Annotated in this window: 56 protein-coding genes, 2 pseudogenes and 1 riboswitch (1 of these 59 only partly in view); of the genes and pseudogenes, 30 read left to right on the top strand and 28 right to left on the bottom strand. The window is 69.7% G+C overall.

Annotated elements, in window-relative coordinates; translation table 11 throughout:
* The 3 genes in view from VR894_RS17980 to VR894_RS17970 are tightly spaced (at most 1 nt apart) and all read left to right on the top strand, a layout consistent with a single transcriptional unit that may run on beyond the window.
* Window positions 1-206 carry the 3' portion of a DUF6112 family protein gene (locus VR894_RS17980; protein ID WP_324653765.1) on the top strand. It extends 97 nt beyond the left edge of the window, so only the last 206 of its 303 coding nucleotides appear in the window; its start codon lies beyond the left edge, outside the window; its stop codon occupies window positions 204-206.
* Between the two features lies 1 nt (window position 207).
* Window positions 208-1,515 (top strand): conjugal transfer protein TrbL, encoded by a 1,308-nt coding sequence (locus tag VR894_RS17975; RefSeq protein ID WP_324653763.1) that lies wholly within the window; start codon window positions 208-210, stop codon window positions 1,513-1,515.
* Window positions 1,512-2,966, top strand: a complete 1,455-nt coding sequence (locus VR894_RS17970; RefSeq protein ID WP_324653761.1) for an SCO6880 family protein — start codon at window positions 1,512-1,514, stop codon at window positions 2,964-2,966. The genes VR894_RS17975 and VR894_RS17970 overlap by 4 nt, the downstream gene beginning before the upstream one ends.
* A 49-nt stretch (window positions 2,967-3,015) precedes the next feature.
* Here the strand turns inward: VR894_RS17970 and VR894_RS17965 are convergent, their stop codons facing one another.
* Both VR894_RS17965 and VR894_RS17960 read right to left on the bottom strand, forming a co-directional pair.
* On the bottom strand, window positions 3,016-3,264 hold the full coding sequence (locus VR894_RS17965; RefSeq protein ID WP_324653759.1) for a hypothetical protein: 249 nt from the start codon (window positions 3,262-3,264) through the stop codon (window positions 3,016-3,018).
* A 73-nt stretch (window positions 3,265-3,337) separates the two neighbouring features.
* On the bottom strand, window positions 3,338-3,922 hold the full coding sequence (locus tag VR894_RS17960) for a hypothetical protein (protein ID WP_324653758.1): 585 nt from the start codon (window positions 3,920-3,922) through the stop codon (window positions 3,338-3,340).
* A gap of 268 nt (window positions 3,923-4,190) precedes the next feature.
* On the opposite strand from VR894_RS17960, the gene VR894_RS17955 reads away from it, so the two are divergent.
* The 3 genes from VR894_RS17955 (at window position 4,191) to VR894_RS17945 (ending at window position 8,325) form a co-directional block, all read left to right on the top strand.
* Window positions 4,191-5,693, top strand: a complete 1,503-nt coding sequence (locus VR894_RS17955; protein WP_324653756.1) for an ATP-binding protein — start codon at window positions 4,191-4,193, stop codon at window positions 5,691-5,693.
* A 377-nt stretch (window positions 5,694-6,070) separates the two neighbouring features.
* On the top strand, window positions 6,071-6,430 hold the full coding sequence (gene cmtR, locus VR894_RS17950; RefSeq protein WP_324653754.1) for a Cd(II)/Pb(II)-sensing metalloregulatory transcriptional regulator CmtR: 360 nt from the start codon (window positions 6,071-6,073) through the stop codon (window positions 6,428-6,430).
* Window positions 6,427-8,325, top strand: a complete 1,899-nt coding sequence (locus VR894_RS17945) for a cation-translocating P-type ATPase (protein WP_324653752.1) — start codon at window positions 6,427-6,429, stop codon at window positions 8,323-8,325. Before cmtR (VR894_RS17950) ends, VR894_RS17945 begins: the two co-directional genes overlap by 4 nt.
* 100 nt (window positions 8,326-8,425) lie before the next feature.
* Here the strand turns inward: VR894_RS17945 and VR894_RS17940 are convergent, their stop codons facing one another.
* Window positions 8,426-9,382 carry an arsenic resistance protein gene (locus VR894_RS17940; protein WP_324653791.1) on the bottom strand — a complete coding sequence of 319 codons (957 nt, stop codon included), beginning with the start codon at window positions 9,380-9,382 and terminating at the stop codon, window positions 8,426-8,428.
* Window positions 9,383-9,426: 44 nt separating this feature from the next.
* Window positions 9,427-9,816, bottom strand: coding sequence for a heavy metal-responsive transcriptional regulator (locus tag VR894_RS17935; protein WP_324653750.1), 390 nt, complete (start codon window positions 9,814-9,816; stop codon window positions 9,427-9,429).
* A 69-nt stretch (window positions 9,817-9,885) separates the two neighbouring features.
* On the opposite strand from VR894_RS17935, the gene merA reads away from it, so the two are divergent.
* On the top strand, window positions 9,886-11,334 hold the full coding sequence (gene merA, locus VR894_RS17930; RefSeq protein ID WP_416380869.1) for a mercury(II) reductase: 1,449 nt from the start codon (window positions 9,886-9,888) through the stop codon (window positions 11,332-11,334).
* Between the two features lie 229 nt (window positions 11,335-11,563).
* Here merA and VR894_RS17925 read toward each other — a convergent pair whose 3' ends face one another.
* The 3 genes from VR894_RS17925 to VR894_RS17915 all read right to left on the bottom strand — a co-directional run bounded on the left by VR894_RS17925 (window position 11,564) and on the right by VR894_RS17915 (window position 14,183).
* Complete coding sequence (locus tag VR894_RS17925; RefSeq protein ID WP_324653748.1) at window positions 11,564-12,103, bottom strand: hypothetical protein; 540 nt, start codon at window positions 12,101-12,103, stop codon at window positions 11,564-11,566.
* A 258-nt stretch (window positions 12,104-12,361) separates the two neighbouring features.
* Window positions 12,362-12,511: a hypothetical protein gene (locus VR894_RS17920; protein WP_324653746.1), complete on the bottom strand. Its 150-nt coding sequence runs from the start codon at window positions 12,509-12,511 to the stop codon at window positions 12,362-12,364.
* A gap of 196 nt (window positions 12,512-12,707) precedes the next feature.
* Window positions 12,708-14,183 (bottom strand): ImmA/IrrE family metallo-endopeptidase, encoded by a 1,476-nt coding sequence (locus VR894_RS17915; RefSeq protein ID WP_324653744.1) that lies wholly within the window; start codon window positions 14,181-14,183, stop codon window positions 12,708-12,710.
* Between the two features lie 1,116 nt (window positions 14,184-15,299).
* Between VR894_RS17915 and VR894_RS17910 the strand changes: the two genes are divergently transcribed.
* The 5 genes from VR894_RS17910 to VR894_RS17890 all read left to right on the top strand — a co-directional run bounded on the left by VR894_RS17910 (window position 15,300) and on the right by VR894_RS17890 (window position 20,185).
* Window positions 15,300-15,536 carry a heavy-metal-associated domain-containing protein gene (locus VR894_RS17910; protein ID WP_324653742.1) on the top strand — a complete coding sequence of 79 codons (237 nt, stop codon included), beginning with the start codon at window positions 15,300-15,302 and terminating at the stop codon, window positions 15,534-15,536.
* Window positions 15,537-15,721: 185 nt separating this feature from the next.
* Window positions 15,722-17,650, top strand: a complete 1,929-nt coding sequence (locus tag VR894_RS17905; protein WP_324653740.1) for a cation-translocating P-type ATPase — start codon at window positions 15,722-15,724, stop codon at window positions 17,648-17,650.
* A 346-nt stretch (window positions 17,651-17,996) separates the two neighbouring features.
* Window positions 17,997-18,374: a hypothetical protein gene (locus VR894_RS17900; protein WP_324653739.1), complete on the top strand. Its 378-nt coding sequence runs from the start codon at window positions 17,997-17,999 to the stop codon at window positions 18,372-18,374.
* Window positions 18,371-19,183 carry a hypothetical protein gene (locus VR894_RS17895; protein WP_324653737.1) on the top strand — a complete coding sequence of 271 codons (813 nt, stop codon included), beginning with the start codon at window positions 18,371-18,373 and terminating at the stop codon, window positions 19,181-19,183. The genes VR894_RS17900 and VR894_RS17895 overlap by 4 nt, the downstream gene beginning before the upstream one ends.
* Window positions 19,184-19,588: 405 nt before the next feature.
* Entirely contained in the window at window positions 19,589-20,185 is a 597-nt protein-coding gene (locus VR894_RS17890) for a M15 family metallopeptidase (RefSeq protein ID WP_324653736.1), read from the top strand.
* A gap of 186 nt (window positions 20,186-20,371) precedes the next feature.
* Here VR894_RS17890 and VR894_RS17885 read toward each other — a convergent pair whose 3' ends face one another.
* From VR894_RS17885 to VR894_RS17870, 4 genes are all read right to left on the bottom strand, one after another.
* Entirely contained in the window at window positions 20,372-21,055 is a 684-nt protein-coding gene (locus tag VR894_RS17885; RefSeq protein WP_324653735.1) for a DUF305 domain-containing protein, read from the bottom strand.
* 10 nt (window positions 21,056-21,065) lie between these two features.
* The gene (locus VR894_RS17880) at window positions 21,066-21,713 is read right to left on the bottom strand and encodes a DUF3105 domain-containing protein (protein WP_324653734.1); all 648 of its coding nucleotides are present in this window, start codon (window positions 21,711-21,713) and stop codon (window positions 21,066-21,068) included.
* A 342-nt stretch (window positions 21,714-22,055) separates the two neighbouring features.
* On the bottom strand, window positions 22,056-22,232 hold the full coding sequence (locus VR894_RS17875; RefSeq protein ID WP_324653733.1) for a hypothetical protein: 177 nt from the start codon (window positions 22,230-22,232) through the stop codon (window positions 22,056-22,058).
* Between the two features lie 121 nt (window positions 22,233-22,353).
* On the bottom strand, window positions 22,354-23,004 hold the full coding sequence (locus VR894_RS17870) for a copper resistance CopC family protein (protein WP_324653732.1): 651 nt from the start codon (window positions 23,002-23,004) through the stop codon (window positions 22,354-22,356).
* 102 nt (window positions 23,005-23,106) lie between these two features.
* Here VR894_RS17870 and lnt point away from each other — a divergent pair, with 102 nt between their 5' ends.
* Window positions 23,107-24,678: an apolipoprotein N-acyltransferase gene (gene lnt / locus VR894_RS17865; protein WP_324653731.1), complete on the top strand. Its 1,572-nt coding sequence runs from the start codon at window positions 23,107-23,109 to the stop codon at window positions 24,676-24,678.
* Between the two features lie 108 nt (window positions 24,679-24,786).
* Here the strand turns inward: lnt and VR894_RS17860 are convergent, their stop codons facing one another.
* Entirely contained in the window at window positions 24,787-25,260 is a 474-nt protein-coding gene (locus VR894_RS17860) for a hypothetical protein (RefSeq protein WP_324653730.1), read from the bottom strand.
* 219 nt (window positions 25,261-25,479) lie between these two features.
* On the bottom strand, window positions 25,480-26,388 hold the full coding sequence (locus VR894_RS17855; RefSeq protein ID WP_324653728.1) for a M23 family metallopeptidase: 909 nt from the start codon (window positions 26,386-26,388) through the stop codon (window positions 25,480-25,482).
* A gap of 539 nt (window positions 26,389-26,927) precedes the next feature.
* Here VR894_RS17855 and VR894_RS17850 point away from each other — a divergent pair.
* The 3 genes from VR894_RS17850 (at window position 26,928) to VR894_RS17840 (ending at window position 29,173) form a co-directional block, all read left to right on the top strand.
* Window positions 26,928-27,302 carry a hypothetical protein gene (locus VR894_RS17850; protein ID WP_324653725.1) on the top strand — a complete coding sequence of 125 codons (375 nt, stop codon included), beginning with the start codon at window positions 26,928-26,930 and terminating at the stop codon, window positions 27,300-27,302.
* Between the two features lie 132 nt (window positions 27,303-27,434).
* On the top strand, window positions 27,435-28,100 hold the full coding sequence (locus VR894_RS17845; protein ID WP_324653721.1) for a DsbA family protein: 666 nt from the start codon (window positions 27,435-27,437) through the stop codon (window positions 28,098-28,100).
* Window positions 28,097-29,173, top strand: a complete 1,077-nt coding sequence (locus VR894_RS17840) for an NAD(P)/FAD-dependent oxidoreductase (RefSeq protein ID WP_324653719.1) — start codon at window positions 28,097-28,099, stop codon at window positions 29,171-29,173. The genes VR894_RS17845 and VR894_RS17840 overlap by 4 nt, the downstream gene beginning before the upstream one ends.
* A gap of 131 nt (window positions 29,174-29,304) precedes the next feature.
* Here the strand turns inward: VR894_RS17840 and VR894_RS17835 are convergent, their stop codons facing one another.
* Both VR894_RS17835 and VR894_RS17830 read right to left on the bottom strand, forming a co-directional pair.
* The gene (locus VR894_RS17835) at window positions 29,305-30,207 is read right to left on the bottom strand and encodes a M56 family metallopeptidase (RefSeq protein WP_324653718.1); all 903 of its coding nucleotides are present in this window, start codon (window positions 30,205-30,207) and stop codon (window positions 29,305-29,307) included.
* Window positions 30,208-30,217: 10 nt separating this feature from the next.
* Window positions 30,218-30,592, bottom strand: a complete 375-nt coding sequence (locus VR894_RS17830; RefSeq protein ID WP_324653717.1) for a BlaI/MecI/CopY family transcriptional regulator — start codon at window positions 30,590-30,592, stop codon at window positions 30,218-30,220.
* 99 nt (window positions 30,593-30,691) lie between these two features.
* On the opposite strand from VR894_RS17830, the gene VR894_RS17825 reads away from it, so the two are divergent.
* The 3 genes from VR894_RS17825 to cydD are packed head-to-tail and all read left to right on the top strand — an operon-like array spanning window position 30,692 to window position 36,701.
* Complete coding sequence (locus tag VR894_RS17825) at window positions 30,692-32,173, top strand: cytochrome ubiquinol oxidase subunit I (RefSeq protein WP_324653716.1); 1,482 nt, start codon at window positions 30,692-30,694, stop codon at window positions 32,171-32,173.
* A 20-nt stretch (window positions 32,174-32,193) separates the two neighbouring features.
* Window positions 32,194-33,195 carry a cytochrome d ubiquinol oxidase subunit II gene (gene cydB, locus VR894_RS17820; protein WP_324653714.1) on the top strand — a complete coding sequence of 334 codons (1,002 nt, stop codon included), beginning with the start codon at window positions 32,194-32,196 and terminating at the stop codon, window positions 33,193-33,195.
* The gene (gene cydD / locus VR894_RS17815; protein ID WP_324653712.1) at window positions 33,192-36,701 is read left to right on the top strand and encodes a thiol reductant ABC exporter subunit CydD; all 3,510 of its coding nucleotides are present in this window, start codon (window positions 33,192-33,194) and stop codon (window positions 36,699-36,701) included. The genes cydB and cydD overlap by 4 nt, the downstream gene beginning before the upstream one ends.
* A 104-nt stretch (window positions 36,702-36,805) precedes the next feature.
* On the opposite strand, the gene VR894_RS17810 is transcribed toward cydD, so the two are convergent.
* The 4 genes from VR894_RS17810 to VR894_RS17795 form a co-directional block, all read right to left on the bottom strand.
* On the bottom strand, window positions 36,806-38,848 hold the full coding sequence (locus VR894_RS17810; protein WP_324653711.1) for a cytochrome c oxidase assembly protein: 2,043 nt from the start codon (window positions 38,846-38,848) through the stop codon (window positions 36,806-36,808).
* A gap of 40 nt (window positions 38,849-38,888) precedes the next feature.
* Entirely contained in the window at window positions 38,889-39,029 is a 141-nt protein-coding gene (locus tag VR894_RS17805; protein ID WP_324653709.1) for a hypothetical protein, read from the bottom strand.
* Between the two features lie 68 nt (window positions 39,030-39,097).
* A complete protein-coding gene (locus VR894_RS17800) occupies window positions 39,098-40,009 on the bottom strand; it encodes a cation diffusion facilitator family transporter (protein WP_324653707.1) in 912 nt (303 codons plus the stop codon).
* The gene (locus VR894_RS17795) at window positions 40,009-40,383 is read right to left on the bottom strand and encodes a metalloregulator ArsR/SmtB family transcription factor (RefSeq protein ID WP_324653706.1); all 375 of its coding nucleotides are present in this window, start codon (window positions 40,381-40,383) and stop codon (window positions 40,009-40,011) included. The genes VR894_RS17800 and VR894_RS17795 overlap by 1 nt, the downstream gene beginning before the upstream one ends.
* Window positions 40,384-40,455: 72 nt before the next feature.
* Between VR894_RS17795 and cmtR (VR894_RS17790) the strand changes: the two genes are divergently transcribed.
* The 5 genes from cmtR (VR894_RS17790) to VR894_RS17770 all read left to right on the top strand — a co-directional run bounded on the left by cmtR (VR894_RS17790) (window position 40,456) and on the right by VR894_RS17770 (window position 44,651).
* A complete protein-coding gene (gene cmtR, locus VR894_RS17790) occupies window positions 40,456-40,815 on the top strand; it encodes a Cd(II)/Pb(II)-sensing metalloregulatory transcriptional regulator CmtR (RefSeq protein WP_324653704.1) in 360 nt (119 codons plus the stop codon).
* Window positions 40,812-42,719: a cation-translocating P-type ATPase gene (locus VR894_RS17785; protein WP_324653702.1), complete on the top strand. Its 1,908-nt coding sequence runs from the start codon at window positions 40,812-40,814 to the stop codon at window positions 42,717-42,719. The genes cmtR (VR894_RS17790) and VR894_RS17785 overlap by 4 nt, the downstream gene beginning before the upstream one ends.
* A gap of 63 nt (window positions 42,720-42,782) precedes the next feature.
* Window positions 42,783-43,391: a cadmium resistance transporter gene (locus VR894_RS17780; protein WP_324653701.1), complete on the top strand. Its 609-nt coding sequence runs from the start codon at window positions 42,783-42,785 to the stop codon at window positions 43,389-43,391.
* Window positions 43,392-43,491: 100 nt separating this feature from the next.
* A complete protein-coding gene (gene lspA / locus VR894_RS17775) occupies window positions 43,492-44,010 on the top strand; it encodes a signal peptidase II (protein WP_324653699.1) in 519 nt (172 codons plus the stop codon).
* A 14-nt stretch (window positions 44,011-44,024) separates the two neighbouring features.
* On the top strand, window positions 44,025-44,651 hold the full coding sequence (locus VR894_RS17770) for an isoprenylcysteine carboxylmethyltransferase family protein (protein ID WP_324653698.1): 627 nt from the start codon (window positions 44,025-44,027) through the stop codon (window positions 44,649-44,651).
* Between the two features lie 121 nt (window positions 44,652-44,772).
* On the opposite strand, the gene VR894_RS17765 is transcribed toward VR894_RS17770, so the two are convergent.
* The 7 genes and pseudogenes from VR894_RS17765 to VR894_RS17740 form a co-directional block, all read right to left on the bottom strand.
* Window positions 44,773-45,354: a hypothetical protein gene (locus tag VR894_RS17765; RefSeq protein WP_324653696.1), complete on the bottom strand. Its 582-nt coding sequence runs from the start codon at window positions 45,352-45,354 to the stop codon at window positions 44,773-44,775.
* A complete protein-coding gene (locus VR894_RS19150; protein WP_413450579.1) occupies window positions 45,342-45,554 on the bottom strand; it encodes a DUF190 domain-containing protein in 213 nt (70 codons plus the stop codon). The genes VR894_RS17765 and VR894_RS19150 overlap by 13 nt, the downstream gene beginning before the upstream one ends.
* Complete coding sequence (locus VR894_RS17760; protein ID WP_324653694.1) at window positions 45,551-45,949, bottom strand: CrcB family protein; 399 nt, start codon at window positions 45,947-45,949, stop codon at window positions 45,551-45,553. The genes VR894_RS19150 and VR894_RS17760 overlap by 4 nt, the downstream gene beginning before the upstream one ends.
* A gap of 192 nt (window positions 45,950-46,141) precedes the next feature.
* Window positions 46,142-46,522 (bottom strand): metalloregulator ArsR/SmtB family transcription factor, encoded by a 381-nt coding sequence (locus VR894_RS17755; RefSeq protein WP_324653693.1) that lies wholly within the window; start codon window positions 46,520-46,522, stop codon window positions 46,142-46,144.
* Between the two features lie 54 nt (window positions 46,523-46,576).
* Window positions 46,577-48,274: pseudogene (locus tag VR894_RS17750) on the bottom strand (heavy metal translocating P-type ATPase); the annotation flags it as partial.
* A gap of 32 nt (window positions 48,275-48,306) precedes the next feature.
* Window positions 48,307-48,459 carry a hypothetical protein gene (locus tag VR894_RS17745; protein WP_324653692.1) on the bottom strand — a complete coding sequence of 51 codons (153 nt, stop codon included), beginning with the start codon at window positions 48,457-48,459 and terminating at the stop codon, window positions 48,307-48,309.
* Window positions 48,456-48,680: a heavy-metal-associated domain-containing protein gene (locus tag VR894_RS17740; protein WP_324653691.1), complete on the bottom strand. Its 225-nt coding sequence runs from the start codon at window positions 48,678-48,680 to the stop codon at window positions 48,456-48,458. Before VR894_RS17740 ends, VR894_RS17745 begins: the two co-directional genes overlap by 4 nt.
* Before the next feature lie 315 nt (window positions 48,681-48,995).
* Between VR894_RS17740 and VR894_RS17735 the strand changes: the two genes are divergently transcribed.
* Window positions 48,996-49,601, top strand: coding sequence for a TlpA disulfide reductase family protein (locus tag VR894_RS17735; RefSeq protein ID WP_324653689.1), 606 nt, complete (start codon window positions 48,996-48,998; stop codon window positions 49,599-49,601).
* Window positions 49,602-49,604: 3 nt separating this feature from the next.
* Window positions 49,605-50,390: a cytochrome c biogenesis CcdA family protein gene (locus tag VR894_RS17730; protein WP_324653688.1), complete on the top strand. Its 786-nt coding sequence runs from the start codon at window positions 49,605-49,607 to the stop codon at window positions 50,388-50,390.
* Between the two features lie 47 nt (window positions 50,391-50,437).
* On the opposite strand, the gene VR894_RS17725 is transcribed toward VR894_RS17730, so the two are convergent.
* Window positions 50,438-51,136 carry a C40 family peptidase gene (locus tag VR894_RS17725; protein ID WP_324653687.1) on the bottom strand — a complete coding sequence of 233 codons (699 nt, stop codon included), beginning with the start codon at window positions 51,134-51,136 and terminating at the stop codon, window positions 50,438-50,440.
* Window positions 51,137-51,280: 144 nt separating this feature from the next.
* Window positions 51,281-51,455, bottom strand: a riboswitch (cyclic di-AMP (ydaO/yuaA leader).
* Window positions 51,456-51,659: 204 nt separating this feature from the next.
* On the opposite strand from VR894_RS17725, the gene VR894_RS17720 reads away from it, so the two are divergent.
* The 4 genes from VR894_RS17720 to VR894_RS17705 all read left to right on the top strand — a co-directional run bounded on the left by VR894_RS17720 (window position 51,660) and on the right by VR894_RS17705 (window position 55,446).
* On the top strand, window positions 51,660-52,061 hold the full coding sequence (locus VR894_RS17720; RefSeq protein WP_324653686.1) for a four-helix bundle copper-binding protein: 402 nt from the start codon (window positions 51,660-51,662) through the stop codon (window positions 52,059-52,061).
* A gap of 157 nt (window positions 52,062-52,218) precedes the next feature.
* Entirely contained in the window at window positions 52,219-53,808 is a 1,590-nt protein-coding gene (gene resB, locus VR894_RS17715) for a cytochrome c biogenesis protein ResB (protein WP_324653684.1), read from the top strand.
* A complete protein-coding gene (ccsB, locus tag VR894_RS17710; RefSeq protein WP_324653682.1) occupies window positions 53,805-54,776 on the top strand; it encodes a c-type cytochrome biogenesis protein CcsB in 972 nt (323 codons plus the stop codon). The genes resB and ccsB overlap by 4 nt, the downstream gene beginning before the upstream one ends.
* Before the next feature lie 97 nt (window positions 54,777-54,873).
* Window positions 54,874-55,446: a CueP family metal-binding protein gene (locus tag VR894_RS17705; RefSeq protein ID WP_324653680.1), complete on the top strand. Its 573-nt coding sequence runs from the start codon at window positions 54,874-54,876 to the stop codon at window positions 55,444-55,446.
* Here the strand turns inward: VR894_RS17705 and VR894_RS17700 are convergent.
* A pseudogene (locus VR894_RS17700) lies at window positions 55,439-55,668 on the bottom strand (hypothetical protein); the annotation flags it as partial. The gene VR894_RS17705 and the pseudogene VR894_RS17700 overlap by 8 nt on opposite strands.

The raw sequence follows: 55,668 nt of genomic DNA, 5'->3' as shown, positions 1-55,668 counted from the left end.
GTGCCGTCATGACCGTGGGTCTGATCCTCGCCGTCCTCGCGCTGATCGTCTCGGCGATCGTGTGGGCGATGGGCGCCAACTCCGCCAACCCGCACCTCGCCGGCCGCGGAAAGAGCGGTGTGCTCATCGCCCTCGGCGCCGCCATCCTGTGTGGCGGTGCGGTCACCCTCGTGAACTTCTTCTGGGACGTCGGGCAGGCGGTGTGACATGGGCGTGTGCACCCTGCCGGTCCTGGGCGTCGTCTGCGGCACCGGTGAAGCGGCCGCCGCCGCGATCATCAGCCCGTTCCAGATGCTCGCCGACGCCGCCGTCGCCGCCGCCGCGTGGACCATCGACATCATGTGGGCGGCGTTCGAGACCACGACGTTCGTCGACATCACCAGCGGCCACTTCACCGAGCTCTACAACATCATCTTCGGGATCGCGGTCTTCGTGATGCTGATCTTCTTCCTCGTCCAGCTCCTCGGCGCCACGATCCGCCGCGAACCGGCCGCCCTGTCCCGTGCTGTCGTCGGGCTCGGCAAGGGCATCCTCGGCTCGTTCGTCGCTCTCGGTCTGCTGGCCACGGCGCTGGAGATCACCGACCGGCTGTGTTTGGGGCTGATGAGCGCCGCCGGAACCAACGTCGAGGAGATGGGCGGGCGCATCTCCGCGCTCACCGCCGGCCTTGCCCTCTCGAGTGCGGGTGGGCCGGCCATGCCGATCCTGGTCGTCATCGCCCTGGCGGGCCTGCTGATCGCGGCGTCGTTCATCGTGTGGATTTCACTGCTGGTGCGCAAGTCCTTGCTGCTCGTCGCGGTCGTCCTCGCGCCCATCGCGTTCGCCGGAGCGACGTGGGACGCCACCCGGGGGTGGGCGGCTCGGTGGGGCGGGTTCGTGCTGGCGCTGATCGCCTCCAAGCTCGTCGTCGTGGTGGTGTTCTTGCTTGCCACTGCTCAGGTCGCAGCCCCGATCTCAGCCGACCTCCAGTCCTTCGCCGACCCGATGGCCGGGATCGTGCTGATGATGGTCGCCGGGTTCGCGCCCTACCTGACGTACAAGTTCATCTCCTTCATGGGCTTCGACATGTACCACGCCATGTCCGCCGAGCAGGAGACCAAGCGCGCCATGGACCGCCCCACCCCCGTCCCGCACCGCGCCGCGCCCCGACGGGCCCCGGCCAAGGTCCTTAACGACCAGCCATCCCCGAACGCACGCAGCTGCGGCACGTCGGCCTCCCCTGGTGGCAACCGTTCTCCAAGCGCTCCCCCATCGGGTCCCATGGCCGCCGCCCAGGGCGGTTCGGGGGGCTCGGGCGGCGCCACCGGCGCCGGGGCGGCGGGCGCTTCTGGTGGTGCCGGCGGTTCCGGTGGCGGTGCGGCGGGTGGCGCCGGTACCGGTGCTGCTGCGGCCGGTGGCGTGGCGGCTGGCGCCGTCATCGTCACGGAGGCAGCCAAGGCCGGCCCGAGGGCCGGGCGATCCATCGCAGACCACGTGACTGATTACGACGCGGGCGCTCGAGGAGAACGCTCATGACCGCCCCTCGCGATGACGCCGGCCTCGAGCCGGTCACGTTCTCCCGGCTGTCCACGCGCGGGGTGCTACTCGGCTTGTCAACCGGACAGCTGGCAGTGGTGGCGGTCGCGGCAGCAACGTTCGTCGTGTCGCTCTACCTCGGCGGGGATGCGGTGCTTTACGCGGTTCCCATCGCCGGCGTGTGCGCGGGCCTCGTCTGGGTCAAGGTCGCCGGCCGCCCGCTCGTGGAGTGGTTGCCGCTCCTCGCCCGGTGGCAGCAGCGCGCCGCGACGGGCCAGCTCGACTACCGGGCACGCATCGGCAAGCCGCGCCCTGCCGGGACGCTCGCGCTCCCCGGCGACGCCGCGCGGATGCGGCAGTGGGTCGACGCCGAGACCGGCGCCGTCTACGTCCACGACCCGCACGCCGCCACCCTCACCGCGGTCCTGGAGGTCTCACACCCGGCGTTCATCCTGCTCGACCCCGCCGAGCAGAACCGGCGCACCACCGGCTGGTCGCGGGTGCTCGCCACAGCGTGCCGATCCGGCCGCATCGGGTGCCTGCAGGTCCTCGAACGCACACTGCCCGACTCCGGTAAGGGGCTTGGTGACTGGTGGACCACCCACGGCCGCGACGACGGCTCCTTCGCCGCGACCACCTACGCCGACCTCATCGGTCGCGCCGGCCCCGCCGGCGAACGGCACGCGACCACGATCTCGATCGCCCTCGACCTCACCGCGGCCGCCCGCGCGATCCGAGCCGCCGGAGGTGGCACGCGTGGGGCCGTCGCCGTTCTGGGTCAAGAGGTCGACACCCTCGCCACCGCGCTGCGCGCCGCCGACCTCGCACCCTCCGCTCCGCTCGGCCCAGGCGAGCTGGCCCTGGTGCTGCGCTCGGCCTACGACCCTCTCGTCGCCGCGGCGCTCGAACGCCACGGGGCTCTGGGTCGGGACCTCGCCACCGCCGGCCCCGTCTCCGTCACCGAAACCTGGGGGCACCTGCGCTCGGATTCGGCCCACCACGCCGTGCTGTGGATCTCCGAATGGCCCCGCTCCCTGGTCTACCCCGACTTCCTGCACCCCCTACTCCTTGCCTCCGGGGTGCGGCGTACCCTCTCCATCCTGTTTACGCCCATGCGCGCCGACGTCGCCGCACGCGACATCCGCAAGAAGAAGACCGAGCACATCTCCGACGCGGCCCAACGCGCCCGCATGGGCCAGATCGAAGACGCCACCCAGTCGGCCGAATACGCCGACGTCCTCCAGCAGGAAACTGACCTCACCGCCGGGCACGGCATTCTGCGCGCCGTCGGCCTCATCTCCGTCAGCGCCCCCGACCGGGACGAGCTCGAACGCGCCGTCGCCGCCATCGAACAAGCCGCGATCCAGGCTTCATGCGAGACCCGGCGTCTGTGGGGTCAGCAGGCCCAAGCGTTCACGGCTGCCGCCCTCCCGCTCTGCCGAAAGGTCTAGGAAACGCCACAGGTATAGGAAACGTGCTCGAGGCGCGACGTCGCTGCGTTTACCGCCGGGTCACCGCTGAGGCCCACACCCAGGCGACGCCTTCGCGGCCGTGGTCGTCGATGTAGCGAATCCACACCGCCTTCTGCGTCCAGGCCAAAGCGATGGCATCGACGCGCGAGTGGCCACGGCGGGTGTGTATCCATGCGGAGACCTCCAGCGGTTCGTCCGCGCGATGGACCGGTCCGCCATACTGTGCCGGCTCCAAGGTGGCGGCCTGCTCGCTCAGCGGCACCTGGTCGATCGCCATGAGCACCACGATACGCCAACCTCGAACACCTGTTCGACTCCGTCGGTTTCGGAGGGGCTCAACCGATCGCGTGTCACCACCCCGCCTCGTGCCCCGACTCGTTGCCGGTATCGCTGATCGGCGTCTGCTCGGCGATCCCGCCCGCACAGTCGCGCGCCTTGCCGCTGGACATGCACTTTGAGGTCAGTACGTTCGATGCGCCAGGTCCCGCGACCCCCGACCTGAGATCTGGGTGAGCCACGTGCTCGCCAGCTGCTCGAAAGATCGTGAACTCCTTGACGGGGGCATCGAAGACTGATGCCACGGGCGCTGCCTGTCGGGAATGTCTGTGGGCGTGGCGCACCGGGCCCGCCCCGCCGTCGTCCCGGTGGAGGGGGCCACGCACCTGCCGGGTGAACGCACCGTTCCCGGGAGGCTCATCATGGCGGACTTCGACCGCCCCGTACCTTCGGCCGACGAGGCTGCCGAGCATCTGCGCGCATTGGCGCACGCCACGCGCCACTTCCATGATCCGGGCGGGACGTATTGGGTCCTCGGTGACCTGGGCGCGATCACTCACCGTCTCCAGGAGGTCCTGGTCAACGTCGCCTCCGCGCATATGAACCATCGCGGCCTCGCGCACACGGATGACGGCAACCAGCCTGAGGGTCAACAGCATGCGCACGACGCTGCGATGGCTCTGGGGCGGGCGGCGGTTTTACTGGAGGACGTAGGCCGCCATGTCAACGACGCGCAGTCCCACTCTGGGCGGATCGCCTGGCACGGGGCTGCCACCCCCGGTGAGCGCGAGGTCCCCGAGCGCGGACCTCGGGGCGCGGTCGCCCACCGCGGCACCAAGCGCGTCGATCGTCCCCGGCCAGGCCCGACCTTGTGAATAGAGAGATCGTCATGTTCCTGTTCGAGCACCTAGGGTTGGGACGGTCAGCGTGAACGGCGAGCGGCTGCACACCGCGGTCCTCATCGCACCGAACGGGGAACGGCGCCGACTGCGCAAGGCCCGCCGCCGCGCCGCGGCCAAGATCGCCGCCGACGACCGCGCGGCCCGCAAGTCTGCGGTCCAGGCCCGCCACATAGCGGAGGCCGCCGAGCGCCGGGCAACCGTGATCCTGCCCAAGGCGGGTGAGCCCGGGCCCGCTGCCCTGCGCACGCCGGGCAGGTTCCGCCTGCCCAAGCACCAGGACACCTCAGCGACCTGGGGCAGCGCCTACCCGTTCCTCGCGGAAGGCGGCCTTGGCCCCGACGGCATGTTCGTCGGTCAAGACCTCTACTCCGGTTCCGCGTTCGTCTACGACCCGTGGGTGCTGTACGCGCGAGGCCTCATCACCGCACCGAACGTCGTCCTCGCCGGCATCGTGGGCTCTGGCAAGTCCTCCCTCGCGAAGTCACTGTGCACCCGTTCCATCCCGTTCGGGCGACGCGTCTACGTCGCCTGCGACCCGAAGGGCGAATGGACACCCGTCGCCCACGCCGTCGGCGGCCAGGCCATCACCCTCGGCCACGGGCAACACACGAGACTCAACCCCCTCGACGCAGGTCACCGCCGCACCGACCTTGACGACACCCAGTGGACCGTCCAACTAGCGGCGCGCCGCCGTGACCTGCTCGGCGCCCTCGCCGAGGCAGTACTCGACCGGCGCCTGACCCCACTCGAGCACACCGCGATCGATTTCGCGCTGGACGGCGTGGTCCGCACGGCCGACGTGCCGATCCTGCCCATGGTCGTCGACCGGCTCCTGACGCCAGACCGACGTGACGACGTCGACGGGCGCCTGGCGGAGGACGGCCGGCTGCCCGGGCACGCGCTGCGTCGCCTAGTCGCCGGCGACCTGGCCGGCATGTTCGACGGACCCTCGACAGTGAGGTTCGACCCGACCCTGCCGATGGTCACTCTTGACCTGTCGGACGTCGCGGAGAACGACACGGCGATCTCCCTGCTCATGACCTGTGCCTCAGCGTGGATGGAATCGGCGCTGCTCGACCCAGCCGGAGGGCAGCGCTGGGTGGTCTACGACGAGGCCTGGCGGCTCATGTCCCACCCGGCGCTGCTGCGGCGCATGGACGCCCAGTGGCGCCTAGCCCGCTGGTTCGGGATCGCGAACATGCTCATCTTCCACAAGCTCTCCGACCTGGAGAACGTCGGCAACGCTGGCTCCGCCATGCGGGCGCTGGCAACCTCCCTCCTCGCGAACGCTGAAACACGGGTGATCTACCGGCAAGAATCCGACCAGCTCGGTGCCACGGCGGAAGCCCTCGGCCTGACCCGCACCGAACGCGCACTCCTACCCACACTCGATACTGGCCAAGGCCTGTGGCGCATCCGCGAACGATCCTTCGTCGTACAGCACCAGCTCCACCCCGTCGAAGCCCAGCTCTTCGACACCTCCGCCCGCCTCGCCGGCGGTATTGACGGCCTCAACAGTGCTCCGTGACTCGTGGTGGGCCCACGCCGACCACGCGGCAAACGCTGTCATGCCGCGGAACTTCCCGTTCCGTCGAGGCCGCCAACGCTCCCACGGGCGCGGGGGTGCTGGCTTGCAGGGCGCGTCCCGTAAGCCGATCCCCTGCGGAACGTGGATGGCCTCCGTTTCGAGGAAGGCGCGAGCCCGTACGGACGGAGCCGCGGCCGGTTCGATGCTTACGGGACGGTCAACGCTCAAGACCTCCGACCGCTCCGTGCTCGCGTGCCAGAAGGACGCGGCCCAGCGCACCGAGGCGCTCTGGACCCCGGTGGTGCCAGGCGTCCAGCGACCGCTACTTGTCCTGGGCAGCGCGCCTCTATAGTCAGCGTCTGCTGTATGGTCAGCGTATGCTGACTCTTGCTTCGCGGCTGGACGTGATGAACCGGTTGGGCCGGGCGATGGCCGACCCGACCCGCTCCCGGATCCTCATGACGCTCCTCGAGGGCCCGAGCTACCCGGCGGTGCTCGCCCGGGACCTGGGCCTGACCCGGTCGAACGTGTCGAACCACCTGACCTGCCTGCGGGACTGCGGCATCGTCGTGGCCGAGCCCGAGGGGCGCCAGACGCGGTACGAGATCGCCGACCCGCACCTCGCGGCGGCGATGACCGCGCTGGTCGAGGTGACGCTGGCCGTCGATGAGAACGCCCCGTGCGTGGATGCCGCCTGCACGGTGCCCGGCTGCTGCCCGAGCGGGACCGTGGCATGAGCGCGACCACCCACACGCCCGTCGAGCAGCTGGAGAGCGACGACGAGCACGAGGCGCCGTGGTGGGGTGACCGCGCCGTCATGATCCCTACCGCCTCGGGGGCTGCGTTCGTCGCCGCGATTGGCTGTGAGTGGTCCGGCGCCGAGACAGCGGCTCTGGTGCTGTTCTGGGTCGGTCTGCTGCTCGGGGCCTCCACGTTCGTCCCCGGTGCGCTGCGCAAGCTCGCCACCGGCCAGCTCGGCATCGCACTCCTCATGACGATGAGCGCCACCGGCGCGGTCATCCTCGGCCATGTGGAGGAGGCCGCGGCCCTGGCCTTCCTCTACTCCATCGCCGAGGCCCTCGAAGACCGGGCCATGGACCGCGCGCGTGCCGGGCTGCGTGCACTGCTCAAGCTCATGCCCCAGGGCGCCACCGTGCTCATCGATGGTCAGAGCGTGACCGTCCCGGCCCGTGACCTGGCCGCGGGGCAGGTCATGGTGATCAGGGCCGGTGAGCGCATCGCCACCGACGGCATCGTCCGGACCGGGCACAGCAGCGTGGACACCTCGGCGATCACCGGTGAGTCCATCCCCGTCGAGGTCGGCCCGGGTGATGGGGTGTCTGCCGGGGCGATCAACACCGCCGGTGCCCTGCAGGTGGAGGCGACCGCGCCCGGTACCGACAACTCCCTTACCACGATCGTGAGCCTGGTCGAGCAGGCCCAGGCCCAGAAGGGGCAACGCGCTCGGCTGGCCGACCGTATCGCCCGCCCGCTCGTGCCCGGCGTCCTGGTCCTGGCCGTGCTGGTCGCGCTCATCGGCTCACTCGCGGGTGACCCGCAGATCTGGATCACGCGCGCCCTGGTGGTGCTTGTGGCCGCCTCCCCGTGTGCGCTGGCGATCGCGGTGCCCATCACCGTGGTCTCCGCGGTCGGCTCGGCCAGCAAGTTCGGCGTCATCATCAAGAGCGGGGCGATCTTTGAGCGCTTCGGGGATATCGGGCACGTCGCCTTCGACAAGACCGGGACCCTGACCCGGAACCAGCCCACCGTCACCGCCGTCGTTCCCGCCGCCGACGTGACCGAGGAGCAGGTCCTGGCCTGGGCCGCCGCGCTCGAGCAGCACAGCACCCACCCGCTGGCCGCTGCCATTACCCAGGCCGCCCCCGCACCCGGAGCGGCTGAGGGCATTACCGAGGAAGCCGGTCACGGCATCCACGGCACCGTCGACGGCGGTGAGGTGCGGGTCGGCAGCCCCCGCTGGGTCGACCCGCGCGACCTCAGTGACCGGGTCCGTGACCTGGAATCGCAGGGGATGACCGTTGTCGTCGTCCACCGCGATGGCACGGTCGCCGGGGTCATCGGGGTGCGTGACGAGCTGCGCCCCGAGGTTCCCCAGGTCATCAAGACCCTGACGGGCCAGGGCATCGGCGTCACGATGCTCACCGGGGACAACGAGCGCACCGCGCGCGCCCTCGCGGCGCAGGCCGGCATCAGTGACGTGCGGGCCGAGCTGCGCCCTGAAGGTAAGTCCGCCGCCGTGGGCGAGCTCGGCGCCCGCCGGCCCACCGCGATGATCGGCGACGGAATCAACGACGCCCCCGCCCTGGCCGCGGCCGACGTCGGGATCGCGATGGGAGCCACCGGCTCGGACGCCGCGATCGAGTCCGCCGACATCGCCTTCACCGGCCAGGACCTGCGGCTCCTGCCCCAGGCGATCGCCCACGCCCGACGCGGGCGGCGCATCGTCAACCAGAACATCGTCCTGTCGCTGCTCATCATCGCCGCGCTGCCACCCCTGGCCATCACCGGCGTCCTGGGCCTGGCCGCTGTCGTGCTCATCCATGAGGTCGTCGAGGTCCTGGTCATCCTCAATGGCCTACGGACAGCCCGAAGCCGTCGCGTTACGGTCTAGGACCTGTTGGCCATCAGGTCTGTTGCGCCGGTTGCACCCATCGCACCGGTTTCCCGAGGGCCGGGTTCAGGGCGCCTCGCATGGCGCGTCAGCCGTTGGATCAGTTCCACGGAACCGGCTCCGAGGCGACTAGTCGCGGAATGGCCTTGACGTAGATCACCATGCCGAGGAGTTCGACCATGGTCTGGGTGACGACGACGAGCGGAACCAGGCTGAGGGGCGCGGGCAGGGCAAGCGCTAGTGGGAGTACCACCAGCGAGTTTCGAGTGGCGCCGCTGAAGATCACTGCCCTGGTGCTTCCTGGGTCGAGCCGTGCGACTCGTGCGCATGCCATGCCGAGTGGAACCATCACCACCAAGAAGGCTACGTAGAGGGGGATGACGGCCAGCAGTGCGGTGATCTCTTGTCCGACTCCGTAGATCTGTGACGCGATCACCACAGACAGTGTCGCCATCATCAACGGGACCATCATCGCCTGCATGGCGGTCATTACGGTCGCGCCGGCTGTCCGTTTCCGCGACCACCACTGGGTCACGGCTGCCAGGGCGAGAGGGATGATGATGAGCCCGATGAGCGCTTCGAGGAACGGGCCTGGTTCGATGCCCGAGACGAGCTCCGGCCCGACGAAGAGGAGCAGGTAGAGCGGCAGTAGCAGCATCTGGGCCACCATGAGGAGCGGCGCGGCAGCCAGCAGACGCTCACTGGAGCCGCCGGCGAGTCCGGCGAAGACGATCACGTAGTCAATGCACGGGGTCAGCAGCACCAGCAGCACGCCCACCAGTAGGACCGGGCTGTCGGCCACGAACCGCGACAGGGCAAAGACCACGGCAGGAACGATGACGAAGTTCAGGACCAGGATCGTGGCCATGAAGCGCGCATCGCGCACGGCCTGACCGATCGCCGAGAACGGGATCCCCAGGAACGTGGCGAACAGCAACAGCCCGAGCACCGGAGTAATGGCGTGCTCAAGGGGTCCGGCGGCAGCGGGCAGCGACCAGCCCAGGAGCGCTCCACCAGCGATGGCCAGCAAATACAGCCCGATCTGGTGGCGCTCCATCGCTTGGACCAAGGAGGGCAGCGGCACAGCGCCAGTGTCGCGGGTCACAGGTAGCGGCAGACGTCCTCGGGGGAGCATGTGGCCGGGTCGCCGGCGGCGGCGTCCTCGCGCAGGGCGACGATCGTGGCGCGTAGCTGCGCGAGCTCGGCGAGCTGTCGGTCGATCACATCAAGGCGGGTGTCGAGCAGGTCGGTGACGTGCTGGCAGGGGGCCTGCCCCCGGTCGCGGATGTCCAGCACCTGGCCAATCTGGGCCAGGGTCAGCCCGGCGGCTTGCCCCCGGCGGATGAAGTCCAGCCGGTCGAGCACCTCGGGGCCGTAGTCCCGGTAGCCCGCCGGGGTGCGGTCCGCGGCGGGTAGCAGCCCGACCTCCTCGTAGTACCGCAGGGTCTTGCTTGTCGTGCCTGACGCCTGGGCCACCTCACCGATCCGCATGCCACTCATTCTGCCTTGACCTTCCAGTGCACTGGAAGGTCGATCCTGAGGGCGATGAAGGAGGAGTTCATGACGGCAACGGCTAACAGCAGGTCGTATGACCTGGCAATGATCGGGTCCGGTGGGGCGGCGTTCGCGGCCGCGATCCGGGCCACCAACCTGGGCAAGCGGGTGGTGATGATCGAGCGTGGCACCGTCGGCGGTACCTGCGTGAACACCGGGTGCGTGCCGTCCAAGGCCTTGCTCGCGGCCGCCGAGGCCCGCCACGTCACACTGGACGCCTCCCGGTTTCCCGGCCTGCCGGTCCCCGACGTGGGGCCGGTGGACTTGTCCGCCCTGGTCGCCGGCAAGGACGAGCTCGTCGGGTCACTGCGTGGGGAGAAGTACCTGGACCTGGCCGCTGAGTACGGGTGGGACCTCCTCCCCGGGGATGCCACGTTCGTCGGCACGCCGACCGAGCCGGCACTGCGCGTCACCGGCCCTGGCGGCACGGTGGAGACCATCCGGGCCGAGCACTACCTCATCGCTACCGGCTCCACGCCCTGGGCGCCGCCGGTCCCCGGCCTGCAGGAGGTCGGCTACCTGACCTCGACCACCGCGATGGAACTGGACCAGCTTCCGGAGTCGCTGTTGGTCATCGGCGGCGGTTTCGTCGCCATGGAGCAGGCCCAGCTCTTCGCCCGGCTCGGCGCCCGGGTCACCATGCTGGTCCGCTCACGCCTGGCCTCCCACGAAGAACCCGAGGCCGCCACCGCCCTGGAGGAGATCTTCGCCGAGGAAGACATCCAGGTCATCCGCGGGGCGGTGCCCAGCGCGGTCCGCCGCGACCCGGCCACCGGCGAGGTCGCCATCACCGCCACCACCGCAGACGGCCCACAGGAACTGCGGGCGGCCGAGGTGCTCGTCGCCACCGGGCGCCGCCCGGTCACCGGCACCCTCGGCCTCGACACCGTCGACGTGCGCACCAGCGACCACGGCGCGGTGGTCGTCGACAATCACCTGCGCACCACCAATGCGCGCATCTGGGCCGCCGGAGACGTCACCGCCCACCCGCAGTTCGTGTACGTCGCCGCGGCCCACGGCACCCTGGCCGCCGACAACGCCCTCACCGGCGCCCGCCGCGAGGTCGACCACCGCCACTTGCCCCGGGTCGTGTTCACGAGCCCTGCCCTGGCCGCCGTCGGGATGACCGACCAGCAGGCCCGCGCCGCCGGGATCCGCTGCGACAGCCGCGTCCTACCCCTCGCGCACGTCCCGCGCGCGATCGTCAACCGCGACACCCGCGGGCTCATCAAGATGGTCACCGACGCCGACACCGGCCGCATCATCGGCATCACCGCCCTGGCCCAGGACGCCGGCGACCTCGCCGCCGCCGGCGTCTACATCCTCCAGGCCGGCATGACCACCGACCAGGTCGCCAACCTCTGGAGCCCCTACCTGACCATGGCCGAAGGCCTCAAGCTCACCGCCCAGGCCTTCACCACCGACGTCGCCAAACTCTCCTGCTGCGCAGCGTGAAACCCGTATTGGGATCCTCTTGCGGTCTCCTCGGACGTCCGGGTGGGGATCTGGCCTTGAGGCCGCCTGCGGCCAGGGGGATTCGGGGGCGGTAGCTGGTGAAGTCCCGGTAGTTGCGGGCGAGGCGGCGGTAGAGCTCTGTGCCGCCACACTCCCCCGCCTGCGACCGGGTCGCCCCTCGGTGGGCTCGGCACTCCCGACTCGGACGTCCGGCGTCCGCGGGAGCGGGTCAGGTCACTGGGTACTCGCCGACCACGACCTCGAGCGCCGGGTTCCCGTCGACAGTTCCCTCGGTGCCGGCCAGCTCGTCGCGTGTGGGGACGTCGGCCCGGTCGATCGCGATGACGACGCGGTAGGGGTTGTAGTCGCCGCTGCAAGCATCGCCACCCCCCGTGTCCACCGTCAGCATGATGTCGACCGTGCCGTCGTCGAGCTCGATGTCGTGTACCGACTCCGGGCAGCTGCCCGACTCGCCTGAGGAGTACAGCGCCACGATCTGCCGGGAGAGGTCGACTTCCGCCAGGCCGTCGTGTGCCGCCTGCCCCGCGCCGACGTTGTCCTCCCACAACATTGCAGCAGTGTCGTCGTCGTAGGCGATCTCGAGGACGGCGAAGGGGCCCTCGTAGCCGGGTCCGTCGCGCCAGCCGTCGAGCTTGGCGAGGGTCTCCACAGAACCGCCCACCGAGCCGGCCGAGCACCCCGCGAGCAGGATTGTCGCCGCAGCCAGCGGCAACCACGATGCTCGGTCACTCCAGGCGACGGTCCGCATACTGCCAGCCTGTCACCTCCAGTCCCTGTCGGAGTCGAGTCAGACTGCTGACCCCAAATCGTTACCACCCTTCTTCCGGCTCTCTGCTCGCCCCGCACTGAAGCGCCCCGTAAACCGAACCCGAAGCGACGACGGGACGCGCGCGTGAGTGCTGAGGCATGTGTCCCCGCAGAGGATCCTTCACAGGTCATACGTGCAACTAGCCAGCGGCAGGTAACAGCAGCGCGCCCCAGATCTAGTCGGGCGCGCATCCGTCGATCATTCGGTGGCGGTCTGATCGGGCAAGGGGTAGGCGGACTCGAGCTCGGCGGTGATGAGTTGCTCGAGCTCGCTCTCCGTGTCGGCAGTCAGTGTGGTCTTCTCCCCAGTGATCGGGTCGGTGATCTCGGCGACGTGGATCTCGGTCATGCCGCTCCCCTTCTTTCCGTTCTCGTGGTGCTGGTGAAGTCACACTGGCTTGTTGGGTCGAAACCGGTTCGGTGTGACAGTGCGTCCGGTCCCCCGCTCCTTCCTCGCAACCACTCCAGCTCAGCAGTAAGGGCATCGCGTGCAACGAGAGCTAGGCCGAGCGCGCGGGTGAGGGTCTCGATCTCGGTCATGGGTCTCACCTCCTTTCCGTGGGCCAGGTGCCGTCGACGATCTTGTTGAAGGCGCGGGTGGCCTTATCGACTGCCTTGTGCATGACGGCGGGATCGCCCTGTGACCAGTGGGCGATGTAGCCGGGCGAGAACGCCTCGACTTGGTCCCGGGTCATGCCCCGGGACCGGCTGACCAGATAGGAAGTCATCTCCGCTTCCGTCTCCATCTGCCCGCGGTGGCGCTGGTACTCGGCGTAGTCACCGTCGACGTGACCACAGTGAACGTGCCCGAGCTCGTGGGCGATGACCGCGGCTTTCTGCGCGCTACCCAGTCGAGAATCAACGACGATTCGCTTGGTACCTGGATCGGTGTAGCCCAAGGCCCCCTCGCCCGTGTCCGGGCGACATCCAGGGATCTGCGACTCCTCGTAGGTGTAGCCGGCCTTGGCGACCCGTTCACGTAACCCCTCGAGCGTGCCGCGCGTCGCCTCACCCGGGGCGGGGCGGACTGGTGGTCCGGGGAGATCCTCTCCGGCAGTGTCAGAGATGTTGAATACCGACACGCTCTTGAACCCGACAAGGCGCTGCACCGGGGTGCGGGTGCCATCATCGTTCTCGACGAGGATCTTGCGTGTGACAGGTGCAAGGATCCACACCGCCCGGGCACCCCTGGTGACCTGGCGGTTGTACTTCTGCCACTGCCGGAAACCCATCATGTGCAAACCTTCGAGGGACTCACCGCGCTGCAGCATCTGGACGGTTGCGAGGATCCGGTTGTTCGCGCTCCAGCGGCTCAGCCCGTTGCTGGCCATCGCGTCCAGCCAACGATGTAGCTGGCCAGACTCGACGATGGCCGCGACCGCGGTCTCGAGGTCGGCGACCATCGCCTTGACCCGCTCATCGGGCTTGATGCCGGCGTAGTCCCCTCCAGGGAGGCCAGCGGGAGTTGGGCATTGATGCTCGGCGGAACGGAACTGACCACAGCCGGTGCACCGCGCTGGGCCCGCCGTGGTGTGGGGAGTGGGCCCGTCCTCAGCGTCGGGTACGGCCACGGTCTGCTGAGCCAGCTCGACACGAGCCTTCTCCAACGCGAGCTTGGCTTCACGTCGCTCCCGGATCGCGGCCTGCGGATCCGCAGACAGGTCACCCCGACGCCGCTGAAGCGAACTCACCCCCGCGGCAACCACCGCCGCCCGATACCGCTCCTCCGCCACCGCCAACCGCTCAGCGGCCGTGCCCATCCCAGCCGCCATGACGAACGGAGCAATGCTCCCCGTCCCGCACGGCTCAGTCTCCGCACTCGCCGCGCTGGTCGCACTGTTGGCCAGCAGCTCATGACCATGCGGTCTCGTTGCCCGATCCTCCCCGCCATGCCCACCACCCGACGAGGTGTCGGCGGTACCGGTGCGACGCCGGCGCCAGTGCCCAGCAACGTGCACCCCGCCGGCAGTGGTGTAGTCACTGACCCACACACCAGCAGCCGTGTCGGCGGTGGCACTCATTGCCGCTCCCCCGTCCCCACGTCGCAATGACCCCTCAGGGCCGCACGTCGAAACTGCTTCATCGCCACGTTTCACCACCTGTCAGCTCAATCAGCCTTCACAGGTCATACGTGCACTCGGGCACAGCGGAGTAACAGGACACCCGTCGGTCCCTCCACAGGCACCTGGTCTGCGGCGGTATGTCCCCCAGCCGTCATGCCGCAGGCACCGTTGCGCGCAGATACCGCAGCAGCTCAGGCATTGCGGCACTACGGCCGTGCTAAGGATTGCGGACTCGTTGCCCATCACTTGACTAGGGAAGTTACGCTCGCGACGGCTTCATCAGGAAGCTAAGGAGCGAGCGACCTCCCCCGTCTGCACCACCCGTCCTCACCGGCAATCCGACCCGCCGCCGCCTGTTAGAAGCTATTTGGCGGGGGCTCGCGCTCCCGGAGAGGACTGACCTTGGGCGGCCGAGCAGCTGTCCGCGACTCCGGCGCGCGGTGGGCAAGCCTTCTGCGGTCCGCTTGCTGTCCAGCCCGGCTTGGAGGTCCATGATCCGGGCCAGCACGTCAGCAGAAGCTCGGTGTCCGGCTGCGCCGCTGCATAGCAGTCCTCACCGACCTGCACCGTGCGTGACGCCTGCAGTCGGGTCAAGAGCTGATGAGCGACGAGCGCGGCCAGTGCTCTCGCAGTCCCAGCCGCGGACGCTTCATCCCGGTCTAAGGCCGCTCGTCGAGGTACACACGGTCGACATTGGCTCCCAGTGCCAGCAGAGCCGCTCGTTGCCGTCGACGCCGAAGCGGGAGCCCCGGGCATAGCCGATCACCAGGGAGACCACCTGGGCAGTGTGTCGGATACCCCGCCTAGCGGGAACCAGCTCCGAACACCCCCTACTCGGCCGCCCCGCCCGACACCGGCACTGACCTCCGACCTTCTCGCAAGGGGGTCGGCCGGGAGGTTTATCAGTGAAGACCGCGATCGATGGCGGCGGCAGCGCGCCGCCACTCGCGCCCGTGTGGCTCATATCTACGGTCGATTGATCTGCGTCAAGGACGGTCGAGCACCAGGTGCGTAGCGTTGTGGTTAGTAGCCAAGAGCTGCACCGATGAGTGACGACGAGAGGAACCGAGACCGATGAGCACGACGACGAACACCACCCGCACGATCCTGCGGGCCGAGGACTTTTCCTGCCCCTCGTGCGTGGCCAAGATCGAGAAGCAGGTGGGCCGCCTGGACGGCGTGGACGCAGTGAAGGTGCACTTCGCCTCCGCCCGCATCGAGGTGGACCACGACCCGACCACCGCCAGCGTGGAGGACCTGGTAGCGGCCGTGGCCAAGGCCGGCTACGTGGCCAGGCCCTCCGCCTTCTGACCCGCTCCGACAGCGCCACCACCGAGTCGTCTCGGTGGTGGCGCTGTCGCATGCTGCGCCACTGCCAAGGCGGTACTTCAGGGCGGTCTACCGGTGATTGACGCACGTCAAGGAAGCTTCGCCGCCGTCCTCGTAACGTCGTGATCAGACGCCCGGGACTGCGGGTGACATCGGAAGGAAAGACAGTGAACAAGCTGACGAAGTGGTGGAACGGGCCGTGGATGGTGCCCACGGTCTCCGGCACCCTGATCCTGCTCTCGTTCTTCGTGGCCCGGGTGCTCGGCTCGGACCCGGTGAGCAACCTGCTCATGGTGGCCGCCGCGGCGGTGGCCGGTGTCCCGATCGCGATCAAGGCCGTCCGGGCCCTCATGGTGAGGAACATCAGCATCGACCTGCTGGTCTCGATCGCCGCGATCGGTGCGGTGATCATCGGGGAGTACTGGGAGGCCGCCGCGGTGACCTTCCTGTTCGCCATCGGCCACGCGCTGGAGGCGCGCACCATGACCAAGACCCGCTCGGCGCTGGCCGAGCTGGTCGCGGTCGCTCCCGACGTGGCCGTCGTCCTGCGCGACGGTGAGCAGGTCGAGGTCCCGGCCGGTGCGGTTGCCACGGGTGAGACGGTGCTGGTGAAGAACGGTGCCAAGGTGCCCGTCGACGGCGTCGTCATCGGGGGCAACGGCGCGCTGGACGAGGCCTCGATCACCGGTGAGTCCATCCCCGCGGAGAAGACCGAGGGCGACCAGGTGTTCGCCGGCACCGTCTCCCGTGGCGGCTTCCTCCAGGTGCGCGCCACCGGCATCGGCGCCGACACCACCCTGGCCCGCATCATCCACCGCGTGGAGGAGGCCCAGGACGCCAAGGCCAAGACCCAGGCGTTCATGGACCGCTTCGCCACCTGGTACACCCCCGGCATCATGGCCATGGCACTGATCGTGGGGCTGGCCACCGGCAACGTCGTCCTGGCCCTGACGCTGCTCGTCATCGCCTGCCCCGGTGCGCTGGTCATCTCCATCCCGGTCACGGTGGTCGCCGGTATCGGCCGCGCCGCGCGCGACGGCATCCTCATCAAGGGTGGGGAGTACCTGGAGAGCTCCGCGCGCATCGACGCCGTGGCCCTGGACAAGACCGGCACCCTCACCGAGGGTCGGCCCTACCTGACCGACGTCGTCGTCCTGGACCCCGCCTCGACCCGCGAGGAGGTACTCACCTGGGCCGCTCGCGCCGAGGCCGGCTCGGAGCACCCGCTGGCCCGCCCGGTCCTGGAGGCCGCCGCGGCGGAGGGCCTGTCCACTGCCGGCCTGCCGGAGGCTACGGAGCCGGTGCCCGGCAAGGGCATCACCGCCACCACCGGTGGACGGCGTGTGCTCATCGGCAACGCCGCCCTGCTCGAGCAGTACGGGGTGGCCGACACCGTCGGAGCCGCCCGGGCGGCCGAGGAGCTGGCTGCCGCCGGCCGTACTCCGATGATCGTGGCGCTCGATGACGCCGTCCTCGGCGTCATCGCCGTGGCCGACCAGGTACGGATGGACGCCGCGCAGATGGTGGCCGACCTGCACGCCGCAGGGGTGCAGAAGGTCGTCATGCTCACCGGTGACGCCCCGCTGGTGGCCCAGGCCATCGGCAAGGCCACCGGCATCGACGAGGTCCGCGCCGGGCTGCTGCCGGAGGACAAGCTCGACGCGGTGCGCGAGCTGCAGGCCCAGGGCCACACGGTGGCCATGGTCGGCGACGGCGTCAACGACGCCCCCGCGCTCGCGGTCGCCGACATCGGCGTGGCGATGGGCGCGGCCGGCTCGGCCGTGGCCGTGGAGACCGCCGACATCGCCCTCATGGGCGACAAGCTGCACAAGCTGCCCGAGTCCATCGGCCTGGCCAAGCGCACCGTGCGCATCATGCGCCAGAACATCGTCATCGCCCTGGCCACCGTCGCTGCTCTCATGGCCGGCGTCTTCGCGGGCGGGGTCACCATGGCCATCGGGATGCTCGTCCACGAGGCCTCCGTGCTCGTCGTCATCGTCAACGCCATGCGCCTCATGCGGCGCCGCGAGCCGGCGACGACGCAGGTCGCCCCGGCACCCGCGGCGCAGCCGGTGGAGCCCGCCCGAGTGGGCTGAGCCACCCCAGGTGGGCCGGTCTCTGCAAGGGGCCGGCCCACGAGCATGACGCCGTGGTCTTCGCTCCCGTACCGATCGCGGGACTGGCCTTCGGTACAGCGGCACTGCTGTTCACCGCAGTCGCCGAGCTTATCGAGCAGCGGTTGCACTATCTCACCGACCATAGGTCGGTCGTAGAGGGCCACCCACCATGGACCCGAGATCTGCCGCAGCCGGTGGCACCCCACGTCCGCCTCGCTGACCCATGGGCCTCACGGAGATGCGCAGCCAACAGGACTACCAGTTCCCATGGCTTCCAGTCGGATCCGCAGTGGCTTTTAGGTCGCTTCACGCGTAGTGTTTTGGCATGAGATCCGATGTTGTTGCCACGCATGCCGACGCCACCAGGCTCGACATCCACGACCTGGTGCGAATCCTCAACGAGAACGTAGGCACCACCGTCGTGCAGGCGATAACCGGCACCAGGGACCGCGGCCAACCCGCCAGGTGGGCCCGCCCCGACGGCCCCGAGCCGCGCCTGAAGACCGTCAACCAGCTCAGGCTGGGCTACCGCGTCTGGCACCTCATGGCTCAAGCAGAAGGGCCCGACGTCGCCCTCGCCTGGCTGGTGGGCGCCAACCCGCGCCTCGGTGAGACGACCCCCGTCTCCGCGGTGCGCGACCTCAAGAGCGCCGAGGTCATCGGCGCCGCCCTGGCGTTCATCGATGGCTCCCCGGCGGCGTGAGCACCGCCTCACGATCCCGGGTCTGTCCCCGCACCGGTCTCTACCTCGTGCCGGCACGCGGTCAAGACGGCTGGCGCGTCGCCCAGGAGCGCTACACCCGCTCCGGCGGCATCCTCGCCGTGCGCGTCAACGAGCACGTCGGACCGCTGCCCGCGGAACTTCCCGACCAGCGCGGCCGCTTCGACACCATCGGGCGCACCGTCTACTTCGCCGACCGGGCAACCACTGCGTTCGCTGAGGTCCTCCAGGACTTCCGCGCCGCCCGCGCCGCCCTGCAGGCCGACGCTGACGCCATCGGCCTGAGCGTGGAGGACTACATCACCGCGGTCCGCGACCAGGCCGACGCCAACGGACGAGAACGCCCCTGGGCCGTCAGCGTGGACTGGCAGATGAGCCGCTGCCTGCACCGCGTCGCCATGCCAGCCGATGGCTGGTGGGTCCAGATCGACCACAAGGCCACACTCAACCGCCTGGGCCTGGACCTCGCCGAACCGCTACGCCAGGCCGGCGTCCCGCTGCTCACCCTGAGCGGAACCACCGGTGAGAACCGCGCCGTCACCACCCTCCTCGCGCAACAAGTCCGCAGCCAGACACTCTTCGACGGCTCCCTCCCGCTCGGCATCCAGTTCACCTCCAAGACCGGCTACGGCACCTGCTGGGCCTGGTGGGACCGCAGAGCCGACGACGGCCTCATGCCCGGAGACAACGACCCCAAGACCATCGACGACCTCAACGTCGACGGCGACGCCTTCCGCGCTGTCACTACCGATTGGCAGCTCGAGGTGCTCCCCGGTGCGCCGCGCTACTGACTCCACCGATCCCGCGGGCGGCGTCGGCGTCACCAAGCTCTCCTGCTGCGCAGGGCGAACCGAAAGGGGGCTGCCGCACGCCGAGTACAGTAGAGATGGGGCCGGATTGTCACTATCGGCGTCTTAGTCTCTGTGCGTTCGAGGCGCGATGACGGGGCGTGCGGCTGGGGCCGAACCTCTCCGCAACGGACCCGGCTCGGCTGGGTGCGGTGCCGTCAGAACACCACGCCTGAGGGGCTCCAACTCGTGCGCGAGCTCGACGACCGCATCCACCAGGTCACTGCAGGCGGGACGTCGCCGGTGCGCGCACTTCACGCGTCCACAAGGTGAGTGGAGGCGGCGGTTCTCGCTAACGAGAGGTGAAGACGGGCCGATAGGACGTAGTGGACGACGAACGGAGTATCGGTGGATGGGATCCTCGCCATCTCTCAGCGCATGGCGCAGATCGAGGCGACCCTTAGCTCGATCTCGCCCCCGCGGATGCAGTCAGCCACCGGCTCGGCCACAGCATTCGCCGAGGTCCTCGCCAGCGCCGTCGCCGACGCCGCCCCCGCTGTGGCCGCCGGCACCTCCAACCTTGGAGGGTCTCCGTTCAAGGTCAACGGCGATGGCGTGCCGGTCGATCTCGCCGCGTACGGCAATGGCCGCATCCCGCGTGACGCTCTGGAACCGGTGGGCGACACCGGCCACAAACTGTGGGCGCCCGCCGCCCAGGCGTTCGAGAAGCTCCTCTCGGCAGCCGCAGCCGACGGTATAGCCATCGGCGTCACCGACTCCTACCGGTCCTACGACGTGCAGGTCGACGTCGTGCGACGCAAGGGCCTGTACTCGCAGGGCGGCCTGGGCGCCAAGCCGGGCACCAGCCAGCACGGCTGGGGAATGGCCGTGGACCTCGACCTGGACACATCGGCGCAGGCATGGATGCGCACAAACGCCGCACGGTTCGGATTCATGGAGGACACCCCACGCGAACCCTGGCACTGGGCGTTCCAACCCTCCTGACGCCGGAGAGACATTGAGCGCGAGGCCGCCGGACGGCCGTCCGCGCCAGCACCCAGACCTTCCACCAGATCAGCGCCCCGGACGGTCGAGACACACCCTCCCCACACCCGACGTGGAGGCCAGAGGCAGCCGGTGGAGTCGACGTGCCCGGGGTACGGCAACCGGCGCGCGGTGCAACGACTGAGGTCAGTCGGGCAGTGGTCCGCCGCGGGCGGCGAGGAGGTCATTGAGCACGTTCAACTCCGCGCTCTGGGAGTTGACGATGCTCACCGCCAGTCCCTTGACCGCCGAGTTCTGGGCGTTGTCGGCGGCGTACTGGGCCATCTCGATCCCACCCTCGTGATGCGCGACCATGAGGTCCAGGTAGAGCCGTTCGGCTTCGGCGCCGGATGCGGCCGCGAGCCGATTGAGCTCCTCCCGGGTGGCCATCCCGGGCATGGGGTCGGACGCGGTGGCGTGGGCCTGGGGATCGGAGTGGTCCTGCATCCAGCCCATGGGGCTTTGGGTCGAGGTCTGCGGCAGGCCCCACAGCTCGAGCCAGGCGTACATCTGTCCGGCTTGCTGCTGCTGGGTGAGGATGATGTCCAGTGCGAGACTGAGCAACTCGGCGTCGTCGGTGCGGTCACGGATGAGTACCGACATCTCCACGGCCTGGGAGTGGTGGACTCCCATGTCGCGGGCAAAGCCAGCATCCACCGAGCCCTCACCGGGCAACTGCGGGGCGGACACGGCAAGGCGGGATCCGGCGATGAGGCCCACCACGGCGGCCAGCGCGATGAGGACGCCCACCGCGCCGGCGATCGCCAGCCGGCGGGGGAAGTCGCCGCTTCGGGAGGCGGACGGAGGGGGGATGTCGGGTGTGTCGGTCATGCCCGCGTGCTCAGGCGGCGGGCGTGCCGGTGCCGCCGTAGCACGCCGCACCGGGTTCGGGGGTCTGCTCGCCCTGGACGTACTGCGTGAGGAAGGCGTCCACGCGGGGGTCGTCGGCCTCGTCTACCGCGAGCTGGGCGCCCCACGCGCTGAGCACGATGGGCGCGGCCAGGTCCTGGTAGGGGCTGACGAGTACGTACCCCTGCCCCTGTGCGGCCCGGTCGGTCAGGACCTGGACCTGCTCGCTGGGGAGGTCAGCGGAGTAGGTGATCCACACGGCGCCGTGCTCGAGGGAGTGGACGGCGTTCTCGTTGACCACCGGCTCGGTGTACACGCCACAGTTCTGCCACACCCCGTTGTGGTCCCCACCCGCCGGCGGGGAGGTCGGGTAGTCCACAGTGCCGGGGACGTGGTTGGCCGAGGCAACCTCAATGAGCTCCACGCCCTCCACCGGTGCGCCGGCTGTGGCCTCGATCGCCGCCTGGCGCCGGGCCTGGCTGATGAGTGGCACCGCGACGGCGGTGACCAGGGCGAGGCAGACCACGGCCACGACCCCGTAAACGAGGAACTTCTGCCGGCGTTCCTGCCGGGCCTGCGCCGCCCGCAGCTCCGCCACCTTGGCGGCACGTTCACGCGCCTGCTGCCTCTTGTCGCCCACCGGGTTCCCCTTCGCTGTCGAGCACACCTTTGTCCTTTGAGGGAGAACACTAAGCGGACAACCTGGGAGGGGGGGGTGTACTTCTCGAGCCGCTCGCTGTGGCGAGACCTGGAAGACGTAGTGAAGAGGTTGACGACGAAGTAGTTGACGAACACCAGGAGCGCGTCGCGCCCGCCTCATGTGCCCACATTGTTCGGCCGGTGTGCGGGTGCTGTGGCCTCGCCGCTCAGGGTGCTGGTGTGGACGTTCCTCAGTCGGCGGGGAAAGTGGGGGCCATGACACTAGTGTGGCAACCTGCCGGCGGAAACCGCCGATGTGACGCAAGCGTGCCGTGCAACGCCTTCAGCTGCCGTCCGTGTCCTCTTCGCTGCGTTGCGCAGCAACTCGGGAGTTCTGCGCCTCTTCAAACTTACGCATGGCGGCGCGTTCGCGTCGGTCCGCCAGGAGGATGGCACGCATGACGATGAAAAAGAGCGTGCCTACGCCGATGGAGGGCAAGAGCGCCACGACGTAGTCCATGGAGCGACATCATAGACGTCATGGCCCATGTGAAGGCTTTGAGGGTCAACGGGATCTCGCGTTGAACGGTGCAGAGGTCGCGGTACATAGCACCGTCCGGCGTGTGATCCACCCAAGCGGTCTAGGGCTGTCGCCTGCGGCGGTAGAGGAGGGCAGCGATCAGGGCGAGGGCAAGGACAGCGACCGGCACCAGGATCACGGCGCCGATGGGCCACCCTGTCACCGGGGAATCGGCATCCGCGGCGCGGTCGGGGCTGGTGGCGGGTGCCGGTGTGGCAGGCTCTGCGCCTGTCTCCGCGGTGGGGGTCTCACTGGTCGATTCGCCGGGTGTGGTGGCCAGCGGGTCGCCGGCTGTCTCACTGGCGTCCACCGTGAAGTTGTACACGTCTTCGGTGCGGTGCCCGTCGGAGGAGACCACCGACCACAGCACCTCATAGGTCCCATTCGCCAAAGAGGGCAGGTCCAGGACCACCGAGTGCCCCTGGACCCTCGGCTCGCCTTCGACGACGATCTCGCCGTTGGCGTCGGTGACGATGATGGCCGCCGGCAGATCAAGGACCTCGGCGCTGTAGGTCAGCACGATCTCCGTTGGTGCAGTGTCCAGCACAGCGTCGTGGGCCGGCTCGGCGTCGATGATGGTGTCGTGCGCGGCCGCGCTCGTGGCCAGGGCTACCATCATGGCGCCAAGAAGAGCAAGGACAAGTGCTGGCAGGAATGCGAGAACGGACAGTCGGGCCAGGGAGCTACGTGAAGCGTGGATCGGGGCGGACATGGCAGCACCATAGGTGCTGTGGCACGTGACCCCGTTATCTGTGACAGGCGCCCCGCGGGCTCCTTGATGCCTGCCTCTCGGGTTGCGCTGATACCGCTGCTGATGGCTGCGGTGGGGGGTTGGCTGACCAACCTTGCCTTCCCTGATCGGGGCTGGTGGCCGTTGGCCTACCTCGGGGTCGCGCTGCTGCTGCTCGCCTTACGTAAGGCGCGAATGGTGCGGGCGGGGGTCACCGGACTGGTGTGGGGTCTGACATTCTTCCTCCCGCACATCTACTGGGCGGTGCACGCCACCGGCTCACTCCTGCCGTGGGTGGCGCTGAGCTTGGCGCAGGCTCTCTACATCGCGGGCTTCGCCGCCGCGTGGACGCTTGCCCGAGAAGCGGTGTGGGTCCGCGACCACCCCCTTGGCAAGATCGCCCTGGCCGCGGTCATCTGGGTGGGGGTCGAGCAGATTCGTGGCTCGTGGCCGTTCGGAGGGTTCCCGTGGGGCATCCTGGCGTTCTCCCAGACCGACGCGCCCCTGCTGCGGCTGGCTCCCTACGGTGGTGAGGTCCTGGTCTCCGCCGTCGTGGTGGCCATCGCCGGGTTGATGGCGCTGGTGTGGGTCTGGGGGCGCCAACGGCGAATCGCGGCCTGCGTGGGCGCCACCGGCGCTGCTGTCGTCCTAGGCCTCGGACCGTGGCTTCTTCCGGTGCACACCGGCGCGGAGGGGGGGACGTTGCGGGTGGGTGCCGTGCAGGGCAATGTGCCCCAGCAGGGTGCCCACTGGTTGGCCCAAGCCCGTCAGATCACCACGAACCACGCCAGCGGCACGCAGCGGCTGGTGGACTCGGTGGGGTCAGCCCAACTGGACCTGGTGCTCTGGCCGGAGAGCGCCGCGGACATCGACCCGCGCACCGACGCGGACCAGGCCGCGCTCGTCGAAGCGGCCGCGCAAACTGCCGGCGCGCCGCTGCTGCTGGGAACCCAACGGTTCCCCACCGGACAGGACATCCGCTACAACGAAATGGTGCTGTGGCAGGCCGGCCAGGGCGCCAGCGCCGCCTATGCCAAGCAGCATCCCGTCCCCTTCGGGGAGTACGTGCCCTACCGGGACTTCTTCCGGCAGATCACCCCACTGGTGGACCGGGTCTCCACCGACATGGCGGCCGGGACCGGGCCGGGGCTCATGACCATCCCCGTCAACCGACTCGAGCGCGAGGTTGATGCCGCCGTGGGTATCTGCTTCGAGGTCGCCTACGCCGACCTGATCCGCCAAGGTGTCCTTGCCGGCGGAGAGCTCATCATCATTCCGACGAACAACGCCTCCTTCGGTTACTCCGCGGAGTCGACCCAGCAACTGGCGATGTCGCGCTTCCGCGCGGTGGAACACGGCCGGGCAACGATCCAGATCTCCACCGTCGGTGTCAGCGGCGTCATCATGCCCGACGGGGCCATGACCCAGCGCAGCGGACTGTTCACCGCCGAGGAACTGACCGCCACGCTCCCGCTGCGCACCACCCTGACGCCAGCCGCCCGACTCGGCGCCGCCCCCGAGGTGATCGCCTGGGTGCTGGCTGCTGCTGGGGTGGCGGCCGGCCTGCTGAGCCGCCGCACCCGGTGCACCGGACGGGTCCCCCGCCTTCGAACACCGGAGTACCTAGCCACCGGCCGCAAACAGCCCGTGCCGTAACCCCCATCAGGCGCTGGCCTCTCCGGTATTTCCTCCAGTGCGCACCGCTCCATGACGGTCGCGGCACCGCTCATCCATGAACACGTGGCCGCGCCAAATCAGCACGGTTCAGCCATGGCGTAGGGCTGAGAGCACTAGACCGACTGGGATACTCACTGCGAGCACGACGATGAGTCCCCGGTAGATCATCAGCGGCCACCGGCGCGTGTGCCTGCGAGGTGCTGCGGTGAGGAACAGCACGAGGGCAACGAACAGCATCACCCCGCCTGCCACAACCACCGCCACCGCACCGGTCAGGGTGCCCGTGAGCACTGCGACGTTGGCCGTGTTGTAGCACAACAGTTGCCAGCCGCGGCGCCGGCAGGAGGGGACAGTATCGGCGAGCATGGCCTGTCCCCCACCCAACGCGACCTGCGCGGCACCGACGACCAACACCAGGTAGGCCGCCGCCCAGGACCCGCTGGCGAAGCCGAGCGGGCCGGTAACAGCGGCGACGAGTCCACCACCGATGATCGCAATCGCCCCGATAAGGACGAAGGGCCGCATGGTCAGCCATTGCGAGGTGGTGATGACACTGGACACTGGTCCACCGTCGATCTGCTGGCTGGTCGGTTCTGACCTTCCTGGCATCGGGGCACCTCCAAGATGGGACGTAAGCACCAGCCGCCTGACCTCCTGGCGGTGCCGATCCGGGCCACTGTGACCATGGCACGTCAGGACCGTGAAGGGGACGCAACTACGTCCGGCCAAGCCCACCGATACTGCCAGAAACTTGCCCGTCCCGACTCAGCGCCAGCAGCGTCACGAAAGTGCGCTGATGTCCACTGCGCCCAGCTCTTGCAGCCACGCCAGCGGGTCGGTGGTGGTCAACTCGTCATCGGTGTGGATCTCGAAATGCAGATGCGGCCCGGTAGACCTGCCATTGGACCCCACACCGGCGATGACCTCACCAGCAGCCACGCCCTGGCCTTCTTGCACGTAGAGGTCATCGGCGTACATGTGGTTGTACCAGCTATAGACCCGCTGGCCCTCGATCTCGTGGGCGACGACGATGATCATGCTGGACCGTCCGTCCTTGCCCGGACCCACATAGTCCACCACCCCGTCGGCGACGGCGTAGATCGGGGTGTCCATCGGCGCGGCCAGATCCACCCCCTCGTGGAAGGCCGCTGCCCCGTTGAACGGGTCGGCCCGTCCTCCGTAGGACGACGACAACCGGAAGGCGTCCTGAGCCAGCGGCAGCACAAACGTCGGCGCCGGTTCGGCCGGTTCGACCGGCTCGATAGGGCCTTCCTCCGCGAGCAGTTCGAGTTCTGGCATCGCCTTCATCTGGGGGTCTTCGGCGGGTTCACGCTCAGCGGAGCGCGATGCCTGGTCCTTACTGCGCGAGGGGTCCGGAGCAGCGGACGGCACATCATCGGGAGTCTCGATGGGCCTAGCCCGGGTGGCGGCTTGTTCCGTGGTGCCGGTGGCGTCCGGAGTGGTGGCTGGTGCCAGCTGCCGCGTCTCGCCGGGGTGGGCGTGGGCGGGGTCAATGCAGAACGTTCCCAGAAGGGGGATGACGATCGTTGAGGCCGCCAGGGCCGTCACGATCGCGGACCGCGTCGCGGCGCGCCGCAGGCCACCGCGGGAGGTGGAGCGTCGCCGTGAGCGCGACGCCTTCCCGGTGGTGCGCAGCTCGCGGCGGGAGACCGGGCGGTTGGCACTCATCTCCGGGGCGGGCTCACGCTCGCCGAGGATCTGCGACCAACTCGCCTCACGGGAGGAGCCTGTACCCCGGCGGGTGGGCGAGGCCGGGGCAGGACCCGAAGCCGCCGGTCCCCCGACGGCGCGCCTACGCACCGGACCGGTGGGACGGTGGCGGGAGCCCTTGCTGCGGCTCTCGCGCAGCTGGCGTCGCGTCACCGACGGCGGTGACGATGCCCCGGACCTCTCGGGCATCAAGCAGTCTCCAAGCAGCAAGTCACACGATCTCTTTCACAGTCCCGATCAACAACGCCGACGAGAAGTGTAACGGAGAGGTCACGGCGTTGGCTGAGGCGTGGGACACAGTGAGCGGGGTGGCAGCAGTTGACGTCGGTGATGTGCCTCAGCACCGATCCGGCCAGTGCGCGATGGGCGGGCCAGGCCCACCACCGGCTTACGTGCCGCTAGAGCGGTCGTGCCGCGGACACAGCCGCCCCCGGGGGGAAGTAGCCTTGATCCGATGAGTCTGCCCCAGCTCGAGGCACTGCCCGAGTCCTGCGGCCATGAGGCTCGTCACCATCCTCCTGGCGGTGGTGATGGTCGTGCTGGGTGCATTGGCCGCGCATCACGCTCAGACCGTTCAGGGCGAGACTAGCCAGCCGGTTGTCTTGGAAGTTGACGCAGCCGCTCAGCCGCTCGCCGGCAGCGGCGGAGCGCCGGATAGTCCCGGTGGTCACCCTGCGGCAGGGCTAGTCACGGGCTGTATTGTGCTGATCGCGTGCCTGGCACTGGTGCCCGCTCGTGCGGGGCGGGGAGACCTGCTCAAGCGGCTTAGCTGGGTCACGGACACCCTTCGCGCGGTCATCGGCGTGACTCCGACCGGGCCGACCTTTGCCGCCCGCCCCGACCTCATCGCCCTCTCCATTAGTCGCACATAGACACGCGCCGGCACTGAAGCTTAGGGCGCGCCGCAGTGCACCCCCTTCTCCGTGCCAGCCGTACTGCGTGCGCTCCGAGCACTTCCGGGCGCGCTCCTGATGTGTCCGATGAGCCGTGGAGAGAGTCCGGAAATGAACAGTAGAACCAAAGTCGCCATCGCAGTGCTCGGCGTGATCGTCCTGACCGTGAGCGTGGTCATCATCGCCGCGATCACACAGGACCCGCAGACCAGCCCTGAAGCGGAGGGTGCCCCCGGAACTGGGGTGGCCTCCGCTATCCGGGAGGACAGCCACCGTCTGGATGACGCGGGCGACGGTGCCGTGACCGTGGTGGAGTTCCTCGACTTCGAATGCGAAGCATGCGGTGCCTTCTACCCGGTCGTGGAGGATCTGCGGGAGGAGTTCGCCGGCCAGGTGACGTTCGCCATCCGCTACTTCCCGCTGCCCGGGCACTTCAACTCCCAGAACGCCGCACTCGCCGTGGAGGCGGCAGCGCAGCAGGGGCAACTGGAGGCGATGTACGAGCGGATGTTCCAGACACAGGCGCAGTGGGGTGAGGCACAGGAGTCCCACGCGCCGCTGTTCCGTCAGTTCGCCGAGGAGCTTGGTCTCGACCTGGCCCGGTACGACGCCGCCGTGGCCGACCCTGCCACGGCCCAACGCGTGCAGTCGGACTTCGATGATGGCGTCACGCTCGGCGTCAGTTCCACCCCGAGCTTCTTCGTCAACGACCAGCTGGTGCAGCTCACCGCCTACGACGATCTTCGCGAAGCGATCCAAGCAGAGCTCGACCGTTGACCACGCCGTTGGAAGACCTCCAGTCACAACGGGTGATCGTGGTTGGTGCCGGCCAAGCTGGCCTAGCCATGGGCCACGCGTTAATCCGCACGGGGCTCAGGCCCCAGGTCGACTTCACGATCCTTGATGCCGACGTGATGGGCGAGCGGGCGTGGGATCGGCGATGGCACTCGCTTCGCCTGTTCACCCCCGCCAAGCACGCCTCCCTTCCGGGTATGCCCTTCCCCGGCTCAGGGGCTCGGTATCCGAGAACCGATGAAGTGGCCGACTACCTGGAGGATTACGCCAACCAGTTGGGTCTGGCGCCGAGGTGGGGCACCCGCGTGCATGGTCTTCGGCTCGACCCGCACCGTCATGAACTGACGCTGGTCACGAACATCGGCGAGATCGCCACCCGCAACGTGGTGGCCGCGACAGGGCCATTCACCGAGCCGCGGTTTCCCGAGTTCGCCAGCCGGGTTCGCGTGTCCGGGCAGAACCTGCACAGCGACAGCTACACACATCCCAAGCAGCTGCCCGACGGATCGGTGCTGATCATCGGGGCTGGCAACACCGGTCGCCAGTTGGCCCGCGAGCTCGCCGGCTCCCACGAGGTGACACTCGCCGTCGGCGTTCCTCAACGCGAGCTGCCGCAGCGATTCCTCGGCGTCGATATCTTCTCCTGGATGACCGCGACCGGGATCCTGCGAGTCCCGGCCCGATCCCCCGTCGGTTTACGTCTGTCCCACCGCGAGGTGGTGATCGGCCAGAGCCTTCACGAGCTACGCGCCCTGGGGGTGCGGATAGTGCCGCGACTCCTCGACGCGGCGGGCTCAACCTTCCATTCTCAGGACGGCACCAGCCTCACCGCCCAGTCCGTGCTGTGGGCGACCGGCTACCGGCCGGGGTTCGGCTGGCTTCCCGGCCAGGTCCGGGACTCAAACGGTGTCGTTGTGCAGACTCGAGGCACGACGTGCGTCCCGGGCCTGTATGTCTTGGGCTTGCCCTGGATGCACACCCGCAGTTCCGCGCTGCTCACTGGCGTGGGCCGCGATGCGGCACGAATCGCCCGGACGATCGGTCGGCAACCGTGACCCCCGCCGGCTTGAATAGGGCTCCGGGAAGCGGTGGGCACGTCCAAGACCGCGCCCGGCGGTGGCCAACCCGCCGCCGATCATTCACCGGGCAGGTCCCGCCACCGGGAACGACCGGCCGATGAGGCCGATCAGAGGGAGAACCCCGCGGCGGCAAGTGCGCCGGTTAACCACGGACTCACCACCGTGATGGTCGGCACCGCCAGGACCGCCACTGCGCCGCTGTAGGCCGCAGTGCTCAAGAGCCGGGCAGAGACCTGCGCTGTCGATGTCGAGGACGACTGCAGTCGCTGGCTACGCGCCGTCACCCCCTCGGTGCCGGCGGTGTGCGACAACTTCTCCAGCGCCTGGTGCAACCGAGCCGGGCCGACTCGTCGAGCGGCTTCATCATCGGCCAGCATCTCCAACAGCTGATTCACCGCATCCAGTGCGGCTTTGCTTCGCACAAACCGGGGAAAGGCCACGTGTAGGGCGGTGAACGCCTCCAGCACCAGGTCATGGCGCGCCCGCAGGTGGGCACGCTCATGGGCGACAACCGCAGCGGTTTCGTCCGGTGAGAGCAGGTTCAGTGTGGCGGCGCTGACCACAACCTTCGGCTGACGGCCAGGCACGCAGTAGGCCAGCGGCACGTCCCCGGACAGCACGTGCAGGTGTAGATCGGCCGGGCTGGCCGTCTGGAGCAGGTCGAGCATGTCGCGCTGGCGCTGACGACGGCGCCTGGTCCCCAGCCCGAGCCTGATAACCACGACGCCGAGCCGCAACACGATGGTGGCGGCAAGCACCACAGCGATTCCCGCCGCGACCACGACGCCGGCCCCCAGGCCGATCTCGCCGTGCCCGCTCAAGTGCCGTAGCAGCCCTTCGGGGGTGGCCAGCACACTGCCGATGGCGGCCAGGACGGCCGCCAGAGCGACCGCTTGCCACAGCACCAGCGCAGCGCGCGGAACCCGCCTGGGCCACCGGCTGCGCGACAGTGCGCTGGGCAGCGGCCCGGACAGGACGATCGCCAGCAGGGCGAGCAGCAACCCGGCCACGGCGTGCTGGTTAAGAGTGGGGGTCGGCCGTGGAGCTCGACAGTGCGGCGCGAATGGCCTCGGCCTCCCGAGGGCTCACCTGCCCCACGAAATGCTGCAGCGCTGCCTCCCGATTGCCCAGGTCACTGCCCGTGCGCAACGCGTCCAACATCAGTTCGGCAGTCATCTCCTCACGGTTGCGCACCGGTGAGTACCGGTAGGCGCGCCCGTGGCGTTCCTGGTGAACCACGCCCTTCTTGGCCAGCCGCCCGAGCACCGTCATCACAGTCGTGTACGCCAGCGACCGCTCTGCGCTGAGGCTGTCATGGACTTCACGCACAGTGCGCGGCCCATCGGCAACCCACAGGTCGGCCATCACGGCCTTCTCCAGCTCACCCATCGCCATGTGAGCAGCGTAACCCAGCTCTACGACGACCGAAGTACTACAGCATGTAGTGTCTACTACGTCGTGTAGGACCTTGGTCTCTGGTGGTGGAGGAACGCGGTGGATATCGAGACGGTGGACATCGCGCGGCTGCAGTTCGCAGTGGTGACCATCTACCACTACTTATTCGTGCCGCTCTCGATCGCGCTGGCGGCCACGACGGCCGGGCTGCAGACCGCCTGGTTGCGTACCGGGCGGCAGGCCTACCGCGATATGACGATGCTGGTCGGCAAGTTGCTGATGGCCACCTTCGTCGTCGGCGTGGTGACCGGACTGGTCCAGGAGTTCCAGTTCGGCTTGTCCTGGAGCGCTTTTGCGCGGTTCTACGGCGACGTGTTCGGTCCGACGCTGGCCATTGAGGGGATGCTCGCGTTCTTCTTGGAGGCGACCTTCCTTGGGTTGTGGTTCTTCGGGTGGGACCGCCTGCCGGCGAAGGTGCACCTGGCCACCATCTGGATCGTCGCGGTGGGCACTGCGATCTCCGCGTTCGTGATCTTGGCGGCCAACTCCTTCATGCAGAACCCGGTGGCCTACACGGTCAATCCCGAAACCGGGCGCGCCGAGCTGGACAGCTTCATCGATCTGCTGCTCAACGAGGTGAATCTGGCGGCGTTTCCCCACACGATGGCTGGGGCGGCGATGGTCGGTGGGGCGTTGCTGCTGGCTATCGGAGCCCGGCGGGCCTGGGGTCAGCGCGCGGACAGGTCGCACCGCGATCACGCCTCGTGGCGGGTGCTGGCCCGGTTGGGGGCGTGGATCACCTTGGTGGGCGGGGCCGCGGTGGCGGTGAGCGGTGACGTGCTGGGCAAGGTCATCACCAAGGTGCAGCCGATGAAGATGGCGGCCGCCGAGGCGTTGTACACCACTCAGAGCGGTGCACCGTTCTCGATATTCGCCATCGGTGCTCCGGGTTCACCCGAGCCGTTTTTCTCCATCGACATCCCCTACCTGCTGTCCATCCTGGCGGTCGGTGACCCCAACGCACCGGTGCAGGGCCTGGCCGAGCTGCAAAGTCAGTACGCCGAGCTGTACGGGCCCGGGGACTACATGCCGTGGATACCGGTGGCCTACTGGAGCTTCCGCCTGATGATCGGCTTGGGGGTACTGGCTGCGGGGATCGCCCTACTGGTCCTGCTCAAGACCCGGCGCCAACGCGACCTCGACTCCTCCTCGCTCCTGGGGCGCTGGACTCTACGTTCGCTGCCGCTGGTGCCACTGATGCCGATGGCTGCGAACACCTTCGGCTGGATCTTCACCGAGACCGCCCGTCAGCCCTGGTTGGTCTTTGGCCTGTTCCGCACCCAGGACGGCGTCTCCCCGGGCCTGACCCCCATCGAAGCGGTCCTGTCCCTGATCGGCTTCGCCGCGGTGTACGCCGTGCTCGCTGTGGTGTGGCTGCGTCTGGTGGGTCATCTCGCGCGGTTGGACCTGTCCGCGCCACCTGATCAGCCCGGCGAGAGCGACTCACAGCCAGATCCAGCGAGGACTTCAGAAACGGCGGAGCGAGACCGCAGCCCCGCACCGACCGCACCCAGCTACTGACCGCCCCGGAGAGGACGACGATGGATCTGCCCACCCTGTGGTTCGCGCTGATCGTGCTGTGCTGGGTGCTGTTCTTCGTGCTGGAGGGATTCGACTTCGGCGTCGGGATACTCACCCCGGTCGTGGGCCGAGACTCCCATCAACGCGGTGCTGCCCTGACCACGATCGGGCCGGTCTGGGACGGCAACGAGGTGTGGCTGGTCGCTGCCATCGGTGCCACCTTTGCCGCCTTCCCCGACTGGTACGCGGCGTTGTTGTCGGGCCTGTACCTGCCGATGGTGATCATCCTGCTGGCCCTGGCCGGACGCGGGGTCGCCCTGGAGTTCCGGGGAAAGAAGGATGACCCCATCTGGCGGCGCCGGTGCGAGAGGGTGCTGGCTGCTTGCTCACTACTGTGTGCGGCCGCCTTCGGGGGCCTGCTCGGCGTGCTGCCCGGCGGACTGGCAATCGGAGCCGATGGCGAGGTCGCGGCCGGCGCGGGAGGCGCACTAGCACGCACCTTGGCGGTGGTGGCCCAGCCTGGGGCACTGGTGGGAGCTGGGGCCGGGGTACTGACTGCCTGCCTGCTGGGCGGAACCTACCTGGCGCTACGCACCACCGGGCCCGTTCGTGAGCGGGCCCGAATGATCGTGCCGCCATTGGCAGCGGCGCTTGTCGCGCTAGTGGCCCTCGGGGCAGTGACCGGCGTGGTCCGCTGGCTGCCGGCCACGGTGGTGATCGCGTTACTTCTGCTGGCCGTCCTCGCCGCCCGCTACCGCCGTGAGGGCTGGGCCTTTGGCATCTGCAGTCTCCTGGTCGTGGCCGTGGTGGTGGCCGTCTTCACCATCTCATTGCCGGTGCTCCTGCCCAGCACGCTGGACCCTGCATGGTCGCTGACCCTGCAGGGGGCCGCGGCCAGCGACACGGCGCTGGGCACTATCACTGCCGCAGGGGTGGTCATCCTGCCCGGGGTGCTGGCCTATCAAGCCTTTGCCTATTGGGTCTTCCGGCGCCGGGTGAGCAGCGAGCGGGTGGTGACATGAGTCGGGGCCCGGTCGATGCGAGGTTGTTTCGGCTCTCTCGGCCCGCCGTCGGCCCGATCGGTGTGCTGACGGCGCTCTCCTTGCTGTCCGCGGCGCTGCCCGTTGCCACCGCGCTGGCCGGAGCCCACCTCGTGGTCCAGGTGCTCACCGCAAGCGCCGGGGCGATGGGCCCTGCTCTCGTGCTGCTGGGTGCCTGCCTGGCCTTGCGGGCGCTGATCGACTGGCTGCAACCACTGGTGGCTCACGCCGCTTCCTGGCGGGTGATCGCACACGTGCGGCGCCACGCCCTGGACCGGGTTGAACAGCGCGGTCCAGCCTGGCTGGCCAGCGTCGGCGCCGGGCCCAACCCAATTGATGTGGGCACGCTCGTGTCGACCGGGCTGGATCCGTTGCGGCCCTGGTTCTCCGGGTACCTGCCCTCGGTGGTGGTGGCCGCGGTGCTTCCTGTCGGGGTGTTGACCACGATGACCCTCATCGACGTCCCCTCGGCGCTCGTCGTGCTGCTCACCTTGCCCCTGGTGCCGATCTTCGCCGCGCTGCTCGGGTGGGCCACCCAGCGGCAGGCTCAGCGCCAGTACGAGGCGGGCGGGCGGCTGGCCGGCTACTTCTTGGACGTGGTCCGGGGCCTGCCCACCCTGCGACTGGTCAACCGGGCCGAGCGACAGACCGGCGCCGTACGCGAGGTCTCCGAGCAGTATCGGGGCGCCACCATGAAGGTCCTCACGGTCGCCTTCTTGTCCTCCACAGCGCTGGACCTGGTCGCCAGCCTCTCCGTGGGCCTGGTCGCCGTGGAGGCTGGCGTGCGTCTGGCCCAGGGGGAGATGGGCCTCTGGCCGGCCCTGGCGGTCATCCTGCTCACCCCCGAGGCCTACCGGCCGCTGCGCGAGGCGGGAGCACAGTTCCACGACAGCGCCCAAGCCAGCGCAGTTGCTGACCAGCTCGAGCAACTAGATGCTGAGGGCCAATCGGCTGAGGTTCCACACTCGCGATCCGTGGTCGCTCACCCCGCTGGCCGCCACCCCTCGACCCCGGCCCCGCGGGGCCGGGGTCCGACAGTGCCTCCGATCCCGGTGCTGCTGCGCGCCCAGGGCCTGCGGGTCCACTACCCGGGCCGGCGGGCAAGGGCCCTGGACCTGCCCGAGCTGGACCTGCGCCGTGGTGAGCTGCTCGCGGTGACCGGGCCCTCCGGTGCCGGCAAGTCCACCTTGCTGCGGATCCTGGCCCGAACCCAGGACACCCACAGCGGGCAGGTCCACGTGGTGACCAGCACCGGGCAGGAACCGGCCGTGGAGTACGTCCCGCAACGCCCCACCCTGCCCCAGGCGCGCACCGTGGCTGAGGCACTGCTGCAAGAGCCGGACGAGGTCGTCGACGATGAAGACCTCATCGAGGCATTGGGCGTTGTCGGCCTCCGGGCCGAGGAGCTGTCCCAGGGGCTGAACACACCGTTGGGAGACGATGGTCAGGGCCTGTCGGCCGGCCAGCATCAGCGCATCGCTTTGGCCCGTGCCCTGCGGGTGGCCAAGAAGCACCTGGCCCACCAGCGCGACATCATCCTTCTGCTGGATGAGCCCACCGCCCATCTGGACCCGGTGACCGAACGCAACATCGTCCACGAGCTCGCGCAACTTGCCCATCGCGGTGGCACGATCCTGGCCGCAGCCCACCGACCCGCGCTGATCGGTGCGGCCTCGCGGGTCATCGACCTGCAGCGCCCCTCTGCCATCGTTGAGGAGCCCCCCGCTCGTCACGGCCATACAGCCGACGCGCCCGTCGAGCACCAGGCCACCGGTCCGTCGCCGATGACCAGAGGCATCCGCGGCTGGTGGTCTCGCCGCTCAGTCCAGGTCCGGTACGTCATCTCAGCAGCACTGGGGGCCGGCTCCCTGCTGGCCGGGGTGGCTCTGACCGCGGCCGCCAGCTGGATGATCATCCGGGCAGCCGACCAACCACCGATCCTGACCCTGTCGCTGGCCGCCGTGGCGGTACGGGCCTGCGCGATCGCCCGACCACTGCTGCGCTACCTGGAACGGCTCACCGCGCACGACACCGGCCTGAGCCACCTGGCACAGTGGCGCTCGGGGGTCGTGGCAGATCTGATTCCCCGCGTGCCAGGAACCTTGACACCCCGGCGCGGGTCACTGCTGAGCCGGGTGGTCGATGACGTCGACGTGCGGCTATCGGGGCTGATCCGAGGCCACCTACCGGTGGCCTCGGCAACCCTCGCCCTCCTGGTCATCACCCTGGCGACGTACTGGCTGCTGCCGCAGGCGGTGCTGCCGCTGGCCGGTGGCCTACTGATCAGTGCCGTGCTCGCGCCACTGGTCGCGGCCTGGACGGCCCACCGCAGCGAGACCCCCCGCGTCCAGGCCCGCTCCAACCTCCTAGAGGCCGTAGTCGAAACCCTGGAAGGCGCTGAGGAACTCCACGGACACCGTGGATCACACCTCCGTGCTGCCGTGGCCACCCGCGCTGCACAGCTGGACGCGGCCGAACAGCGCGCGGCCCATGCCCAGGGCCTATCAGCCGGCCTCGCCCAAGTCGGGCTCGGGGCCACCATCCTCGCCACGGCAGCGGTGGCCGCCATCGCCTGGCGAGACGGACAGATCAGCGCCGAGGTCGTGGGCGTACTCATCCTGGCAGCACTCGCCCTGGGTGAGGCGACGTTGGCAATCGCACCGGCCGTCCGGGCCATCGTCCTGGGCCGGTGGGCCCGCGACCGGCTCACCGCCCTGCGCGCGGTCCCACCAGCCGCCACGGACCCCACCCACCCCAGGACACTGGCCACCACCGCTCCCCTGGCAGTCGACCTCGAGGCGGTGCGCGCCGGCTGGGACCCGGCAAAACCCGCACTACGCGATCTGGACCTGCACCTGGAGCCGGGCCAAGCGGTGCTCATCCACGGCAAGTCCGGGGCAGGCAAGTCGACCCTGGCCGCCCTCCTGCTCGGGCTGCTGGACCCGGCCGCGGGCACCGTCACACTCGGCGGCCTGCCCACGACACAGCTCGCTGGCCAGACCGTGCGTGAACGGGTAGCCCTGGCCGGACAGTACGACCACATCTTCGCCACCACCCTTCGAGAAAACCTTCGCCTGGCACAACCGCACGCCACCGACAACGCGCTGATGCACGTGCTCCACCAGGCCCAGCTGCGCAACTGGTTCATCTCCCTGGAACACGGCTTGGACACCTGGCTGGACTCCGGCGGCCGAGTGATGTCCGGCGGCGAACGAAAACGCCTCACCCTCGCCCGGACGCTGCTGCGCGACCCCGATGTCCTCGTGCTTGACGAACCCACCGAAGGCCTGGACCAGGACACCGCCGAGGCGCTGATGCACACACTGCTCGCCGACGCCGCCGCCCGGCAACGAACCATCATCGTGCTGACCCACCTACAGGCGGGCATGGAGATGATCGACGACCGCCAGCAGCTATCCGACGGCCAGCTCGGCCGATCGAGTAGGCACCGGTCCCCGTTGCCGACCGCAACGACCTCCATCCCGTAGAGCGAGGTTCTCCCGGGCACACCTGCTTCGCTCAAGGCCCGGGTCCTCGCAACGGTCCGGTACTGCGTCCTGTGCTGTGAGCCCCGGGGTGGACTGACCGGCGCTCAGGGGCGCGCCGGGACGGTGGCTCGGGGCGTCTCAGGTGTCCGCATCCACGTGAGGATCAGCGCCAGGGCCAGGGCCAGCATGCCCACCTCCCCTACGCCCCAGACCACCAGTGCCCCGGTCCGCTGGTCCGTCAGGGCGTCGACCCCCCAGCTCAACCCAAGCCGGCCCAAATGGTCGGCGCCCAGCAGTGAGATGCTGGAGGCCAGGCCCATGCCCCACGCGCCGTAGAAGACCATGGCGACCACCGCTGCCCCCAAGCGCACCGCGAGGGGAACCCGGCGGCGGTGCGCGGTCAGGAGCGCGTGGACCAGGACGCAGCCCGCCGCGGTGAAGTACAGGACGAACAGCGCGTGCCAGATCGGGCTGTCCAGGGCACGGGCAAAAAGTGGGGTGTAGTAAAAGACCACCAGGGAGAGGGCCACGTGGAGGGTGGCCACCACGGGGCGGGCGAGGAACGCCATGACCGCAGAGCTCTGCAGTGCCTCGATCCACTCGCGCGGGCCACGTGAACCGTCGCCCCGCGCCGGCAGGACGCTCATCGCCAACGCGGTGGGCGCCCCGAGCACCAGAAGGATCGGCACCACCATTATCAGAACCATGTGGTGGGCCATGTGGGCGCTGAACAGGACGCTGCCGTAGACCGCCGGGCCGCCGTTGGTGGCCCACGCGAACAGCAGTACCCCCGCCACCCAGCTGGCTACCCGGATGGCCGGCCAGGGCCGTCCGGTGCGGCGCAGGCGCCACACCCAGGACAGGTAGGCCACCAGGGCAGCGACGGCCACGAAGATCGTCACCGGGTCGGGGCGCCACTGCGTGAGGTAGGCCCACGCCGTGGGTGCCGGGGGCTGGGGGTAGCCGGTCAGCAGGTAGACCGGGCTCGCGTCGACCGGTGGTTCCTGCGGCTGTGGTGGCGCGGAGGACCCCAGCGCGACCGCCACGCCGATCACTGCACCCATGATCATGACCTCGACCCCGGCCAACCGCCAGAACGCCAGCCCCGCCCCACCACCGGGCCGGGCCTGGGCACGGATCGCCGGGATCGTCATCGTGCGGTGGGCCCAGCCCGCCAGGCCTAGCGCCACCGTCAGGACCACCTTGATCATCAGGAGCTGACCGTAGGGATGCATGAGCAGGTCCAGCGGGGTGGAGAACCGGATCCACGCGTTGGCCGCGCCGGCGATGGTCGCGACCGCGAAGGCCCACACCGCGATCCTGGAGAACCGCTGCGTGACATCCGCCAGGCCCGGCCCCACCCGGGAGGCCACCACGCACAGGACACCCAGGCCCCCCGCCCAGACCGCCACGGCAGCCACGTGCAACCACCACGAGGTCACGGCGAAGTCGTGGTTGGCCGCCCCGGCGGCATGGCCCGTCACCGAGACCGGGGAGAACGCGGCCACGGCCAGCAGCATGGCCCAGGCCGCCGAGCCGGGGCCGGCGATGACCGCGGCCACCGGTGCGACCATCGCGGCCAGGAGCGTGGCCACACCCAGGTACCGGCCCATGTCGATCTGCGTGACGAACTGGACGAGCTCAGCGCCGTACCCCGGCCCACCGATCCTCGTGCCCAGCGCCGCGGCATGGGTCAGCAGCAGATGCGTCAGCTGCGCCAGGGCCCACACCACGGCCGCGAGGACGGCGATGTTCGCCACCCGCCGCCACGTCGGGTCCTCAGGCGCCGTGGGCTCGCCGGTCGCGCGCCGGCCGCTGCCGTCCCGGGGCGCCTCCCGACCGGCGTGGTCTCGACCCGTCCGGGCAGGTGCGGTGCGGGGCAGGACCACGGCGCACAGCATGAGCGCGCCGATCGTCACGGCCGCCGCAACGCGAGCCAGTGAGGTCGCCAGTGGAAGACCCCACCGCACCAGGGGGCCGGGATCGATGAGCTCGCGCGGCGCCGCCGCACCACTCAGCGCCAGGCCCGCCACCAGACCCACCACGACAAGCGGCAGCGCCCCCACCGCCCACGGCCACGCCGAGGTACCCCGGCCGGCAGACGCTTTACCGTGCGGCGGCTTCCCGCTCGTCGTCAGGATCGACACCCCGTGATGCTAACCGCGCGGACCACACCCCACGGCCACGTCACCGCACCACCATGACCACGATCGTCACCACGTACGCCGCGGCGACCAGGCCGATCCCCAGCAGCGTGAGCACCACACCGCGCCGTGCCCGCCGCTGGCCCTTGTCCGGCCCGGGACCCTTGCCCTGCTTCGCGGTCATCGCGCGCTCCGTGACGTCGGCTTGAGTATGTGCAGCGGGGTCTCATGAGCGGGCTGCCGGTGGCAGTGCTACCAGCTCAGGTCGTGACAGCCGCCACTGCCGGCGGCCTCCACCTGCAAGGTAGCGTGCTCGATGCCGTACCGGTCGCGCAACACCTCCCGTGCGGTGATCAGGACGGCGTTGTGGTCAGCGTCCTGCCCAGCCACGAGATGGGCGGTGGCCACGTTCATCCCCGACGTCAGGGTCCACACGTGCAGGTCGTGGACCTCCTCCACCCCCTGGACCGCGTCCAGGGCACCGGCGACCTCCTCCGGGTTGACCCCCTCAGGGGCGTGCTGGCCCAGGACCGCGATCACCTGCCGGCCCAGCACCACAGCCCGGATGATGACGAACACCGCGATGAGAGCCGCGACCACGATGTCCCAGATCGGCTGACCGGTGAGGATGATCAGCACACCGGCGACCATGACGCCCACCGACCCCGCCGCGTCGGCGATCACCTCGTAGTAGGCGCCCTTGACGTTCAGGCTCTCCTTCGACCCGCTGCGCAGCAGCAGCATGGAGACGATGTTGATCACCAGACCGGCGAACCCGACCGCGAGCATGGCCCCGGAGGCCACCTCCGGCGCATCACCCAGCCGGCTGATGGCCTCGACCACCACGTACACCCCGACCGCGAGCATCGCCAGCACCGCCAGCGCCGAGGCGAACACCTCGGCCCGGTAGGAGCCGTAGGTGCGTCGCCCCGAGGAGTCCGGGCGGCTCGCGATGCGCGTCGCGAGCAGGGCGGCACCCAGCACCACCACATCGGCAGCCATGTGCCCGGCATCCGACAGCAGCGCCAAGGACCCCGACACCAGCCCCGCGACGAGCTCGATGAGGAAAAAGCTGGCGGTCAGGGCGAACGCCCCGGCCAGCCGCCGACGGTAGCGGCCCCCGGCGTGCCCGGTCGCCGGGGCGTGGCTGTGTCCCGCGCCCATCAGCCCTGCCCCTCGTGGCGGGCGTGCTCACGGGAGACGTCCAGCAGCATCCGCACATGCCCGTCAGCGAGGCGGTAGTACACCATCCGGCCCTCCCGCCGGTTGGCCACCACACCCGCGGTGCGCAGCAGGCGCAGCACCTGGGACACCGACGCCTCCGGGACGTCCACCGACGCCGCCAGGTCGCACACGCACAGCTCGCCGGCCTCCAGCAACGCATACAGCACCCGGGCACGGCGCGGGTCCCCCAGGAGCTTGAACAGCCCGGCCAACCTGCCGGCCTCGCGCTCGTCGGGGATCTTCTCCCGGGTCAGCGCCACCTTCTCCGGATGGACGGCGGTGACCTGACACGAATCCAACGGCGTCACAGTCATGCCACAACCATACACCTATGCAGATGTGTAGGTGTTACTCTCAGAAGTCAGCGTGTGCTGTATGGTCAGCGCATGCTGACTATTGCTTCGCGGCTGGACGTGATGAACCGGCTGGGCCGGGCGATGGCCGACCCGACCCGCTCCCGGATCCTCATGACACTCCTCGAGGGCCCGAGCTACCCGGCGGCGCTGGCCCGGGACCTGGGCCTGACCCGGTCGAACGTGTCGAACCACCTCACCTGTCTGCGGGACTGCGGCATCGTCGTGGCCGAGCCCGAGGGGCGCCAGACGCGGTATGAGATCGCCGACCCCCACCTGGGGGCGGCGATGACCGCGCTGGTCGAGGTGACGCTGGCGGTCGATGAGAACGCCCCGTGCGTGGATGCCAGCTGCACGGTGCCCGGCTGCTGCCCGAGCGGGACCGTGGCATGAGCGCGACCACCCACACGCCCGTCGAGCAGCTCGAGACCCACCACGACCACGACGTTCCGTGGTGGGCTGACCGCGCGGTCATGGTCCCGGTCGCCTCGGGGGTGGCCTTCATCGCCGGATGGATCTTCGAGTGGTCCGGGGCCGAAGAGGCGGCGCCGGTGCTGTTCTGGGTCGGTCTGCTGCTCGGGGCCTCCACCTTCGTCCCCGGTGCGCTGCGCAGGCTCGCCACGGGCAAGCTCGGCATCGCGCTCCTCATGACCATGAGCGCCACCGGCGCGGTCATCCTCGGCCACGTGGAAGAGGCAGCGGCCCTGGCCTTCCTCTACTCCATCGCCGAGGCCCTGGAAGACCGCGCCATGGACCGGGCGCGGGCCGGCCTACGCGCACTACTCAAGCTCGTGCCCCAGAGCGCCACCGTCCTCACCGACGGTCAGACCACTACGGTCCCGGCACGTGACCTCACCGCGGGGCAGGTCATGGTGATTCGGCCCGGTGAGCGCATCGCCACCGACGGCATCGTACGGACCGGCCACAGCAGCCTGGACACCTCCGCCATCACCGGGGAGTCCATCCCCGTCGAGGCCGGCCCCGGCGATGAGGTGTCCGCCGGGGCGATCAACACCACCGGGGCCCTGCAGGTCGAGGCGACCGCCGCCGGCACCGACAACTCCCTGACCACGATCGTGAGCCTGGTCGAACGCGCCCAGGCCGAGAAGGGGCAGCGCGCCCGGCTGGCCGACCGCATCGCCCGCCCGCTCGTGCCCGGCGTCCTGGTCCTGGCCGTGCTGGTCGCCGTCATCGGCTCCCTCGCTGGTGACCCGCAGACCTGGATCACCCGCGCCCTGGTCGTGCTCGTGGCCGCCTCCCCGTGTGCGCTGGCGATCGCCGTGCCCATCACCGTGGTCTCCGCGGTCGGCTCGGCCAGCAAGTTCGGCGTCATCATCAAGAGCGGCGCGATCTTCGAACGCTTCGGCAGCATCGGGCACGTCGCCTTCGACAAGACCGGGACCCTGACCGCCAACCGGCCCACCGTCACCGCCGTCGTCCCCGCGATGGACGTGACCGAGGAGCAGGTCCTGGCCTGGGCCGCCGCGCTCGAGCAGCACAGCACCCACCCCCTCGCCACCGCCATCACCCAGGCCGCCCCCGCCACCCCCGCCGGTCACGGCATCACCGAGGAAGCCGGTCACGGCATCTACGGCACCGTGGACGGCGCCGTAGTGCGGGTCGGCAGCCCCCGCTGGGTCGACCCCGGCCACCTCACCGACCGAGTGCGTGACCTGGAGGCCCAAGGGATGACCGTCGTCGTCGTCCACCGCGGCGGCACGGTCGCCGGGGCGATCGGGGTGCGCGACGAGCTACGTCCCGAGGTCCCCCAGGTCATCCAGACCCTGGCGGGCCGCGGCATCGGCCTCACGATGCTCACCGGTGACAACGAGCGCACCGCGCGCGCCCTCGCGGCGCAGGCCGGCATCACCGACGTGCGCGCCGAGCTGCGCCCCGAAGGAAAGTCCGCCGCCGTGGACGAGCTCAGCGCCCACCGGCCCACCGCGATGATCGGCGACGGCATCAACGACGCCCCCGCCCTGGCCGCAGCCGACGTCGGGATCGCCATGGGAGCCACCGGCTCCGACGCCGCGATCGAGTCCGCCGACATCGCCTTCACCGGCCAGGACCTGCGCCTCCTGCCCCAGGCCATCACCCACGCCCGACGCGGGCGGCGCATCGTCAACCAGAACATCATCCTGTCGCTGCTCATCATCGCCGCCCTGCCACCCCTGGCCATCACCGGCGTCCTGGGCCTGGCAGCCGTCGTGCTCATCCACGAGATCGCCGAGGTCCTGGTCATCCTCAACGGCCTGCGCGCCGCACGCACCCACCACGCCACCGCGCCCGGACGCTGACCCGCGGGCCAACGCGGCCCCATTGACCACCGCCGGCGGTTCGGCGCGCCCTGAAAGGCACTGATGGACCTGCTCACCCCGATCCTGCAAGCGCTCGGTCTGTTCGTGGCCACGAACATCGACGACATCATCATCCTGTCCCTCTTCTACGCCCGCGGCGCCGGCCAGCGGGGCACCACCCGCAAGATCCTCGCCGGCCAGTACCTCGGCTTCGGGGGCATCCTGCTGGCCGCCGTGGTGGTCTCCCTGGGAGCTCGCTCCTTCCTGCCCGAGGCCGCCCTGCCCTACTTCGGTCTCATCCCCCTCGCCCTGGGCCTGTACGCGGCGTGGCACGCGTGGCGCAACCGCGACGACGATGACGACGACGACGAGGCCAAGGTCGCCGACAAGCAGGTCGGAGTCCTGACGGTGGCGGCCGTGACGTTCGCTAACGGCGGGGACAACATCGGGGTCTACGTCCCCGTCTTCGCCACCGCGTCTACCACCGCGATCATCGCCTACTGCCTCGTCTTCCTCGCCCTGGTGGGCCTCCTCGTGCTCGCAGCGAAGTATGTCGCCACCCGCCGGCCGATCGCCGAGGTCCTCGAACGCTGGGAACACATCCTCTTCCCGCTGGTCCTCATCGGCCTGGGCGTCGTCATCCTCCTCGAGGGTGGGGCCTTTGGCCTATGAGGTCGCTGACGCTCGACGGCTCGTCTCACGGGGTAGCCGTGAGCCCTGACGTGCTGGAAGTTGTGCCTGCGGCGATGACCAACACACGAACGGCGTCCTCATGACCACACCGGATCTCACCTCAGCGAGGAGTGGCACCCGGGCTCGGGTCGCCCTCGTCGTCACCATCACGCTGCTGACCGCGATCGACCTGGCAGTGAAGGCGTGGGCAGGTGGAGCACTGGCCGACGGTCGCTCGGTGGACTTGGGGCCCGTCGAGCTTCGCCTCGGTTTCAACGCTGGGATGGCTTTCAGCCTCGGCGCTCGCCTGCCAGCCGGCGTCGTGCTCGCCATCACGGGGCTCATCATCGGCGCGCTGGCTGTCTTCACCTGGCGTGCCACCCGCACCGCGACGCGCTCAACGTGGCTGGCACTGGCCCTGATCCTGGCGGGTGCGGTGGCAAACCTGATCGATCGTGCCCCCGACGGCGTCGTGACCGACTACCTGCACACCGGCTGGTTCCCCACCTTCAACCTCGCTGATGTCTACATCACCGGCGGGGCGATAACCCTGGTCCTGGTAGCCCTCATCAGCGGCGACACGACCGAGAACCCGACGGCCGCAGAACGTGCGACCTGAGCCGAGGAGACCCCATGACCGCTGACGTCGCAGCCGCTGCGGCACTGACCCTGTACCTGGCCGGCCTCGTCGCCGCGTTCGGTGCGCGCTCCTGGATCCACCGGCGCCGTACCGGTTCCACCGGCTTCCGCGGCCTGAGCGGCGCCCCCGGATCGGCCGAGTGGTGGGGCGGGATCCTCTTCGCCGCCGCCCTCGCCCTCGGCGCCGCGGGCCCCGCCCTGGCCCTCACCGGCACCACGGCCCCCATCACCCCGCCCCCGGCCGTCCAGTGGGCGGGCCTGGCAGTGGCCATCGCCGGCTTCGCCGCCGTCCTGGCCGCCCAGGCCGGCATGGGCGCCTCCTGGCGGATCGGTGTCGACACCACCGAGCGCACCGGCCTGGTCACCTCCGGCATGTTCGCCGTGGTCCGCAACCCGATCTTCACCGCGATGCTGACCGCGCTGCTCGGACTGACCGTCCTGGTCCCGACGGCCCTGACCGCCGCGGCGCTGGCCTGCCTGCTCCTCGCGGTGGAGATCCAGGTCCGCCTCGTCGAGGAGCCATACCTGCTGCGCACCCACGGCCCCGCCTACGCCCGCTACGCCCAGCGGGTCGGCCGGTTCCTCCCCGGTCTCGGCACGCTCGCGCCGCACACCTCCTAGCCGCCGGGAGCCCCGGACCGCCTGGCCCGGCGCTGGGATGCGGACCTCACCCAGGGCGGCGGGAGGCCGTCGCCCGGAGTGGGGCGACGGCCTCCCTGTGGGTTTTCGTGTGGTGCGTTGGTCAGTGGGCCCGCGTGAGACGCTGGTTGCGCAGCCACAGGGCGGCGCCACCGGAGCCGAGCAGCAGGACCGCCAGCAGTGCTGCCTGTGCAGCCTCCGCGCCGGTCACTGCCAGGGGCCCGCCGGCCGAGTCTGGAGCGGCGCCGAGGCCAGAGCCACCGGTGCCATCAGGGTCTACGCCACCGCCAGCGTCCGTCCCGTTGTCGTCGGTTTCGTCGGTGTCGTCGGGCGTGGGTGTGGTCGGCGACTGGGAGACGACGAGCGAGGCGGTGAGCTCCGTGCCCGTCTGCAGGCCGGTGAGCACGACGGGGTACTCACCCGGGGTGTCGGGCGCCGTGAGGTCGAACGAGGCGACGCCGTCGATGACGTCGGCCTGGCCCACAGGCTCGTCGCCCACGGTGGCGAGGACCTGACGGTCACCGTTCAGCTCGGACGTCGATGCGGTCACGGCCTCACCGGGCGCGACCGGCGAGGGGTCGAGCGCGATCGTGGCAGAAGCGCTCAGGGACTCCAGGTCCCCGTTGAGCTCGAGGACGTTCATCGTGGTGAAGAAGGTGTCGGTGTCGTCGGTCAGCCCGGCCACGTTCGCCGCACCGGGACCGTAGGCCGCGATCGGGACGGACGCGCCGGTGTGCTGCTGGGAACCACCCGCGGGACCGACGCTCCCGCAAGGCCCGCGTCGCGGGCCCGGTGGACGATCTCGGCATAGACGGGCCGGTGGTGCCACTGGTCAGACTCCCCGACCAGGACTGTCAGCCGCAACAGCCTGCGCCCTTCGCTCATGTCTCCGTGTCCTTCCCGGTGCGCCGGGCACGGGTGGCCCAACGGGTCATGACCATGCCGACCTGTACCGCGACCAGCGCCGCGGCGAGCGTGGCGAACATGTAGACCAGTGCTGTGCCCGGCGTTCCCGCCGCGACCAGCCGATTTATATCCACGGTGTACGTCGAAAACGTGGTGAGGCCCCCGAGGATGCCGACCCCGACGAATGGACGCACGAGTCGGTGCGGGCGACCCGCACCCTCGGTCAGCATCACCATGACCACCCCGATCAGCAGGCACCCGGCCACGTTCGTCCAGAACGTCGCCCAGGGGAATCCACCTTGGTTGTGCGGCATCACGACAGTGAGCCCGTAGCGTCCGACCGCGCCGAGCGCACCCCCGGCGGCGATGACCACCGGGACGTCGAGCGATATTCGCGGCCGGATGCCAGGCTCAGCGGCGTGGAGTATCGGATCAGGATTGGGACTCATCTGGTTGCGACACCGAGGCATGCGCGTTCCTCCTTCGTGTGCCGTAGGAGCCGTTGGCGGTGGAACCGCATCTTTGGCCGTACTCGCGGCGACGCGTCGGTAGTGGGGGAAGCCTGCCTATCCGGATACTGAGCTGGCCGTTGCCTGCGCCCGGTAACTGTGAGGGTCTGCCTCGGCGGCGGCGCCGGTGACGTGTTCGGCGTGGGACAGGGACTCGGCCAGCAGGCGGTGGACGTGGGTGTCGGTGGCCGAGTAGTAGATGAAGGTGCCCTCCCGTCGTGTCCGGACCAGACCGGCCAGGCGCAGCTTGGCCAGGTGCTGGCTCACCGCGGCGGGTGTGGCCCCCACGCTCTCCGCCAGGGAGTTGACGTTCGCCTCGCTCTGGAACACGGCCCATAGGATCTTCACCCGCGTCGGGTCAGAGAGCATGCGGAAGGTGGCCGCGGCGATCTGCGCATGCTCGTCGTCGGCAACGGGGCGTACCGGCTCATCGTGCACGCCCAGATCCTACCGACCTCGCTTGCTATCTGCATAGCTGAGCAGATAGTTTGGCGACACGATGACGATCCCCTCGATGCGCCCGTCCCAGCCCACGGCCACCGCGGTGCGCCCGGCGCCCTCCGCCTCCTCCAGGACGGCGGCGAGCTCGGCCGGTAGTGGCTGGGCTGACTGCTCGGTCAGCCACCGCGCCCGACCGGCGATGACGGCATGTCCCTCGACGGTCCCGGACACTCCCAGGCCCTGGGTGTTGGCGAAGGACTCCACGGCCGGCAGGTCACCGAGGCGCTCGCGCGCTCCGGCGGCGATGGCCGCGGCGATCGGGTGTTCGGAGGCGTTCTCCAGTGCGCCGGCCAGCCGCAGTACCGTGTCCGCCTCGCCGCCGGCGGCGGGCACGACGTCCACCAGGCGCATCTGCCCGGTGGTGACGGTGCCGGTCTTGTCCAGCACGATGGTGTCCACCCGGCGGGTGGACTCCAGGATCTCTGGGCCCTTGATGAGGATGCCGAGCTGGGCGCCGCGGCCGGTGCCGACCATCAGGCCCATCGGGGTGGCCAGGCCCAACGCGCACGGGCAGGCGATGATGAGCACGGCCACCGCGGCGGTGAACGCCAGCTCAGCGCCCGCCCCGTAGCCCAGCCAGAAGCCCAGCGTCGCCACCGCCAGGGTGATGACAACCGGGACGAAGACCGCCGAGATGCGGTCGGCCAGCCGCTGGACGGGGGCCTTACCGGTCTGGGCCTCCTCCACCAGGCGGGCCATCTGCGCCAGCTGGGTGTCGGCGCCCACCCGAGTGGCGCGTACCAGGAGCCGGCCGCCGGCGTTGACGGTCGCCCCCACCACGCCGTCACCCGGTCCGACCTCGACCGGGACCGGTTCACCGGTGAGCATGGAGGCATCGACCGCGGAGGCGCCCTCGACGACGACACCGTCGGTGGCGATCTTCTCCCCCGGCCGCACGATGAACTCATCGCCCACCGCCAGCTGGCCCACCGCCACCCGCACCTCACGGCCGTCGCGGACCACGGCCACATCCTTGGCGCCCATCTCCAGCAGGGCACGCAGCGCGGCCCCGGACTGGCGCTTGGCGCGGGCCTCGAAGTAGCGGCCCAGCAAGATCGCCGTCGTCACCGCGGCGGCGACCTCGAGGTAGATCTCATTCGCGCCGCCACCCCGTTCGGGGATGAGGTGGAAGTCCATGCGCATGTCCGGGTGCCCCGCCCCGCCCCGGAACAGGGCGTACAGGGACCAGCCGAATGCTGCGGTCACCCCGATGCTGATCAGGGTGTCCATCGTCGCGGCGGCGTGTTTGGCGTTGATCCATGCGGCCCGGTGGAAGGGCCAGGCCCCCCACACCACGACCGGGGCGGCAAGGGTCAGGGAGAGCCACTGCCAGTTGTCGAACTGCAGCGGCCGGAACATGAAGGCCAGCACCGGCAACGTCAGGACCGCGCAGATGATCACCCGCCGCCGCAGCTCGGCCACGGCGTCAGGCTCGGCGTCCCGGGCCGTTTCCTCGGCCGGGGCCGTCCCGGGATCCTCACGCAGCCGCGCGGTGTACCCGGTGGCCTCGACCGTGGCCAGCGCGTCCTGGACGGAGGCACCCTCTGGTAGGGCGACCTTGGCCCGCTCGGTTGCGAAGTTCACGCTCGCCTCGACCCCGGGCATCCGATTGAGCTTCTTCTCCACCCGGGCCGCGCACGAGGAGCACGTCATCCCGCCGATCTCCAGCTCGATGACCTGCTGACTCATCGACTCACCTCCATCCCCTTGGGCCACCGACCTCAGCGGGCGGCGGCCTCCTCCAGCTCCACCACACCCGGGCCCGCGGCGGCGTCGGGCTCATCCGGGCCGAGCACCGACCCCAGCCCATAGCCGGCGCCCAGCGCCAGGGCCAGGACCAACGCGAACCCGGTCAACTTGGCACTGCTCCTCACGCAGGCGTCCCGGTGAGCTCATAGCCGGCCTCGTCCACGGCCGCTCGGACCTCATCCACCGGTACGTCGCCGGCGCTGGAGACCTTGATTGTCGACTCTCCACCGGCGACCAGGTCGACCTCGACGTTCTGGACGCCGGCGATCTTGCCGACCTCCTCGGCCACGGAGCCGACGCAATGGCCGCAAGTCATGCCGGTAACGCTGAAGGTACTGGTAGCCATGAGGGCCTCCCCTTGATCGGTGGTGCGTGCCAGGACGGCACCATCTTTTTATACCCCCTGGGGGTACGCTGGACAAGTGGCCGGGTTATGGTGCTGGCACGGCAAGCGTGCTCCGAAAACGCGTGGATCCTCGCGGTTCCCGAAGGGGTCGCCGCACCGGCGGCACCGCCTGGTGAACGGTGAAGATTCGGTTAAGAACCGGCCCGGTCGCCCCCCGGTTGGGGAACTTCCCACCAAAGCGGCGACGATGGTCGCCGGACCAGTGCAGCGATCAGTGAGCCCCGGGCGGGGTTTCGGTTGGGAAAGGTGACAAGCGTGAGACCCTCCAGGCGTCGGGCACCCCTCAGGCGCGTGCTCACGGCGGCCGCCCTGGCCACCGTCGTGGCCTTGAGCGGCTGTGCCGCCACCGCCCAGACCGACGCGGGACAAGACTCCGGCGCCGGCTACATCGCCGGAGACGGGTCCCTGGCGACCTGGGAGCCGCAGCAGCGCGACGGCGCCATCGAGCTCATCGGTCAGACCTACGACAGCGAGGAGGTCGACCTGAGCCAGTGGCGCGGGGAGGTGGTGGTGGTCAACTTCTGGTATGCCGCCTGCCCGCCGTGCCGCGCCGAGGCCGGGGACCTGCGGGCCATCCACGAGGACTACACCCCCCAGGGGGTGCAGCTGCTCGGGGTCAACCCCCGCGACGACGCCGCCACCGCCCAGGCCTTCGAGCGCACCTTCCAGGTCCCCTACCCCTCCATCCACGACCAAGGAGCCGCCGCCGTGGCCGCCTTCCAAGGACTCGTGCCACTCCAGGCCATGCCCACCACCGTGGTCCTGGACCGCCAGGGCCGGGTCGCCGCCCGCATCATGGGCCAGATCGACCCCACCACGCTGCGCGGCCTCATCGACGACACCCTCGCCGAGACGGCCTGAGCGATGGACCAGCTCGGCTCCTTCTTCGCCAGCACCGTGCTCACCGGCCCCATGCTCGCCGCGCTCCCCGTGGCCGCGATCGCCGGATTTATCTCCTTCGCCTCCCCGTGCGTGTTGCCCCTGCTGCCTGGGTACGTCGGCTACCTCAGCGGCATGGCCGGGGCCACCACCCCCGGCGCCCGCCTGCCTGGCGGGCAGCAGACCAAGGTCCGTGACGGGCGGCTCCTGGCCGGGGTACTGCTCTTCGTCGCCGGCTTCACCGCCGTGTTCGTCCTGCTCGGCGTCATCTTCGCCTGGCTCGGGATCCTGCTCGCCCCCTGGCTCGACCTCACCACCCGCATCCTCGGCGCGCTGGTCGTGCTCATGGGCCTGGCCTTCATGGGCTACGTCCCACTCATGCAACGCGACCGCCGCCTGCACCTGACCCCCCGGCAGGGCCTGTGGGGAGCGCCGCTCCTCGGTGTCGTGTTCGGGCTGGGCTGGGCGCCCTGCATGGGCCCCACCCTGGCCGCGGTCCTCAGCCTCGCCTTCAGCGAGGCCGATCCCGCCCGCGGCGGGGTCCTCGTGTTCGCCTACAGCCTCGGCCTCGGTGTCCCGTTCGTCGCCGGGGCGATGCTGCTGTCCCGCTCGACCCGCGCACTGGGCTTCCTGCGCCGCCACCGCCGCGCCTTCCAACGCCTCGGCGGCGGGCTGCTCGTCCTGCTCGGACTCGCGATGGTCACCGGGCTGTGGATCTGGGTGTCGGGCTACCTGCAGGGCCTCGTCGCCAACTTCCAGACCCTCGTCTGACCCGGGCCGGTGGTGGCCCGCAGCCAGCTGCGGGCCACCACCGCTGCTCAGCCCACCCGGATGAACGTCGGGTTGGCCTTGTAGATGTCACGCACCGACAGCGGGTTACCCGGGCTGAAGGCCGCGATGTACTGCCCCCCACCCACGTAGATCCCCACATGCCCGGGCCACCACACCAGGTCACCCGGCTGGGCCTGGGACGCCGAGACCTGCGTGCCCGCGTTGCGCTGCGCCGCCGAGGACCGCGGGATGGAGATGCCCGCCTGGGCGTAGACGTACTGGGTGAACCCCGAGCAGTCAAAGCCCGCCGGGGTCGACCCGCCCCACACGTAAGGGGTGCCGACGTACCGGTAGGCGATGTCAAGGACAGCATTGCCCGACGTGTTGGCCGGCGGGGCCTCGCTGCGGGAAGCCGAGCGCGAGGCCGAAGCAGCCTCCCGCTCAGTGACCGCCGTCGACGTCGTCGCCGACACGCTCGCCTGCCCCTGGGGGATCGTCAGCACCTCACCGACACGGATCAGCGCCTGCGCGTTCAGACCGTTGGCGGTGACGATCGCCGAGATCGTACTGTCGTAGCGCTGCGCCAGCTTCCACACGGTGTCACCGGAGACGACGGTGTGGGTGACCTCCGCGGTCTCGGTACCACTGGCCTGCGCACTCGCCGTCGGGGTATCGCTGGCCTGGGTGCCGACCACCGGCGGGTCGGGGTGGACCGGCTCCATCGCAGAGGCGGTGGTCGTGGCCATGGTCAGCACCAAACCGGAGGAAGCCGCGGCAAGCGCGGCACGACGCGCGGCCGGACCCTTCAAGCACGGACCCAGTGATGAGAAAACGGTAACGGGACGGCCCTCGGCACGGTGCCGACCACGGGTGTGGCTAGATGTCACGGGTAAACCTCTCCAGGGCGCCTACGAGGTCAGCTGTCGGGTTCGGGTAGGAGCACACCCGGCTCAGGCATCGAGCTTCACCCCAAGGACCTGCACGCAGGCCCACATCGGGTTCCCCGTCCCTGCCACGGACGATCGAGGACCACAGTGCGGTGGCAGGGCTCGGCGTCCGCACGTGAGCTTCTGCGATGAAGGGGGCAAGAAGCAGAAGCGACGCTACACACGCCAACCCCAGGATCACGGTTCGATAACGGCCCTACGGGAAGAGTTCATCAAACCTTCATCAACATCACGACTCCTGCCCAGGCACCCCCCGGGCACCCCGCGTAACGTCGCAAGCCCGCACCGACACGGGGCAAGCAATCAGAGATGGAGGAAGACAATGAGAACCGCGGAGATGATCACCACCCACCCCGGCGAGATCGGCCTCGACGTCGACCCGCTCGCGCGGGCGATCGAGGCCCTGGTGGCGTGTTCCCAGGCCTGTACCGCCTGCGCGGACGCCTGCCTCAGCGAGGACATGGTCGACCAGCTGCGCAAGTGCATCCGGACCAACCTCGACTGCGCCGATATCTGCGACACCACAGCCCGCGTGCTGTCCCGGCACACCGGCTATGACGCCAACCTCACCCGCGCCCTGCTCCAGGCCTGCATCCAGGCATGTCGCTCCTGCGGGGATGAGTGCGCTGCCCATGCCGGCCACCATGAGCACTGCCGCATCTGCGCCGAGGCCTGCCGTGCCTGCGAGCAGGCCTGCACCGAGCTCCTCGCCACCATCGGCTGACGACGCCCGCACCACAGCCCCGACCGTCGCGTCGCCACACCGAAACCGACGCATCTTAATCAAACCTTAACCGGCATTCCCGGTCTTTCAGGACGGTGGGTTAGCGTCCCCGTGTGTGCACGGGTCCCCGGTCGTCGGCTTACGTGAGGACTGTGTGATGGCTTACCGTCCCGCCGGTCTGCGAACCATGGACGAGGCGCAGGACATGCCGCCCCAGTCCCCGGCCCCCGCCGGGATCGGTGTGCGCGGCTGGCTGCGCTGGGCCTGGCGCCAGCTCACCTCCATGCGGGTGGCGCTGCTGCTGCTCATGCTGCTCGCCCTGGCCGCGCTGCCCGGCGCGTTCATCCCGCAGATCCCCCAGGACCCCGCCGGCGTGGCCACCCTGCGCGCCGACCGGCCCCAGCTCGCCACCTGGCTCGAGCGCCTTGGCCTGCTCGACATCTACGCCGCGCCCTGGTTCGCCGCCATCTACCTGCTGCTGTTCATCTCCCTCATCGGCTGCATCCTGCCCCGCACCAAGGCCCACATCACCGCGCTACGCGCGGCACCCTCCCGTGTCCCGCGCCGCCTGACCCGCTTCCCCGTCCGGGACACGCACACGACCACCGCCACCACCGAGGAGGTGACCGGGGCGGTCCGCTCGGCGCTGGGCCGCCGCTTCCGGGTGGCCGTGACCGCGGAAGGGATCAGCGCCGAACGTGGCTACCTGCGCGAGACCGGCAACATCGTCTTCCACCTGTCCCTGATCGGGGTGCTCGTCGCCCTGGGTGCCGCGCAGCTGGTCGCCTACCGCGGACAGGCCGTCGTCGTCGAAGGCCGCACCTTCGCCAACTCCCTCGTCGACTACGACACCTTCACCCCCGGGTCCATGGTCACCGGCGCCGACCTCGAGCCCTTCACCTTCTCCCTGACCGAGCTCACCTCCCGGTTCACCGTCGACGCCCAGGCCCGCGACTTCGCCGCCCGGGTCACGGTCACCGAGCCTGACGGCCGGCGCTACGAGGACACCATCCGGGTCAACTACCCGATCACCGCAGCCGGCGCGAACATCTACCTGGCCGGCAACGGCTTCGCCCCCCACCTGACCGTGCGTGACGCCGAGGGGCAGGTGGCGTTCTCCCAGCCGGTGCCCTTCCTGCCCGAGGACGACTTCTACACCTCCCGCGGCGTGGTCAAGGTCCCCGACGTCTCCCCCGGCCTGGACCAGCTCGGCTTCACCGGCTACCTGCTGCCCACTGCCATGTCCGAGGAGGACGGGCTGCGCTCGGTGCACCCCCAACCCAACGCGCCGCTCATCGTCCTGGACCTCTACACCGGTGACCTCGGCCTGGACCAGGGCATCCCGCAGAACGTCTACGAGCTCGACACCGAGGACATGACCCAGGTGATGGACGGGGAGCAGGAGGTCAAGATCCTGCTCGCACCCGGCGAGGAGGTCGAGCTGCCCGACGGGCTGGGCACGATCTCCTTCGAGTCCCTGCCCCGTTTCGCGGCCATCGACCTGCGCTACGACCCCACCCTGACCCTCCTGCTGGTCTCCTCCCTCGCGGCCATGGCCGGCCTGTCCGCCTCACTGTTCGCCCCCCGCCGCCGGCTGTGGGTCAAGACCACCCCGAACGGCACCGGCCACACCCTCGTCGAGGCCGCCGCCCTGGCCCGCGGCGACGACCCCGGCCTCGAGCGCGAGCTCGAGCGCGTCATGACCGCGGTTCGGGCCGCCACCCCCACCGCCCCGGAGGACACGTGAACGACCTCGGCCAGCTCAGCCTGCTGGTGATCTACGGCGCCATGGCCGCCTACGCCCTCGCCATGATCGCATTCGGCATCGACCTGTCCGCGCTGCGCGACCGCGGCCCCGCAGGCCGGCCCCGCCGAGCCGCCCGCACCGCGATGACCACGACGACCGCCGGCCTGGCCCTGCACGCCACTGGCGTGGTCACCCGCGGTATCGCCGCCGGGCGGGTGCCCTGGGCGAACATGTACGAGTTCACCCTCGTCTTCACCCTCGTCGCGGTCGGCACGTTCCTGGCCATCCAGCGTTGGCGCGACCTGCGCTACCTCGGCGCAATGGTCATCACGCCCACGCTGCTCGCCCTCGGGCTAGCGGTGTCCGTGTTCTACGTCAAGGCCGACGGCGTCAGTCCCGCCCTGGACCACTACTGGCTCGTCATCCACGTCTCCGTCGCAACGATGGCGATCGGCGTCTTCGCCGTGGCCGCCGTACTGTCGGTGGTCCAGCTGGTCAAGCAGCGCGGGGAGCAGACCGCCCTGGAGAGCCACAAGCAGCGTGAGCCCGCCGTCGCCCGCGCCGGCGGGCTCACCGGGACAAGCGGCGCCGCAACCTCCGGTGACCACGCCGAAACAGCGGACCGCGGGTTCTGGGGGCGGCTGGCTGACGTGCTCCCGGGCTCCGGCGAGCTCGAGCGCTACGCCTACCGGCTCAACGCCGTCGGCTTCCTGCTGTGGACCTTCACCCTCATCGCCGGCGCGATCTGGGCGGAGCACGCCTGGGGCCGCCCGTGGGACTGGGACCCCAAGGAGGTCGGCACCTTCGTCGTCTGGGTTACCTACGCCGCCTACCTCCACGCCCGCGCCACCCGCGGCTGGGACGGCCGCAAAGCCGCCTACCTCGGCCTGTCCGGCTTCGTGCTCGTGCTCATCAACTACTTCGTGGTCAACCTCTTCACCGAGACCGTCCACGGCTACGCCTTCTAACCAGCGTCAGCCAATCCCACCCCGACCGCGCAACCCCCACCTCATCCCGTTCCGAATGCCCCTGCGAACCGCCGGGACAACCACACAGGAGCAGAACGTGAAACGACTCGCCGTAGCCATCGGGGCACTCGTGCTCGTCCTTGCCGGGTGCTCAACCACGGACACCCCCGCCGAGCAGGCAGCCACCGGCGCCCAGGCCGAGTTCCTCGACGCCCACGGCCTGGCGGGGATGGACGTCACCGAGATCATCGACCACCTCGACCGGCTCGGCGGCACCGACCGGCCCACCGACCTCATGGCCTCCATCCGCCCCGACGAACTGGTCTTCTCCGACGGGCAGCAGGAGCTGGCCCTGGACATGCCCGAAGACCGCTTCTACCTGTCCGTGGCCCCCTACGTCGACCAGACCCACGAGTGCTTCTACCACAGCCTCACCACCTGCCAAGGTGAGCTCACCGGCCAGGACCTCGACGTGCGGATCGTCAACGACGACGGAGAGGTCCTCCTCGAAGAGGAGATGACCACCTTCGACAACGGCTTCGTCGGACTCTGGCTGCCCCGCGACGTCCAGGGCACCGTCGAGGTCAGCTACGACGGGCGGACCGGTGCCACGGACTTCACCACCACCGACGAGGGCGCCACCTGCCTGACCACCCTCCAGCTCACCTGACCACCGGCCGCTCATCCCACACGGGCACGTCCGGGCCCGCCAGGAACAGCATCGGGTCGGTGTACCCACCACGGTCGTAGACCCCGAAGTGCAAGTGACAGCCGGTGAAGTTGCGGTCGTTTCCCACGGCCGTGATCACCTGTCCGTGAACCGTCACGGCTTCTCTGCCGCTTCTATGCGGGTTGCGGCTCTTGGTTGACTGCAGCGTAGTGGGCTTGCTCG

The sequence above is a fragment of the Georgenia sp. H159 genome (assembly GCF_035607575.1).
Taxonomy (GTDB): domain Bacteria; phylum Actinomycetota; class Actinomycetes; order Actinomycetales; family Actinomycetaceae; genus Oceanitalea.
This window is presented reverse-complemented; position numbering and strand designations above follow the sequence as displayed.

Excerpts from the sequence above, each read along its gene's own strand:
- VR894_RS17740 (WP_324653691.1), bottom strand. The coding sequence starts at position 48,680 with ATGGCTACCAGTACCTTCAGCGTTACCGGCATGACTTGCGGCCATTGC.
- VR894_RS17725 (WP_324653687.1), bottom strand. The coding sequence starts at position 51,136 with ATGGCCACGACCACCGCCTCTGCGATGGAGCCGGTCCACCCCGACCCG.
- VR894_RS17925 (WP_324653748.1), bottom strand. The coding sequence starts at position 12,103 with ATGCGGACCGTCGCCTGGAGTGACCGAGCATCGTGGTTGCCGCTGGCT.
- VR894_RS17830 (WP_324653717.1), bottom strand. The coding sequence starts at position 30,592 with ATGGCGATGGGTGAGCTGGAGAAGGCCGTGATGGCCGACCTGTGGGTT.
- VR894_RS19150 (WP_413450579.1), bottom strand. The coding sequence starts at position 45,554 with ATGAGCGAAGGGCGCAGGCTGTTGCGGCTGACAGTCCTGGTCGGGGAG.
- VR894_RS17850 (WP_324653725.1), top strand. The coding sequence starts at position 26,928 with ATGAGGCTCGTCACCATCCTCCTGGCGGTGGTGATGGTCGTGCTGGGT.
- resB (WP_324653684.1), top strand. The coding sequence starts at position 52,219 with ATGGCTTACCGTCCCGCCGGTCTGCGAACCATGGACGAGGCGCAGGAC.
- VR894_RS17915 (WP_324653744.1), bottom strand. The coding sequence starts at position 14,183 with ATGAGTGCCACCGCCGACACGGCTGCTGGTGTGTGGGTCAGTGACTAC.
- VR894_RS17960 (WP_324653758.1), bottom strand. The coding sequence starts at position 3,922 with ATGCTGTTGACCCTCAGGCTGGTTGCCGTCATCCGTGTGCGCGAGGCC.
- VR894_RS17800 (WP_324653707.1), bottom strand. The coding sequence starts at position 40,009 with ATGGGCGCGGGACACAGCCACGCCCCGGCGACCGGGCACGCCGGGGGC.
- VR894_RS17730 (WP_324653688.1), top strand. The coding sequence starts at position 49,605 with ATGGACCAGCTCGGCTCCTTCTTCGCCAGCACCGTGCTCACCGGCCCC.
- VR894_RS17720 (WP_324653686.1), top strand. The coding sequence starts at position 51,660 with ATGAGAACCGCGGAGATGATCACCACCCACCCCGGCGAGATCGGCCTC.
- VR894_RS17900 (WP_324653739.1), top strand. The coding sequence starts at position 17,997 with ATGAGATCCGATGTTGTTGCCACGCATGCCGACGCCACCAGGCTCGAC.
- VR894_RS17885 (WP_324653735.1), bottom strand. The coding sequence starts at position 21,055 with ATGACCGACACACCCGACATCCCCCCTCCGTCCGCCTCCCGAAGCGGC.
- VR894_RS17770 (WP_324653698.1), top strand. The coding sequence starts at position 44,025 with ATGACCGCTGACGTCGCAGCCGCTGCGGCACTGACCCTGTACCTGGCC.
- VR894_RS17785 (WP_324653702.1), top strand. The coding sequence starts at position 40,812 with ATGAGCGCGACCACCCACACGCCCGTCGAGCAGCTCGAGACCCACCAC.
- cmtR (WP_324653704.1), top strand. The coding sequence starts at position 40,456 with ATGCTGACTATTGCTTCGCGGCTGGACGTGATGAACCGGCTGGGCCGG.
- VR894_RS17965 (WP_324653759.1), bottom strand. The coding sequence starts at position 3,264 with ATGGCGATCGACCAGGTGCCGCTGAGCGAGCAGGCCGCCACCTTGGAG.
- VR894_RS17945 (WP_324653752.1), top strand. The coding sequence starts at position 6,427 with ATGAGCGCGACCACCCACACGCCCGTCGAGCAGCTGGAGAGCGACGAC.
- VR894_RS17940 (WP_324653791.1), bottom strand. The coding sequence starts at position 9,382 with ATGGAGCGCCACCAGATCGGGCTGTATTTGCTGGCCATCGCTGGTGGA.
- VR894_RS17935 (WP_324653750.1), bottom strand. The coding sequence starts at position 9,816 with ATGCGGATCGGTGAGGTGGCCCAGGCGTCAGGCACGACAAGCAAGACC.
- VR894_RS17780 (WP_324653701.1), top strand. The coding sequence starts at position 42,783 with ATGGACCTGCTCACCCCGATCCTGCAAGCGCTCGGTCTGTTCGTGGCC.
- merA (WP_416380869.1), top strand. The coding sequence starts at position 9,886 with ATGACGGCAACGGCTAACAGCAGGTCGTATGACCTGGCAATGATCGGG.
- VR894_RS17920 (WP_324653746.1), bottom strand. The coding sequence starts at position 12,511 with ATGACCGAGATCCACGTCGCCGAGATCACCGACCCGATCACTGGGGAG.
- VR894_RS17870 (WP_324653732.1), bottom strand. The coding sequence starts at position 23,004 with ATGTCCGCCCCGATCCACGCTTCACGTAGCTCCCTGGCCCGACTGTCC.
- VR894_RS17845 (WP_324653721.1), top strand. The coding sequence starts at position 27,435 with ATGAACAGTAGAACCAAAGTCGCCATCGCAGTGCTCGGCGTGATCGTC.
- VR894_RS17975 (WP_324653763.1), top strand. The coding sequence starts at position 208 with ATGGGCGTGTGCACCCTGCCGGTCCTGGGCGTCGTCTGCGGCACCGGT.
- VR894_RS17855 (WP_324653728.1), bottom strand. The coding sequence starts at position 26,388 with ATGAGTGCCAACCGCCCGGTCTCCCGCCGCGAGCTGCGCACCACCGGG.
- lspA (WP_324653699.1), top strand. The coding sequence starts at position 43,492 with ATGACCACACCGGATCTCACCTCAGCGAGGAGTGGCACCCGGGCTCGG.
- VR894_RS17970 (WP_324653761.1), top strand. The coding sequence starts at position 1,512 with ATGACCGCCCCTCGCGATGACGCCGGCCTCGAGCCGGTCACGTTCTCC.
- VR894_RS17795 (WP_324653706.1), bottom strand. The coding sequence starts at position 40,383 with ATGACTGTGACGCCGTTGGATTCGTGTCAGGTCACCGCCGTCCATCCG.
- lnt (WP_324653731.1), top strand. The coding sequence starts at position 23,107 with ATGGCTGCGGTGGGGGGTTGGCTGACCAACCTTGCCTTCCCTGATCGG.
- cmtR (WP_324653754.1), top strand. The coding sequence starts at position 6,071 with ATGCTGACTCTTGCTTCGCGGCTGGACGTGATGAACCGGTTGGGCCGG.
- cydB (WP_324653714.1), top strand. The coding sequence starts at position 32,194 with ATGGATCTGCCCACCCTGTGGTTCGCGCTGATCGTGCTGTGCTGGGTG.
- cydD (WP_324653712.1), top strand. The coding sequence starts at position 33,192 with ATGAGTCGGGGCCCGGTCGATGCGAGGTTGTTTCGGCTCTCTCGGCCC.
- VR894_RS17875 (WP_324653733.1), bottom strand. The coding sequence starts at position 22,232 with ATGGACTACGTCGTGGCGCTCTTGCCCTCCATCGGCGTAGGCACGCTC.
- VR894_RS17805 (WP_324653709.1), bottom strand. The coding sequence starts at position 39,029 with ATGACCGCGAAGCAGGGCAAGGGTCCCGGGCCGGACAAGGGCCAGCGG.
- VR894_RS17910 (WP_324653742.1), top strand. The coding sequence starts at position 15,300 with ATGAGCACGACGACGAACACCACCCGCACGATCCTGCGGGCCGAGGAC.